The sequence below is a fragment of the Acinetobacter pittii ATCC 19004 = CIP 70.29 genome, assembly GCF_000369045.1.
GTDB classification, from domain to species: domain Bacteria; phylum Pseudomonadota; class Gammaproteobacteria; order Pseudomonadales; family Moraxellaceae; genus Acinetobacter; species Acinetobacter pittii.
In genome coordinates this window covers 76,117-133,787 of sequence record NZ_KB849786.1, presented here as the reverse complement: position 1 = coordinate 133,787, position 57,671 = coordinate 76,117, and the positions used below count along the sequence as shown (strand labels likewise).

Here is a 57,671-nt window from a genome sequence, read left to right as displayed (position 1 = left end):
CCGTGATGGTGAAACTTATGATGTGAATTTACGTTTAAATGAAAATAAACGTATGCTTCCGCAAGATGTTCAAAATTTATATATCAACTCTAATAAAACCAATGCAGCTGGACAAAATATATTAGTTCCATTGAGTGCAGTCGCAACAACCGAAGAAAAGCTCGGTGCTTCACAAATTAACAGACGTGACCTTGAACGTGAGGTTCTTATTGAGGCGAATACCTCTGGTCGCCCGAGCGGAGATATTGGTCAAGACATCGATAAAATGCAAAAGGCATTTAAGTTACCTGCAGGCTATACATTCGATACTCAAGGAGCAAACGCCGATATGGCTGAATCTGCGGGATACGCTTTAACTGCTATTACCCTATCGATTGTATTTATTTATATCGTGTTAGGTTCTCAGTTCAATAGCTTTATTCATCCCGCAGCAATTATGGCATCTTTACCTTTGTCATTGATTGGTGTTTTTCTTGCCTTATTCCTGTTCCAAAGCACCCTAAATCTGTTTTCGATTATTGGTATTATCATGCTGATGGGGCTTGTCACTAAAAATGCGATTTTGCTGATCGATTTTATTAAGAAAGCGATGGATCAGGGTGTGAGCCGTTATGACGCTATTTTACAAGCTGGTAAGACCCGTTTACGTCCAATTTTGATGACCACAAGTGCTATGGTGATGGGGATGGTTCCCTTAGCTTTAGGTCTCGGCGAAGGCGGTGAGCAAAGCGCACCAATGGCTCATGCGGTTATTGGTGGTGTGATAACCTCTACTCTGTTGACACTTGTGGTTGTACCCGTCATTTTCACTTATCTGGATGACTTGAAAAACTTTATGCTGCGTCAAACACGACGATTCATGTCATAATGCAGCGATTATCGTATAATCTGCGTTTTTATAACGCTTAACTTTTAGGACTTTTTCCATGCGCGCAAGCCGCTTTTTATTTGCAACGTTGAGAGAAACCCCAAATGATGCTGAAGTGATTTCACACCAGCTCATGTTACGTGCGGGGATGATTCGTAAATTGGCATCTGGTTTATATACATGGCTGCCGATGGGAACACGTGTGCTTAAAAAAGTAGATGCGATTGTTCGTGAAGAAATGAACCGTTCAGGCGCAATGGAAGTATTCATGCCCGTGACTCAACCCGCAAGTCTTTGGGAAGAATCAGGTCGATATGAACAATATGGCCCTGAATTATTACGTTTTAAAGATCGTCATACGAACCCATTTGTACTTGGGCCAACGCATGAAGAAGTTATTACTGATATGGCGCGTAACGAATTAAAAAGTTATAAGCAGCTTCCTGTAAATTTCTATCAAATTCAAACTAAATTCCGTGATGAAATCCGTCCACGTTTTGGTGTAATGCGTTCACGTGAGTTCATCATGAAAGATGCTTATTCTTTCCATGCAACTCAAGAATCATTACAAGAAACTTATGATGTGATGTACGACACTTATAGCCGTATTTTCACTCGCTTAGGTTTGGATTTCCGTCCAGTACAAGCTGATACAGGTTCTATTGGTGGTTCAGCTTCCCACGAATTCCACGTATTGGCTGCTAGTGGTGAAGATGACATCGCATTTTCAACTGAATCTGATTATGCAGCAAACGTTGAAATGGCTGAGGCTGTTTTAGTGGATGAACGTGCAGCACCGACACAAGAATTTAAATTGGTTGAAACGCCAAACCAAAAAACGATTGATGATGTCTGCCAATTCTTAAATGCTGATCCAAAGCAATCTGTTAAAGCATTATTGGTACAAGGCATTGCTGATGAAAAAGGTAATGTTCCTGTCGTTGCTCTATTTGTACGTGGTGACCACGAACTTAATGAGATTAAAGCTGAGAAGCATCCTTTAGTTGCTTCGCCTCTTACTTTTGCAACTGAAGAACAACTTCAAGCATTTGGTTTAACTGCTGGCTTTACTGGTCCACAAGGTTTAGTCGAAAAAGGCTTAACCGTAATTGTTGACCGTGCTGCATCGGTTCTTTCTGACTTCGTTGCTGGTGCAAATGAAGCGGACAAACATGCGGTTGGCGTAAACTGGGAACGTGATGCGCAAATTAGCGAAATTTTTGACTTACGTAATGTGGTTGAAGGCGATCCATCTCCAGATGGCAAAGGTACACTACAAATTAAACGTGGTATCGAAGTAGGTCATATTTTCCAGCTAGGTACTAAATACTCTGAAGCTTTAGGCTGTAAAGTTTTAGGTGAAGATGGCAAACCATTTACAGTAACTATGGGATGCTACGGTATTGGTGTAACACGTGTTGTTGCAGCTGCAATTGAACAAAACTACGATGACAAAGGTATTATCTGGCCTCAAGCCATTGCACCATTTGAAATTGCAATTGTTCCAATGAATGCGCACAAATCACCACGTACTCTTGAAGCAGCAGAATCCCTTTATGCAGAACTTCAAGCTCAAGGTTTTGATGTGTTACTTGATGATCGTAACGAACGCCCAGGCGTTAAATTCTCTGACCTTGAATTAATGGGTATTCCACACCGTATTGTGATTGGTGAAAAAGGTCTTGATGCGGGTACTTTTGAATATAAAGGTCGCCGCGATGCTGAAGCGAGCAATTTAACTAAAGAAGAACTTTTAGCTAAGTTAGCGCGTTAATAAATACCTAAATAAAAAAGCAGCTTTTCGAAGCTGCTTTTTTTAACTCAATTTTATGCCTGAACGGTTAAGTCTTTGATATTGGTTGATGAACCATTGTTTTTAACCGACTCGATTCCTTTATCTCGTGAAGCTTCACTCGCATAGAACTGACTCGTGCCAATAATTTGATGATTTGCAGCTTTTAAATTGAAATAAGGTTTCCCATTCTTTGCAGTTAAACGCTCATATCGGGCATCATCACCACTGTTTTTCTGAATTGACTCAATACCATTTACAGCAGAAGCTTTTGCCTTATATAGCTCGCTATTTAAAATAGGCTCACCATTTCCTGCCTTCAAAATAAAACGATATTGTCCATCACTCGCTTGTGAAATTTCGTACCATCCTGCCATAAAAACCTCATTTTTTTGTTGGTGTGGGTATGACTTTCGTTATTATTCTGGACGAAAGTTATTTGTTATTAATGACAATATAAAGGCGTAAATATTCCTTGAACAGTCCATTTTTTATACTTTTTCGTAATAAAATTATAATGATGTTAGGAATTTAAAAAGCAGAGATATAGACATATATCTCTGCTGAAATGTAATAATAATTAACAGTTTAAGCTTTTTTTACAAATTCAGATTTTAACTTCATCTGACCAATACCATCAATTTTGCAATCAATATTGTGGCCATCACTTGCATCTGGAACTAAACGAATCGTTTTTACCTTTGTACCGACTTTAACGACTGAAGATGAACCTTTAATTTTTAAGTCTTTAATTACAGTGACGCTGTCGCCATCAGCTAATACATTTCCATTCACATCTTTAATAATTTCTTGTTCTTCAGTTGCTGATACTTCGCCCTCTTTCCACTCATGTGAACATTCGGGACAAATCAATAAGTCGCCATCTTGGTAAGTATATTCTGATTGGCATTTTGGGCAGTTTGGCAAAGACATGAAAAAAATCTCAAAAAGTATATTATGCGAGATATGACTCATTTTTTAAAGTTTTAAATAAGAGACTTTTACCAAAAAAAAATTTATATATTATTTTAAGTTTCTACTTAATAAATATTCCTTCAAAATAATTGCGTGATTGTTTTCAACATCCTTTGCTGAATATAAAAGCGTAACTGTATGTTTTGCTATGATGTGTTGTAGCTCTTCAACGGCGGAGTTGGTTTCAAGCTCTTTTAAATAACGCTCTTTAAACTCTTGCCAATGATCTGGTGTTGCAGCATGAAACCATTTTCTAAGTTCTGTCGAGGGTGCTATTTCTTTTAGCCACAAATCCAAATGGGCATTTTCCTTACTAATTCCCCTACTCCATAAACGGTCAACCAAAATTCACTTTCCATCACTGGGCTCAGCATTTTCATAAATTCTTTTAATATGTATATCCATTTCTGACACCTACTCAGCTTAATCTAAATATCATCACATTGATTTGCCTTCCTCTACAATCTAAATCTTTTGCGCTAAATATTGTCTCAATTTGCCATTACTGATTAATTCAGGCATATAAATTGCTTTTGAATTTTTCATTATTTTATCAAATGGTAAAAAATGAAATATTATATTTATCCGTGTTCATCTCAAAAAGACGCCCCTTATTTGATTTTCTCATCTGGCTTAGGTGGTCATGCTAGTTTTTGGAGCCCACAACTTGAATCGTTGAGTACGCATTTCAACATCGTGACTTATGACCAAGAAGGCTGTCACCAAGACAGTGCTTTATTACCTGCACACTACCATATGTGTGACATGGCAAATCAAGTACTACACTTATTAGAACATCTTCAAATTCATGAGTTTCATATGATCGGGCATGCTTTGGGTGGCATCATCGGAATGGAACTCGCAAAGCAACTAAAATCTAGCTCAATTACCATGCTCAGCCTGACACTGATTAATGCGTGGGATGAACTAGATGCTCATACACAAAAATGTTTTGATGCCCGTATCGCATTATTAGCGTCAGCAGGTGCTGAAGCCTATGTGCGTGCACAGGCATTATTTTTGTATCCTCCAGCATGGATTTCTCAGAATCATAGCCACATTAAAAGTACCGAAGATATTCAGCTCCAAGGTTTTCCGCCCAAGACAAATGTATTTGCACGACTCAAAGCATTGATGCGCTTTCAATTACAATCAGAGCACGTACAAGCACTACAAGACACTGCAATTCATATCGTTGCCAATCAAGATGATTTTTTAGTTCCAGCACATAAATCACAAGATCTTTTTACCAAACTTGGTCATGGTCAACTCTGCATTTTACCCTCTGGTGCCCATGCTTCCACAGTGATCGAATCTCAACAACTAAATCAAACTTTCATTCAATTTTTCCATAGCATTAAGGCCTTATCATGAATGCAAAAACATTAAATATGTTAGATCAACTCTTTTTAGAAGCTAGAACCCACAGCACGTGGTTAGATAAAGCCGTCAGCCCCGAGCAAATTCAACAAATTTATGATCTGGTCAAAATGGCGCCAACTTCTGCCAACTGTAGTCCTGCTCGTTTTGTATTTTTAACAACACCTGAAGCTAAACAAAAACTCAAGCCAGCATTGTCGTCTGGCAATGTAGAAAAGACGATGACAGCTCCTGTCACTGTTTTGGTTGCAACCGATGCAAAATTTTATGACAAACTGCCAGAACTATTTCCGTATGCTGATGCAAAATCATGGTTTACATCAAGTGAAGCCGAAGCACATGAAACTGCCTTTCGTAATAGTTCATTGCAAGCTGCATATTTAATTATGGCATGCCGTAGTTTAGGTTTAGATACTGGTCCAATGTCTGGTTTTGATGCGAAACAAGTTGATGAGCTATTTTTTGCAGGGACAAATCATCATATTAATCTTATCATTAACATCGGCTATGGCGACCCTCAGAAAGTTTATACACGCCTTCCCCGTTTAAATTTTGAGGAGGCTTGTCGAGTGGAATGAGTTAAGTCCATAACACCCTCTTCAATCTCAAAAGAGAAATACTTTAGTTCTACACGGCGACTTCAATGTCGCCTTTTTTTGTTCTGCTGTTTTATAAAATTGGATGTCATACACACTCCAAAAGTAAAATTGATCAAATGATGCACAATGAAGCAAGTTAGTTCCTCCTTGGTGCATAATCGCATTATTTTTTACCATTTGATAAAAATTATACCAAACAATAAATTCAATACATTGATAAATATATAAATATTAAAGTTGGCACGCACTATGCATTATTAAAAACGCAAACAAATACTGAAGGTTATATCTTTTATAACTTTCAGTTCGACTTCCTAAACTCACGATGGGGAATCAAGATGAAGATCGGCGTTTTTTGTCCAATTGGAAATAATGGCTGGCTGCTTTCAGAAAATGCACCGCAATATAAACCTACCTTTGAGTTAAACAAACAAATTGTACAACGTGCTGAACACTACGGTTTTGACTTTGCCCTTTCCATGATTAAGTTGCGTGGTTTTGGCGGAAAAACTGAGTTTTGGGACTATAACCTTGAAACATTTACCCTCATGGCAGGTCTCGCTGCTGTCACCAGTAAAATTCAAATTTATGCAACTGCTGCAACACTAGTCATGCCTCCTGCAATTGTGGCACGTATGGCATCCACCATAGATTCGATTTCCAACGGTCGCTTTGGACTAAACGTCGTGACCGGATGGCAAATGCCTGAATATTCCCAAATGGGTATGTGGCCTGGCGATGAATATTTTGCTAAGCGCTATGGCTACTTATCTGAGTATGTCGAAGTTTTACGTGAACTTTGGGCAACCGGAAAATCAGACCTAAAAGGCGAGTTCTTCCAGATGAATGATTGTCAGGTCAAACCACAGCCTCAAGCTGATATGAAAATTATCTGTGCAGGACAATCAGATGCTGGTTTAGCTTTTTCCGCAAAATATGCTGACTACAACTTTGTTTTCGGAAAAGGTTTAAACACACCGACAGCCTATGCCGAAATTAATGATCGCTTAAAAGCTCAAACTGACAAAACTGGACGCAATGTACAGACCTATGTGTTGTTTATGGTAATTGCTGCCGAAACAGATGAAGCTGCAATGCAGAAGTGGCAACACTATAACGACGGTGCGGACATGGAAGCTATTCGTTGGCTACAAGACCAAGGTGCAAAAGATAAAGTGTCTGGCACTGACACCAATATTCGCCACATGGCCTCTAGCGTTTCTCCCGTCAATATCAATATGGGCACCATTGTTGGCTCTTTTAAAAATGTCGCAAAAATGCTTGATCAAATTTCCGAGATTAAAGGGACAGAGGGAATTTTGTTGACCTTTGATGACTTTTTACAAGGCGTAGAAGATTTTGGTCAACGCATTCAACCGCTCATGAAATGTCGTGAAAGTGTCGTTACCGAACTGACAGAGCAAGCAGAACTAACTGTTTTGGAGAAAAGTGCATGAATGAAATGTCTAATATTGTATGTGCAGAATTCACGGCGCAGATTGGTACAGGCAAAGTGTTGAAAGCCGAACCTGAACATATTCAATTAGCAGCAGAACAAACTGCGCTTGTTGTCATTGATATGCAAAATGCTTACACCTCTTTAGGTGGGTATTTAGATTTAGCAGGTTTTGATGTCTCAAAGACTAAACCCGTAGTCGAAAATATTAAAAAGGCGATCGATGCTGCACATAGTGCAGGGATTCAGGTCATCTATTTTCAAAATGGTTGGGATAAAAACTACGTCGAAGCTGGTGGTTTAGGTTCACCAAATTTTCATAAATCCAATGCTTTAAAAACCATGCGTAAACAGCCTGAGTTACAAGGCCAACTTTTATCTAAAGGTGGTTGGGACTTTGCTTTAATTGATGAGTTACAACCACTTCCACAAGACATCATTATTGAAAAGCCACGTTATAGCGGTTTCTTTAACACGGCGCTCGACAGCATTTTACGTGCCCGTGGCATTCGTAATTTAGTCTTCGTTGGTATTGCTACCAACGTCTGTGTCGAGTCGACCTTACGTGATGGTTTCTTTTTGGAATATTTCGGTGTTGCACTTAAAGATGCTTGCTATCAAGCCGGACCTCAAGAAGCTCACGACGCAGCCCTATATAACATTAAAACTTTTTTTGGCTGGGTATCTGACACCAATAGTTTCATTAAAGCCTTTAATTCGGCATCAACATTGCTACAGCAATCTGCCTAATTCATACATTTAATTTTATCTAAATTTTTTGATTTGGAGCATCTTATGTCTAAACAAGTTGTTATTCCTGAAGGAACATCGGCACCACTTGCACCCTATGTTCCTGCAACCAAAGCAGACAATATTGTGTATGTCTCAGGCACATTGGCTTTTGATGAAAATAATAATGTGGTTTGTATTGGTGATGCTGCAGGACAAACTCGCCATATTTTAGAAACAATCAAAAAAGTGATTGAAACTGCGGGTGGCACCATGGATGACGTAACGTTCAATTCCATTTTCATTAAAGATTGGGCCGACTATAGCGCAGTAAATACGGTATATGCAGAATATTTTCCGGGTGACAAACCTGCTCGCTTTTGTATCCAGTGCGGCTTGGTGAAACCTGATGCCTTAATTGAAATTGCATCGATTGCCCATGTGGGATAAACGATGTCACTGATAAAAACCTTCAGCATCATAACTGATGTGATGTTTTAGCCTCGATTCATTGTAATGATCATGCATTGGGGTTGGAGAGCAATCATGCAAAAAAGAGAAGAGAAACAGGTTTTAACTCCATCTGCTATTCAGCAGGCTCAAACATGCTCAACACACTTAGAAGTAGATCAGCATACTTTTAGACAAGGCATGGCAAATCTTGGAGCAGCAGTGAATGTCATCACGACAGATGGACCTGCGGGACAGGCTGGCTTTACAGCCTCCGCTGTATGTAGCGTAACCGATACACCACCGACACTATTGGTTTGTCTCAATCGCTCAGCATCTGTGTTTAATACTTTTAAACAAAACGAGGTGCTTTGTGTCAATACTTTAGCTGCCCATCAAAGTACGCTATCTACAATATTCGGCGGAAAAACACCAATGCCAGAACGCTTTGCCCATGGGGAATGGAGCAAGCTACTCACTGGTTCTCCGATTTTGAATGAGGCCTTGGTGTCATTTGATTGTGAAATTGTACAAAGCATGAGTATCGGTAGTCATGATGTCTTATTTTGTGCGGTCAAAGCAATGAAACACCAAAGTGGACTTAATGCACTTATGTACTTCAACCGCAGTTATTGCGAATTACAAACAGCATGCTAATGCAGATAAAAAATGAAAAAGAGGATCTGTTATGCGAACAAAAGAATCTTGGTTTCCTAAATTTAAGCCGCACACAGGTAATTTAGAAACTCCCGTACAAATTGATGAATATCTCCCTCCTGGTAAAAGTATTGTTTTGGGGTTACAACATGCTTTTGCTATGTTCGGAGCAACTGTTTTAGCTCCGTTACTCATGGGCTTTGATCCGAACCTCACCATTTTTATTACTGGTATTGGCACCATCTTGTTCTTTTTAATTACAGGTGGGCGTATGCCTAGCTATCTCGGATCAAGCTTCGCCTTTATTGGCGCAGTCGCAGCAGCAACAGGCTATGCAGGGGTTGGATCAAATCCCAATTTAGCTGTGGCGCTGGGCGGTACAATCATTTGCGGTTTGATTTATGCATGCATCGGTTTAATTGTCATGAAAACTGGAACTGCATGGATTGAAAAACTCATGCCACCCGTGGTCACTGGTGCAATTGTCATGATTATTGGTTTAAACCTTGCACCTGTAACAATTAAAAGCGTTTCGACAAATAGCTTTGACACGTGGATGGCAGTCATTACCATTTTATGCATTAGTGCTGTTGCTGTTTTTACAAGAGGTATGATTCGCCGCCTTCTATTACTCATCGGGCTCATCAGTGCTTATTTTATTTATTTTCTACTCACCAATATCTTAGGGTTAGGCAAACCCATCGATTTTAATACAATCAGTCAAGCTGCATGGTTTGGCCTACCCACTTTTCACTCACCTGTTTTTAATGCCAAAGCTATTTTATTGATTGCACCTGTTGCGCTTATTTTAGTCGCTGAAAACTTGGGACATTTTAAAGCGGTTTCTGCCATGACAGAACGTAATTTATCGCCATATATGGGGCGTGCTTTTTTTGCAGATGGTATCTGTACAAGTTTATCAGCTTCTGTTGGTGGTACAGGGATGACGACTTATGCTGAAAATATTGGAGTAATGGCTGTAACTAAAGTCTATTCAACGACTATTTTTGTGGTTGCGGGACTATTTGCAATTCTACTCGGTCTATCTCCTAAATTTGGAGCAATCATTAGTACCATCCCTGTCGCTTTATTAGGCGGTGCATCCATTGTTGTCTTTGGTTTAATTACTGTGGCTGGAGCAAAAATTTGGATCGATAACAAAGTTGATTTCACCAAAAATAGTACTTTAATTATTGCAGCAGTCAGCCTGATTATGGGCGCTGGTAATTTAAGTCTACATATTGGGCCATTTGACCTAGGGGGTATTGGAACTGCGACACTTGCAGCAATTGTGCTTAACCTATTACTCAACAGAACAGAAAAATCTGAAAGTCAATCTCTTGAAAAATCAGTAGAACCGCTTAATTCTGTCCCACATCTCTAATTCTGGAGAAACCCCTTGATTCAAAGTGTTTCATTTATCGGTTTAGGTGCAATGGGATGGCACATGGCTTCCCATTTAACCCAAGTATGTAACCAAGTCTATGTTTGGAATCGTACTTTTGCTAAAGCAAAGCAACATGAACAAACCTTTGGTACGGAGGCTGTAGACCTGACACAAGCTCTACAAGCAGATATTATCTTTTCATGCCTACCGACTAGCCAAGATGTAGAAAATTTAATTGCGAATTCTCAACTAAAACAAGGCTGTATTTGGGTGGATTGCACTAGCGGTGTGCCAGAGACTGCAAGAAAACTCAGCCAACAGCTCAAATTAAGTGGAGTTGATTATTTAGATGCACCAGTTTCAGGACAAACGATTGGAGCTGAACGAGGAACTCTCACGGTAATGGTCGGAGGTGACGAGTCTGCTTTTAAAAAAGCAAAACCAATCATTCAAGCATTTGCTAATTTAGTTGAATATGTCGGCGAAAGTGGTGCTGCCTTTGCAGTAAAAGCCATCAATAACACATTAATGGCAACACATCTTTGGGCGTTGGCAGAGGGATTAAGTATCCTTAAATCTCAAGGTGTAAATTTACACTCCGCAATGAACTGTATTAACCACTCTAGTGGCAAAAGTAATGTTTCAGAACATATCATGATGCAACGTATTTTAAACCGCAAATTTGAAAAAACTTTTGCATTAGATTTATTACAAAAGGATATTGGAATTGCACTAAATCTCGTTACTCAAAATAATTTGGAACTTCCAGCTTTTAGTCTTATTCAGCAACAGTTTAATCAGGTTTCCAAACCCGATGCACAACAAGTCGATTTTTCAGCCATAGTTAAGCTATTGGAACAACAAAACCAACTAGAACTATGTTAAGAGTAGGTCATACGACCTACTCTTTTTTATAAGAAAAGCAGAGTAACTTTATTGATCTGGAATTTCAGCTTCAATCAATAAGGTAAGCAAAGATAGGGATTCTTGCCACCCTAAATAGCAGGCTTCCACAGGAATAACTTCAGGTATTCCTTCTTGCGTAATATGCACTTCTGTACCTACCAATACGCTTTTTAATGTAATAGTAACCTGCATAGTCCCGGGTAAATTTGGGTCATCGAATTGATCGTTGTAGCGAATTAGTTCATTTGGAACTAATTCCACATATGTTCCGCCAAAAGCATGGGTTGAACCTGTTGAAAAATTGGTAAAACTCATTTTGTATGAGCCACCAACATTTGCATCAAAACTATGAACTTTCGCAGTAAAACCGTGGGGCGGTAACCACTTGACTAAAGCATCTGGATCTAAAAATGCACGATAGACTCGCTCGGCTGGTGCCTTAAACACGCGATGAAATTTCACTGTACCTGTTGCCATCATATTCTCCTTATTTTAATTTCCTTAAAATTATTGAAATTATGGCTATTAGCTTAAACCTTCCGATTTATCCGAACGTATATTTTTGGTGTTTTTTTAAACAAAAAAGCCAGCTTCAGGACAAACTCAAATTACGAAAACTATGGCTGATTTTTTAGTAAAAATGGAGCAAAATAGTCAGCAATCATAAAGAAACATATTGAATTTGAGATTAATCATGAGTCTGCTCGCTTTCTCCTCATATGCTTTAAACGGTGTAGATGCACAAAAGTTTTTACAAGGCCAAGTTACTGTAGATACTGAACGTTTAGCTGAAAATGAAACTCGCTATACAGCTATTTGTGATCTTAAAGGTCGTATTCATTTTGGCTTATGGCTAAAGAAGATGAATCCTGAAAGTTTTGAAATTGTAGTTACTCAAGATCAAGCTGAAGAGTTTGCCAAGCACATTAAAAAATATGGCGCCTTTTCAAAAATGACCTTAAGTGAACAAGGCGCTGTGTTCCCAAAAGTTGTGAATCATCAAACTGAATTCACTACTGCTGAAACTGATATTTCAGAATGGCAAAAACAAGCCATTATGACTGGTCAAGCTTGGATTACACAGGCTACTGAACATGAATTCCAGCCCCAAGAATTGCGTTTACATCAACGTGAAGGCGTCAATTACGACAAAGGTTGTTACTTAGGTCAGGAAATTGTGGCGCGTCTTTGGTTTAAAGCAAAACCAAAACACTGGTTACATCTTGTACAAGGCACAGGTGAAGCGCCTGCTTCAGCAACTCAATTAAATAACGATGTTGAAGTCGTCAATAGTATTGCAAATGATGAAAGCTATCTTGCTTTAGTTGTTGCTAAACCTGCTGCTCTACAAGAGTTAGGACTTCAAGTTCTTGAGTTACCTGAAGCTTTAAGTGGTGATGTTGCAAGACCACAATAATAATTTTTATTAGTCCAAACTGCCCACTGCTAAGTTAGTGGGCTTTTTTATAGATACAAAACACTAATGATTTCATTAGATTAGAACATCAATTTTTTAAGCTTTATATGCCATCATTAGCCCTGTTGAAATTAAAGAGAAAAAAGATGAAAACTAAACTTGCTACACTCATGTTGAGTCTGGCTATTTTCGGTTCTGCTCATGCTGATGTTAAAACCCTTGAACAAAATCTTAAGACGAATTATCCCGATTTGCCTGTAAAAGGTGTTTATCAATCGCCTGTGCAAGGCATTTATGAAGTCTATACAAGCGGCCGTATTGTTTATACTAATCAAGATGCGAAGTACTTTTTTGTTGGTAATTTAGTCGACATCAAACAACAAAAAAATATGACTGAAGAACGTATTGCCGAATTGGGTAAGATTGACGTTAAAAGTTTGCCATTAAATCAGGCGATTAAATATGTAAAAGGTAAAGGCGAACGTACGCTCTATGTCTTTAGTGATCCAGATTGCCCTTATTGCCAGCGCCTAGAACAAAATATGGTTGGTGTTGATAACGTAACCGTATATGTGTTCCTTTATCCTCTTACTAGTTTGCATCCAAATGCTGAAAAAGTTTCAAATCAAATCTGGTGTTCAAAGAATCCGGCAGAAGCTTGGACAAACTATATGCTTAATCGCAAATTACCGACTAATAGCAAAAGTTGCTCAAGCCCAATTCAGAAAAATATTGCTTTAGGTCAAAAATTAAATATCGATGGAACACCTACCCTGTTCTTGCAAGATGGCCAAAGACTCTCTGGTGTACCAAGTGATGCCAAACAAATTGAAGCATTACTTCAGTCAGCAAAATAATAATATTACCCACTCCGTTATATGAATGTGAGTGGGTATTTTTTCTCCACAATTTGCCCAAAGTGCAGTGCTTTATATACAAATCGGCTGTTTACTTTCAGCAATCAATATTTATGATGAGAAATTGAAACTCTTTCATGCATCAATGGATTGATGTAGCTACGAAGTAAAAGGTTAAAAAGAAATGAAGAAATTACTAATCGCAAGCCTAATCACCCTTTCAAGTGCATCAATTTTTGCAGCTGATAACACAGCGACTGCTGCTAAAACCGATGTTTTTAAACAAGCTGAACAACTCTACGCAGCAAAAAACTACTCCGCTGCATTTCAAGAAATGCAACGCCTCGCCCAAACAGGTAATGCCCAAGCTATCTATAACTTAGGCTATATGACTCAAATGGGCCAAGGTACAGCAAAAGACTCTTCTAAAGCTCTTAAATATTATGAGGATGCTTCAAATAAAGGTTACGCCCAAGCGAGTTACACACTTGCACAAATTTATGAGACTGGTGAATTAGGGGTTGCCAAAGACAGCAACAAATTCAGTCAATATGTTCAAAAGGCATCGGCTCAAGGTTCTGATGATGCAACTGTGAAAATTGCGACAATTTTATTTGCTCAGAAAAAACCGCAGTCACATCAAATTGCCCTTCAAAAATTGGCGCCTTTAATTCGAAAAGGTAACTACCCTGCTATTCAGGTCAAAGCACTATATGACATTAGCCAAGGGGTTGAAAATAAAAATCCTTTAATGAAACGCCAAGGTATCGAAGCTTTACAGTCAATTGCTCAAAAAGGCTATGCGCCTGCGTCTATGGCTTTAGCAACCATGATGGCGAATGGCAATATCATTCCACAAAACTTACCACAGGCTAAAAAAATCTTTACTGAACTTGCCAATCAAAATGTTCCAAATGCTAAAGAATCGTTAGCTTCGGTTGATAAGATTATTGCAGAAAAGAGCAAACAGGCTGCAAATGCTCCCGCACAGCCAGCACCGAAAAAATAATAAATGATGAGCCCCCTTATGGGGCTTTTCTTTTACCACCACAAAGCAATAAGCCAGCTCACCCCAATAAAACCGACAATTGTACTAATCATAAGCGGTGTTAACGCTTTTTCATTTAAGCCATAGGCTTGTCCAAAAATTCCGAAAGCAATCGGCATTGGTAAAGCAGCGATTAATGTTCCTGCGTAAAGCATTTCACGGCTTACATTTGGAGTTATTAAAAAAAGTGTAAAAATAACAGATGGCATTAGCACAACTTTAAATGTCGCTAACAAAACACTTTCTATGTTTACCGTTGTTATTCCAATACCTACTAAACTTCCGCCAATTGCAAACAAGGCCAAAGGCGAAGCTGTACGCCCAAGTAACTCTAAAGATTGGTCAAGCGTTGCAGGAAGATTAACATCTAAAAGAATGCATCCCATCCCAACCAAAATAGCGATAATGACAGGGTTCTTGAGTAAGTTTAAAAAAGTCTGTTTTAACAGCGGTAAAAGATTTTGTTGTTGATGTAAACCAGCTTCGGCCAGAATGAGCATCAGCGCCACAATCAATAAATTTTCAATGATGAGTGTTAAAGAAATATAAATAGCAGCATGATTACCTATCAACATGGTTAAAATAGCTGTTCCCATAAATCCAGTATTGGACATAGATGCGCCCATCGAAATCACGGCGCTATGGGTTAAACTATTTTTAAAATATTTTCGATAGAGAATAAAAGCCAAGAAAAATAAAATTAAAGATCCACCGCCATACGCAAGAAAATAAGCTGGGTGCCAAATGTCTTGTAAGTTTTTATTTGCCAAGGAATGGATTAAAAAAGCTGGTAAGGAAATTTTAATTACAAATGCGCTAAGAGCCCTGATCTGTTCAGGTGTTACCAATTTAATGAGGACACAAACATAGCCCATCAATAGCAATATCAAGATAGGTAAAATAACCTGAAAAACCACTGACCGTCCTCACTTAGCGAAAGAAAAATGGGCAAAGATGACTTTGCCCAATACAATTAAAAAGAGTTAAAAAGTTGTTTTAATCCATGTGGTTGGCAACGTAAATACTGAGGTGCAATTTTCACTTCTGCCCCTAAAGCCGCTGCTGCATGCCAAGGCCATCTTGGGTCGTACAACATTGCACGAGCAAGACCAATAGCATCAGCTTGCTGGTTTTCCAAAATTTGTTCGGCATGTTCTGGCTCAGTAATTAACCCTACAGCAATAACTGGAATGGACACATGCTTTTTGACTTGCTCAGCAAATGGAACTTGGTAACCTGCCCCAATCGTAATAGATTGATGCTCGTGCAAACCACCACTAGACACATGCACATAGGCTGCGCCCAATTGCTCTAAAGCTTTTGATAAACCCACTGTAGATTCAACATCCCAGTGCTCGATGCTCTCTAACCAATCAGTCGCAGAGAGTCTAACACCAACAGGATAACCTTCAGGTACAGCGAGTTTAATTGCCTGAAGAACCTCAAGAGTCATACGCATACGGTTTTCTAAAGAACCGCCATATTCATCAGTACGCTGATTGGCAATTGGCGATAAGAATTGATGAAGTAAATAACCATGTGCAGCATGAACTTCAATCAACTCAAACCCAGCTTCTACAGCACGTTTTGCAGCTGCTGCAAAGTCTTGTTGAACCTGTTTAATCTCAGCAATGGTCAAAGCATGGGGTGCTGCATCATGAACAGAAAAAGTACTTTCACTTGGTGCAACCGTTTGCCAACCATGAGGCTGATCTTTTGCAATCTGACCTTTACCTAACCACGGTTTTTCAGTAGATGCTTTACGCCCTGCATGTGCTAACTGAATTCCAAATGGCATTGGTGAAAGTGTATGAACCTTAGCTAACAACGTTTTAATTTTGTCACGTTGTTGATCATTCCAAAGCCCAAGATCAGCATAGCTAATCCGACCTTCAGGTTGTACAGCAGTCGCCTCTACAATACAAAGCCCAGCGCCAGATAATGCATAATTTGCCCATTGCTGTTCATGCCAATAGGTAATTTCACCATCATCTGTTGCCGAATATTGGCACATCGGAGCAATTACAATTCTATTGACCAGTTGTAGTGAACCAAAGTTAACCGTTTCAAATAATTTTGCCATTTTTAATTCCTAGAATTGCTTAATTACACGTAAACCTGCACTCCAGTTACGCCCATCCGCTGGTTCAAAGTAGCGTCCAACTGGTTGAGTTGAATCATTTACGATCACTGAACCTGCATAGTTTTTATCAAATAGGTTATCTACACGGGCAAAGCTATTCACTTTCCAGTCGCCCATTACCCATGCATAACCCACATTAGCTGAGGTTACACTGTAGCTTGGTGCTGCGTCACTGTTGGTATCATTCACGTATACTTTATCCATATACTGTACATCTACACCGCCATATAGACCGTGCGATGGCTGCCAAGCTAAAGAGGCATAAGCTTGGTTTTTAGCAATTCCAGGGATAGCATTGCCCGCTGGAATTTGAGCAATACTTCCTAAAGCTGGAATATCAGCATCAAAAGTTGCATCTAAATATGTATAGCTTGCAGTCGCTGTTAAATCTCGCCACAACTTTTTATTCCATGCAAACTCGGCGCCTTCACGTAAGGTTTTATCTGCATTGCGGAAGGTTGATCGGCCATTTGAGTTACCTGCAGAAACGATGTCATCTTTGGTTTTAGTTTGAAAAACTGCCAAAGTAAAATCACCTAATTGGTTTTGTGATTTTAAGCCTGTTTCATAGGTATCACTTGTTGATGCCGTTAAATCAAAATTAAAACCACTTTCTCCATCTGGACGATATGCCATTTCAGTAAAAGTTGGCGTTTCAAATCCTTTGGCATAACTCACATAGGCCATCAGTTCAGGTAAAATTTGCCAGCTTAAAGCAGCAGAGGGCAAAACTTTATCGTAATTTGTTTTGCCACTATCATCACCGTTCACAGTTCCATACTGATCAGGTCCTGAAGTAAAATGATCTTTTGATTTATAATGGACATTGCTATAGCGTACCCCCGTGTCTAAACGCCACGTTGGTAAGAACTGCCATGACGCTTGTAAATAGGGATCGATATTCCACAAAGTATTATCTTCATCACGGCGTAAATTACCTTTAACACCATAAACATTGTTTACATTAAAATTTTCAAAGCCTTTACGTTCTTCATCCATTATATCAAGTGCAACACCAATGCTTAGAGTAGTATTTGGAAGTAACTCTTTACCCGTCCAGCGGAAGTCAGCGCCATAATAATTACGCTCAAAATCAATGACTCCACCAGCATGCTTTGGGCTGGCTTGACCTGAATAAATAGGCTTACCCTCTTCTAGCTTCACTTCACCTTTAGGTATAGATTGATATTGAGTGACTTGGCGATTACCTAAATATGCCATAGCATACAGTTCATTTTTATCATTAATCGGTTTAGCCCATGTCACACCCGTTTGAGTTTGTTCAATATCTTTACGGACATTAAATTGCTTTAAAAATGGAACTTGTTGCTTTGGATTAGCATTCCACTGGTCATGCGTTAGTCCCTGCGGATCGTCTGCATGAATTTTTACGTAGTTGGTTACCCAGTTGATTTTACTACCATCATCAAGATTCCAACTGAGCTTTGCATTATTTAGTACTTTTTCTGCACCGCTATGTTCTCGGTAACCATCAGTATCGAAATACGATGAACTAATAACATAGCTTGGTTCATTCGCACCCTTTGCTCCACCTTGTAGCACGAGCCCTGCTCGGCTTTTATCGTGACTGCCTCCCGAATAGCTCAGCTCAATTGAATCTTTGCCTTGCCCTTCTTTAGTAGAAGTTAAAATTGTCCCACCCGATGAGTTTCCATAAAGTGAAGAAAAAGGTCCTGTTAGAACTTCAACATGGTCCAGACTACTTAAATCGATATTAGACGTTTGGCCTTGTCCATCCGGCATTGTTGCAGGAATACCGTCGACATAAAGGCGAATACCACGGACACCAAAAGTAGAGCGTGCACCAAAACCACGCATAGAGAGCTGTAAATCTTGGGCATAATTTTCACGATTACGAATCTGCAAACTCGGTACACCTTTCACAACTTCGGTTAAATTTACTTGTGAAGAAGTATCAACTTGAGGTGCATCTATCCGAAAAACCGAGGCCGGTGTCTGCAAATAGGTTGTATCGGTACGGGTTGCTTCCACATGTAATGTTGGCAATACAGTTACGTCTTGTGTTAAATCTTCTGCCCAAACAAGTGGGCTAGAAATACAGCCCATACTCATCAAAATACAGTAATGCAGTCGGTCTAAGCGTAATAAGGACATGCTTATTTCCTTTATTTATATTGTAGTTATGATAACAAAAAGCGGTGTCTTGTCTGGATATTGAATTCGATCTGCATTGTTGTAAATCTGGAACACTCTTCACCAATATCTAAAAATTGATTTCCAGATTAAAATTATCGACTCAAAGATGGATGATCTTTCCAGCAATATCGTTCAGGCCAATGTTTTGCTTCTTCGGCATAATCAATTCCAATCCGTGGCGTTAGAACTACTTCTGGTTGCGTTGATGCCGCTTCAACCCACAGTCCAGACTCCTCTCCCAAGGTTTGTCCTTTTAAAGTCCGATCAATCCCTAAATAGCGTGTCAATTTGCCGGGTCCAGCTAAAAGCTTATAGTCTTTTTTAGTTGAAGCACTATTTAAAAATGCAGAACGAATCATTACCCCTTCAGGCACACCTTCTGTCTGAGTAATAAGATTGAGCATTTCATACATGCCATAAATTAAATAGACGTAAATCATGCCACCAGAGCAATACATTACCTCTGTTCGAGCGGTGCGTTTGTCATTGTAACTATGGCAAGCTTTATCACGAACGCCCAAATAAGCTTCAGTTTCACTAATTGTACAGCGGATCACTTGGCCATCAGGTTGTCGCTTACACAATACGCAGCCGATTAAATCATAAGCTACTTCTGAGGTTTCACGTTGAAACCAGCTTAATGGTAAAATATCTGACATAGTAATCTCTGAAATATTACATACCACACGTTATACTTGATTAATCCAGTATATCTGTTAATTCTGCGAGTTGGCATGCCTGAGTTACCCGAAGTCGAAACCACCAAAACCAGTTTATTTCCATTATTGAATCAAAAAGTTCTAAGTGTTGAAGTACGCAATCCTAGCTTACGCTGGCCTATACCAGATGATGTTCAGAAACTTGTTGGGCAACGTCTCATTGGGTTAAATCGACGTTCAAAATATATTTTGGCAAAGTTTGAACAAGATCAAATGCTTTGGCATTTAGGCATGTCAGGAAGCTTTCGTCTAACCGAGCCAAATGACGAACTGAGAAAGCATGACCATCTGATTATTCAATTTGAAGATCAGCAATTACGTTACCATGACCCTCGCCGTTTCGGTTGTATTCTTTGGCTTAATCCCGAGACTCAAGGCAAACTCATAGATACTTTAGGGCCTGAACCTTTAAGTACTGATTTTCATGCAGAATATTTAGCTTCTAAGCTCAAGAATAAGTCTGTCGGCATAAAAATTGCACTCATGGATAATCATGTAGTGGTTGGTGTAGGCAATATCTATGCAACTGAAAGCTTATTTAATGTAGGCATTCACCCAGCTCAGCCTGCTGGCGATTTGACTATGCAACAAATTGAAAAACTTGTTGTCGAGATTAAACGCATTTTAAAGTCGGCAATTGATTTAGGTGGCTCGACATTAAGAGACTACAGCAATGCCATGGGAGAAAATGGTTATTTCCAGCAAACACTTCTTGCTTACGGTCGTGCTGGAGAAATGTGTGTTAACTGTGAAACCACATTAGAAAACTTAAAACTTGGTCAGCGTGCCAGTGTATTTTGCCCACAGTGCCAACCGCTTAAAAAGCTGAGAAAGCCTTAATTTTTTGGAGGAAGACAACATGCAAACAGCAATTGTCCGACATATTTTAGTTAAAGATAAAGACTTAGCTGAGCAGCTAAAAAAGAAGCTTCAAAGTGGCGCTGACTTTGCCAAACTTGCCAAGCAATACTCTACCTGTAATTCGGCAAAACGTGGTGGTGAACTTGGTGAAGTCAAAAAAGGGCAATTGGTGCCCGTCATCGACAAAGTTGTTTTTACAGCTGCTGAACGTGTGTTACAAGGTCCAATCAAAAGCCAGTTTGGCTATCATCTTTTAGAAGTTAAATTTAGAATGGGCAGCTTACGTTGATTCCATAATTTTAACTATCGTTTTTCAGAAGCCTGTGCATTCAGCTGATATGTCCAGGCTTTAACATAATCGCCTGATTCTAATTTTATATTTGCGATGACACGTTGGTATTGAAAACCCTCAAAGTCATCAAGCATCTGCAAGTTTTCAGCAAGTTTTTCTGTGCTAAACAAATAGCCCTCTACCCAATCTGCTTCCGAATCTAACTCAAGCGCTTTTAACCCTTTGTCTGGCCCCCAATCTAAAATATGAATCACACCTCTTACACTGGCTTTGGTCCAACTACCGCCAATTTGTTCAAGAATATGAGCATTTGCTTTATTCGGACATAAAGTGCCATACACAAAAAGCTGATTCATTAATTTATATACCTTTTACAATATGCTGAGTTGAAATTCTCTCTACTGGCAATGTTACCAATAGTTTTAGTACAACATAAAATACTAAGTAATAAAAAACGGTACTCAAGGCACCGTTTTTTATTTCAAATCTTATTAAGCTTGCTTTTTTAACTCATCACGAATTTCACGCAACAATTGAATGTCTTCTGGAGTTGCAGCTGGAGCCTCTGGCTCTTCTTTATTACGGCGAAGTTTATTTAATAATTTCACCATTAAGAACACAACCCACGCCAGAATAATAAAGTTAATTAAAATGGTGAGGAAATTACCATAAGTTAAAACATTAATACCTGCTTTTTGCAAAGCATCTAAAGATTGCAAGTTATTAGGGTTTGCACCTAATACAATGAATTTTTGTGAAAAATCAACACCACCACCAGTAATTACAGTGATAAGTGGCATGATAATATCTTTCACTAAAGAGTCCACGATTTTGCCAAAAGCACCACCAATAATCACACCAATGGCTAAATCCATCATATTGCCTTTAACGGCAAATTCTTTAAATTCTTGAATAATACTCATCTAAACATCTCCAGATGTCGGGGGCAGAAACACGTCATATTTTTCTTTTTCATTGGCATCTTATCGAATTAGATAGTTCTCGCCATGATATTGATAATTTAATATTTTTATCAAAAAAAGAAAGCTATTTCACACTTTAACAACATATTCGTTTACAAGAAAAATATGATTTTAAGCTTACTTTAACTTCAAATATAACGATTAAAAAAACCGCTAAATTAATTTAGCGGTTTCTTCTTTTTCAATTAAGAAAAATTATTTATCACGATTACGTTTACGTTCATTTTCAGTTAAATAACGCTTACGGATACGGATTGATTTAGGTGTTACTTCAACTAATTCGTCGTCTTCAATGAATTCAAGCGCTTGTTCAAGCGTATATTCAATTGCAGGTACTAAAGTTAAAGCATCATCTGTACCAGATGCACGAACGTTAGTTAATTGTTTCGCTTTAGTCGGGTTTACAACCATATCGTCTGAACGAGAGTTAATACCCACGATCATACCTTCGTAAACTTCTAACTGTGGTTTAGCGAATAAACGACCACGGTCTTGTAAACTGAACAATGCATAGCCCAAGCAAGTACCTTGAACCATAGAGATCAATACACCGTTTTGACGTTTCGCAACAGTACCTTGTTTAACAGGACCATAATGCGAGAAGCTTGAAGTCATGATCCCTGTACCAGAAGTCATGGTCAAGAATTCAGAACGGAAACCGATCAAACCACGTGAAGGTACAGTTGCTTCAATACGGATACGGCCTTTACCGTCAACTTCCATATTGGTCATCTCGCCTTTACGATGGCCCATTTGTTCCATTACAGCACCTTGATGCTGTTCTTCAACGTCAAAAGTTACGTTTTCATAAGGCTCTTGTCTTTCACCATCAATTTCTTTGATGATTACTTGTGGACGAGATACGCCCATTTCGAAACCTTCACGACGCATGTTTTCAATTAAAACTGAAAGATGAAGTTCACCACGGCCAGATACTTTGAAACGGTCTGGACTGTCAGTGTCTTCAACACGTAAAGCTACGTTATGAATTAATTCGCGATCAAGACGTTCACGGATATTACGTGAAGTTACGAACTTACCTTCTTTACCAGCAAACGGAGAGTTGTTTACTTGGAAAGTCATAGATACTGTAGGTTCATCTACAGATAAAGCTGGTAATGCTTCAACATTTTTCGGATCACAAATCGTGTCAGAAATGTTAAGTGCGTCGATACCAGTAATACATACGATATCACCAGCAGATGCTGACTCAACATCAATACGCTCTAAACCATGGTAACCCATGATTTTTAAGATACGACCGTTACGTGTATTGCCTTCTTTGTCAATTACAGTAACAGGAGTATTTAATTTTACTGAACCACGTTGAATACGACCAACACCGATAACACCTACGAAGCTGTTATAGTCAAGTGATGAAATCTGCATTTGGAATGGACCATCAACGTCAACTGCTGGTGGTTCAACGATATCTACAATCGTTTCAAACAACGGAGTCATGTCTTCTGCAAGTTCTTCTGGAGCAGGACCCGCTACACCACGTAAACCTGATGCATAAACGATTGGGAAATCTAATTGCTCATCAGTTGCACCAAGGTTATCAAATAAATCAAATACTTGATCAATAACCCAATCTGGACGTGCACTTGGTTTGTCAACTTTGTTAATAATAACAATTGGTTTTAAACCACGAGCAAAGGCTTTTTGTGTCACAAAGCGAGTTTGTGGCATTGGGCCTTCTTGAGAGTCAACTAAAAGTAATACGCAGTCAACCATCGACATAACACGTTCTACTTCACCACCGAAGTCGGCGTGTCCCGGGGTATCCACGATGTTGATACGGTAAGTTGTATCAGTACGTTTATCTAACCAAGTAATAGAAGTGTTCTTTGCAAGAATGGTAATACCACGTTCACTTTCAAGCGCATTTGAGTCCATGACACGCTCAATCTCGCCTGCTCGTTCACCGAGAGCACCAGATTGCTGAAGTAGTTTATCGACAAGTGTGGTTTTCCCGTGGTCGACGTGCGCAATAATTGCGATATTACGGAGATTTTTGATATCTGACATGAAAATTCGAAACGCCTGAAATTTGAGGGCAAATTATACAGAAAAACACTACTCTTGAGTAGTGACAGTTTATTGACATTGACAAAAAAATTTTCCAATAGCCTGTATTTCGTTTTGTAAAGATAGGTATCTCGATTAGAATAGCGCCAATTTGCGAAATTGCGGCGTACCTACACCCATGTCCAATCAACACTCTCAAGACCATCTTGACCTTGTTTATGGCTTAGATGATCGACCAAAACCTTTGATCGCTTTTTTAGCAGCTTTCCAGCATTTGCTTGCGATTATTGTACCAATTGTTACACCAGGGCTTTTAATTTGTTTAGCTTTAGGCGTATCACGCACCGAAACTAACATGATTTTATCTATGTCTTTGGTGATTTCGGGTATTGCTACATTTCTTCAATGTAAAAAAGTCGGCCCGTTTGGTGCAGGTCTTCTGATTGTACAAGGCACAAGCTTTAACTTTATTGGACCAATTATTGGTATTGGTAGTGCAATGGTTGCCGCAGGAACTCCTGTAAACCAAGTTATGGCTGCAATTTTTGGTGTAGTAATTGCTGGCTCCTTTATTGAAATGGGTGTTTCGCAAATTCTTCCATGGGTAAAAAGATTAATTACTCCCTTGGTGACTGGTATTGTTGTTCTATTAATTGGCTTAACGCTTATTAAGGAAGGCTTGATTAGTATGGGTGGTGGCTACCAAGCCATGCAAGACCATACTTTTGCAAGTGCAGACAACCTTATTATGTCATGTACCGTACTTGCTATTATTATTGTGCTAAACCGCATTCGGGTGGTTTGGATTAAAAGTTCAGCAATCTTAATTGCTTTAGTAATTGGTTACATTCTTGCAGGATTTATGGGTTACCTAGATTTCTCAGGTATTAAAGATGCGCCTCTTGTACAGATTCCAACGCCAATGCACTTTGGTTTAAGCTTTTCTTGGGGCTTATTCATTCCAATGGCTTTTATCTATTTAGTTACATCTTTAGAAGCGATTGGTGACGTGACTGCAACCAGTAAACTTTCAAACCAACCCGTTAATGGTCCAGAATGGATGAAACGCATTAAAGGCGGTGTTTTAGTAAATGGTGCAAACTCTTTATTAGCTGGATTATTTAATACTTTCCCAAGTTCTGTTTTTGCTCAAAATAATGGTGTAATCCAACTCACTGGGGTTGCAAGTCGTTATGTGGGTATCTGGATTGCTGCTTTACTTATTTTATTGGGTTTATTTCCAGCAGTAGCTGGTGTAATACAAGCAGTTCCTCAAGCAGTTTTAGGTGGTGCTGTGATGGTCATGTTCGGTGCGGTTGCTGCATCAGGTATTAACATTCTTTCATCGATTCACCTTGATCGCAGAGCACTTTTGATTATCGCAATTTCACTTGCATTAGGTTTGGGTGTTGCTCAAGTTCCTCAAATTTTGGAACACCTACCAGAATTATTTAAAAATATTTTTAGCTCTGGCGTAGCGACGGGTGGTATAGCAGCATTAATTTTAAATGTTGTACTTCCTGAAACACATAAATAACTATTTTTTTAATTTTGATTACTGCCCAGTTTCCACTGGGCATTCTTCTTCATGAGAGATGTACATGGATCCTAGAAGTGAAGTGATATTAAGACAGCAAGACTATTTAAAAGGTAGAATCTTGTTCATTAATGCACCGAATGATGCCTTAGTTAGTCAACTACCAGCTGATATTGATGCGTCAGTCTGGACATGGAACCATGCTGACTACCAGAGCTTTATAAATAGTGGAACAAATGCGCATTTCTCAGTTGAGTTTCCATTACAAGAATTCGATCAAGCTGTCATTTTTGTTCCCAAATCTAAAGAACTGTTAAATTACATATTGCATGTCGTAATGAGCAATCTTAAAACTGCTCAGTCTGTTTTTTTAGTAGGTGAAAAAAAAGGTGGTGTTGAACGCGCTGCCAAACAATTACAAAGCTTCGGCAAAGTACTTAAACTTGATAGTGCACGTCACTGTCAGCTATGGCACTTAAAGATTGAAAAAACAGAACAGCTTAAACCTCTCGAAAGTTGGCTTAAAACTTACACTGTTCATGTTAATGAACAAGAGCTTACGATTTGTGCCCTTCCCGGTGTATTTAGTCAAAATCATCTAGATGTCGGAACTGCTGTTTTACTCCCTTATCTTAATCAGGTGAAATCAGGTAGAATTGCCGACTTCGGGTGTGGTGCTGGAATTATCAGTTGCTATTTGGCAAAAATAAATTCAAGTAATATTATTCATGCCCTAGATATTGATGCTTTCGCTTTACGGTCAACGGAAATGACTTTTAGTCGAAATGGAATAGGTTCAGACCAGTTGAGATTGCAGCCTGTTACAGGAATTGCAGACGCTCCAACAGAACTCGATGCCATTGTCAGTAATCCCCCTTTTCATCAGGGTATTCATACCAACTATGATGCAAGTGAAGGACTCTGCCAGAACGCTAAAAAACATTTAAAGGCATCAGGTGAGCTATGGATTGTAGCAAACCGTTTTTTAAACTATCCGATCTTAATTGAGAAGCACTTTGGTCAGTGCCAGATTAAAACTGATCATCAAGGCTTTAAGGTGTTATATGCCTGTGCATAACAAACTATGTAAGGAATCTCCATGAGCGAAACACATGCTCCTGAAAAACTCCAGCGTAAGCTTGGGGCTCGTCATCTGAATATGATCGCCATTGGTGGTTCCATTGGTACAGGCCTCTTCCTTGCTTCTGGATCAACCATTGCAAACGCTGGCCCTGGTGGAGCGCTACTCGCCTATTCACTCATTGGCATTATGATTTACTTCTTAATGACCAGCTTAGGTGAGCTTGCAACTCACACACCAACATCCGGTGCCTTTTTTACTTACGGCAGTCGTTATGTCGAAGAGGGCTTTGGTTTCGCTCTAGGCTGGAACTATTGGTATAACTGGGCAATTACGGTTGCATTTGAACTTGTTGCAGTCCAGTTTATTATGAAGTTCTGGTTCCCTGATATTCCGGGATTCTATTGGAGTGCTTTATTCCTTGCCGTTATTTTTATGATTAACGCGATGACAGTAAAGGGATTTGGCGAAAGCGAATTCTGGTTCTCAATGGTAAAAGTGATTGCAATTGTTGCATTTATTATTATTGGCTTAGCCATGATCATCAAGATTATGCTAACTCCAGGTGTTGCAACATTCGGGAACTGGACTTACAAAGAGGCACCTTTTGTAGGCGGTTTACAAGCCATGATTGGTGTAGCAATGATTGCCGGATTCTCTTTCCAAGGAACTGAAATGGTTGGGGTTGCTGCTGGCGAATCAAAAGATCCAAAGAAGACAATTCCACTTGCAATCAAACAGATTTTCTGGCGAATCTTATTATTCTATATCCTATGTATTTTCATTATCGGCACCCTGATTGCCTATGATGACCCGAATTTATTGCAAGCAGCAGCCACTGAAGATATCGCGCTTTCTCCATTTACATTGCTTTATGAAAGAGTAGGTTTTGCTTTTGCTGCGAGTTTAATGAATGCTGTCATTCTTACTGCTATTTTATCAGCAGGTAATTCAGGCATGTATTCCTCAACTCGTATGTTGTTTAAAATGGCTCAAGAAGGCCGTGCACCAAAGTGGTTTGGAAAACTCGATGGTCGTGGCGTTCCGATGAATGCGCTCTATGCCACCACATTTATTGCCGCTTTTTGCTTCCTCACAACATTTATTGGAGAAAAGCAAGTATTTAACTGGCTACTCAATATGTCGGGTATGTGCGGTTTTATTGTTTGGTTAGGAATTGCGATTTCACATTATCGTTTCCGTAAAGGATATATTGCTCAAGGCTATAAATTAGAAGATTTAGCATATCGTGCCAAATTTTTCCCATTTGCACCCTGGTTTGCATTTATTCTCTGCTCAATCATTATCTTAGGGCAGAACTACCAAGCCATTTTAGGTGGAAAAATTGATTGGTTAGGCTTACTTTCAACCTATATTAGCTTGCCACTGTTCTTGATCATTTGGTTAGGTTATAAGTGGAAAAATAAAACCAAATTGATCTCTTACGATCAAATGAACGTCAAACCTGAGCAAGATTAAAACTGGTCATTAAAGTAAATCAAAGATCAAAAGCTTGATCTTTGATTTAAAAAGCGTAAAATGCCGTTCAGATTTTCAACGGCACTTTTAAATAAGGAGGACATCATGCCATTAGTACAAGGTAAAACAGATTAAATAATTTGGCACGATGTCAGCTCACGGACAAGTGTACAAATTCACACCACTTGTCCGAATGCTTAAACTTAGAACCTAGCATTCGCTAGGTTTTTTTATGCCTATTCGGACGGAAAAATAAGAGAAAAATTATGGGCATACAAAAAATATTAAACAAGGAGGCACTCTATGGTGTCCCTGTTAAAATTTTTACTCAAGATATAGATAGTGAAAGTATAGAACAACTCAAAAAAATGGCTCAGCTGCAATTCATCTATTCTCACATTGCAGTTATGCCTGATGTGCATGTGGGTAAAGGCGCTACTGTAGGTAGTGTTATTCCAACCAAACACGCCATTATTCCTGCTGCTGTAGGAGTTGACATTGGATGTGGGATGAATGCAATTCGCTTGAGTTTAAAGGCTTCACAATTACCTGATAACTTAAGTCGTTTGCGTGATGCAATTGAACGTAAAGTCCCTGTTGGCTTTGCTTTGCATAAACAAGTCAAAGCGAAAGCTTCTAGCATTATTCCACTTGAAAAATGCTTAGAACCAATTATCAAAAAGCATCCTGGTCTTGTCCGAATGCTTCGACAATTTGATGCAACATGGCAAAAGCAACTTGGGACTTTGGGTGGTGGTAATCACTTTATAGAGTTATGTATTGATGAGAATCAAGACGTATGGGTAATGCTACATTCAGGTAGCAGAGGGCTTGGTAATGTTATTGGTACTTACTTTATTGAGTTAGCCAAAAAAGAAGCTCAGCATCGCTTTGGCCATGTTCCTGATAAAGACTTAAGTTATTTTGCTGAAGGCTCAAAAAGTTTTGATGATTATGTAGAAGCTGTAGAGTGGGCACAAGAATATGCTTTTGAAAACCGCAAAGAGATGATGCGATTAATTTTAGAAGCGATCCGCCCTCCTCTCCCTTCTTTTCAAATGACAAAAGAAGCGATTAATTGTCATCATAATTATGTAAGCCGTGAAACACATTTTGGCGAAAATCTATTGATTACCCGAAAAGGTGCAATTAGAGCAGGCTTAGATGAGTTAGGTATTATTCCAGGTTCAATGGGAGCACGATCTTATATCGTTAAAGGCAAAGCAAATCCTGAATCATTTTGTTCTTGTTCTCATGGCGCTGGTCGCAAGATGAGCAGAAGTAAAGCAAAAGTTCTTTTTAATCAGCAAGATCTTATTGAACAAACCCAAGGTATTGAATGCCGTAAAGAAAGTGGCGTTGTCGATGAAATTCCAAGCGCCTATAAAGACATTGATGAAGTCATGGCGAATCAGTCAGACCTCATTGAAGTCGTTCACACACTTAAACAAGTTTTATGTATTAAAGGTTAAAACATGAAAATTAAAGAAATGTCAAAAATCAAAGTCCGTAATCAAGTGGCTCTTTCCCCTTTACTTCACAAAGGTGGAATACATGAAACAGAGAAACCTCGTGCTCAACATCGTAGAGATAGACAAGACGCTAAACAGCAATTGAAGAAAGGTGTTTGGTAAATAATTTAAACCAAGATCGAAAGTAATTATTATTAAGGAGACATAGAAATGACTAAATATTTTAAAAATCGCAATAAAAAAAGCGACTCTAACGAGTCGCTTTTTTACTGTTCAAAAACTCAAATTATTGAGCTTGTTGACCAGGTTGAACAACTACAGTACGGCTACCAGTGATTGTCGCGAATACACGACGGTTCATAGCACGACCTTCTTTAGTTTTGTTGTCAGCAATCGGTTGATCCCAAGCGAAGCCTTGAGTAGACAAACGAGATGCATCAACGTTGTATTCGTTTACAAGAGCTGATTTAACAGAGTTAGCACGAGCTAAAGATAAACGTTCGTTCAATTTACGTGGACCAGTGTTATCTGTGTGACCTTCGATACGTGCAGTAGCGTTAGGGTATTCAGTTAACTTCTCAGCAACTTTAGCGATTTCTGGTTTGTATTGGTCTTTGATATTTGATTTGTTAGTATCAAAGAACACGCGAAGTTCCATGTTAAGATCTTCAGTTAACTCTTGTGGTTGTGGAGCAACTGGAGTTGGTTCAACTGGAGCAACTTCCACTACAGGAGCAGCAGGCTTCAAGTGACCACCAAGAACTACGTTCAAACCAGCAAGAGCTGTATAGTTCCAGAATTTTTCGTCAAAGTTATAAGTACCACGAGCTTCTGTACGAAGAGATAAAGCATCGTTCAAGCGGTAGAAAGCACCTACACCTGCGTTACCTAAAGTACCTTCTTCGCCATCATGATATGCTAAACGAGCATCATCAAACTCATATTTGTAGTGACCAGCACCTAACAATACATATGGCTTAATTTTGCTGTCATAGTTTTTTGTGATTAAATCAGAAGTAACATAGAAATTACCATTGATTTGTTTTTGTTTGTATTCACCGTAGTTAGGATCTACATCACCTTTAACTTGGTTATATTCAGCTTCGAAACCTAACCATGGTGTTAACTCAATACCAAGAGCTGCACCAACGAATAAATCGTCTTGTAATTCAGGTCCGTTAGTTAACTCGCCTTTGTCACCACCATTGTTGTGTTGGCTGTCTTGGAAAGTGTAACCAAGCAATAATGGAGTAACAGTTACGCCAGCATTAGCAGCAGCTAATGGAGCAGCGACAAGCATAGCAAGTGCAATACGACTCAATTTCATGGATATCCTCCAGAGATAACAATTGTTGTTCAAGCTCAGCCTAAATTTATTGGCCCCTGAGATATTTTCACCCCAGTATTATTTTTAAGCTATTCACATTTGAATCATACAAACACTTGATAGACTTTCCAAGTGCTTGATAATTTTAATCAAGTAAATTATTGACAAAATTACTTACAATTTCCGTTGTAATTCGGTAATTTTTCACTCAACTAGCAAATATGAACAACTTCTTTCTTTCGCTTACGGTGATTTTACCAGTATTCTAGCATCCTGATAACCTTTATTTAATTTTGTGTTTCCTCACTATAAAAATCATTATAAATCATTGATAGAAAGCATAAAATCAAAATACCTCTTTATATATTAAGGAATTTTAATGTTTAAATCTCCCGGTTTCACGTTGTTGGAACTCGCTATAACGCTCGCAATTCTTATGATTATGGCCACTATAGCGCTTCCTTTATATCATCAATTTATGGCTTCTGTAGAATTAAAAAATTCGCCTCGACTACTCACAATTCATATACAAAAAGCCAAATACGACGCAATTCTACGACATAAGAGTGTCGTACTTTGCCCAAGTGTTGATTTGTCTACATGTAATAATAACTGGGATACAAGTCTTATAAGCTTTGTAGACACGAATCAGAATCTACAAAGAGAAAATAATGAAGAAGTATTAACCAATGTTGAATTTGCTCATCGCTACGGTTCTTTAAAATTTCAAAAGTTTGGAAAAAAACTAAATAGTATTGTATTTCAGGGCGACACAGGACTCCCACGCGAATCTAACGGCACTTTTACTTACTGTTCTTATAACCAGCTTAAAAACTTTAAATTAATTCTCAGCAAAATGGGACACACCCGTTTAGAAGACCTTAAAAATTGTTAGAACTCTACAGTCTAATGCAGAAGATATCTCTCTTTGATTTTTGCAATATACTGCCTAGGTTTTAAACATTTCTTATTTTGAGATTAAGAACAATCGGAGATTACAACAATGACTGACATCGTAATTGTAAATGGTGCTCGTACTGCCATGGGTGGTTTTCAAGGATCACTATCAGGACTTACAGCGCCTGAATTAGGTGCTGTAACGATTAAAGAAGCAATCGCACGAGCAGGTTTACAGCCTACTGATGTCGAAGAAGTCATTATGGGTTGTGTACTGCCTGCTGGCCTAAAGCAAGGTCCAGCACGTCAAGCGATGCGTAAAGCTGGCTTACCAGACTCTACAGGTGCAGTAACGATTAACAAGCTTTGTGGTTCTGGCATGAAAGCTGTTATGCAAGCCGCTGATATGATTAAAGCAGGTAGTGCTGAAGTTGTTGTTGCTGGCGGTATGGAGTCTATGACAAATGCACCTTATGTTTTACCAAAAGCACGAGCTGGCTATCGCATGGGCCATGGCGAAATTAAAGATCATATGTTCTTTGATGGGCTTGAAGATGCTGAAACTGGGCGTTTAATGGGTTCATTTGCTCAAGATATGGCCAATACTCGTGGCTATACACGTGAACAAATGGATGACTTTGCGATTCGCTCTTTAAAACGTGCTCAAACAGCAATTACTGAAGGTTATTTCAAAGACGAAATCGTTCCAGTTACTGTACCTAGTCGTAAAGGTGATGACGTTGTTGATCAGGATGAACAACCTTTAAATGCCAAGATTGACAAGATTCCTTCACTCAAACCAGCTTTTGCAAAAGACGGTACGATTACCGCCGCAAATGCAAGTTCTATTTCGGATGGTGCATCTGCATTAGTATTAACTTCAAGTGAAGTTGCAGCACAGCGCGGTTTGCAACCGCTTGCAAAAATTATCGCAACAGCGTCAAACTCTCAGCATCCTTCAGAATTTACGATCGCTCCAGTTGGTGCTATCGAAAAAGTGCTTAAAAAAGCGGGATGGAATGCGCAAGATGTTGACCTGTGGGAAATTAACGAAGCGTTTGCTATGGTTACCATGTGCCCAATTGATGATTTCAAACTTGATGCAGAGAAAGTAAATATCAATGGTGGTGCTTGTGCACTAGGTCACCCTGTAGGTTCTACGGGCTCTCGTATTATTCTTACACTTATTCATGCACTGAAACGTACTGGCGGTAAAAAAGGTATTGCTGCACTCTGTATTGGTGGTGGTGAGGCAACAGCAGTTGCAATTGAACTCATTTAATCCAAATTCATTATTTTAAAATCCCACTTCGGTGGGATTTTTTATGAAAAAACTACAAAAAATGACCCACAAAATCACTTTTAAGTTTTAACTTATTCCTTTAAACGAAAACAACAATGGACAATAACAATGCAACTCAATCACTATCTCAATTTCCAAGGTCAAGCAGAACAAGCCTTTAACTTTTATAAATCAGTATTTGGTGGTGAATTCGGTATGTTAAGCCGTTATGGTGATATGCCAGCGCCTGAAGGTGTGACGTTATCGGAAGCCGACAAAAATCTGGTTCTACATGTTTCTTTACCGATTAATGAGTACACTGTGCTTATGGCCTCAGATACAAATGATCAGTTTTGTGCCCCTAACAGCGTTTTTACCCAAGGAAATAATCACTATATCTCGATCAATCTTGAAAAAGATGAGCAAGAAAAAGCAAAACAACTTTTTGATGCTTTATCTGTTAATGGTCAAATTGAAATGCCTTTAGAAAAAACGTTCTGGGGCGCATTGTACGGCGCTTTTACCGATCAGTTCGGTATAAAGTGGATGGTTAACTGCCAGCTTGATACCTAATATTTTCAATATTTAGCCCTTATAGAGATACTTACTATTTCTATAAGGGCTTTAAACATCGATATTGGAATATTGTGCAATAATCATTAAACCTACAGTAATAAAACCAATTCCCACCCACCCTGCCACATCAATATTCTGACCAAGAAAAATCTTTGCCAAAAAAGCTGTTGCTAATACACCTATCCCAGACCAAAGCACATATAAGATTCCAGCTTGCATATATTTCAAAGCAATAGCAGCGCATGCAAAAGAAATAATATACAAAACCAGAGCAATACCCTGAGCTGTTTTATTGACTAAGCCATTCCCCTTAGCAGAATAAAATGTTGAGAGTACATCTGTCGCAATAGCAAAAAGTAGCCACAAAGCACCAGGATTTATTTTTGAAATTAAACCTAACATTGTTGTTCTTCAGTTGAGTCATTTAAAAATTATTCATAAAAAAAGCTGAACCTGAGTTCAGCCTTTATATTTAAAAACTATTTAAGCACCAGTTTGATAACTTGCTTGCGGTACGGCTGTTGAAGCTTGGTATGGGTTGGTAAAGTCTTGCAAACCAGCTGCCGCTTCTTGCACATCTTTACCTTCTTTAATCACAAAACTATCAAAACCTGAACGTTTTAAGTAGTTTAAGACATCCTTAAACACATCACCAGTTGCACGCAATTCGCCTTGGAAACCTTGACGGCGCAATAGTGCAGCAAATGAATAACCACGACCATCACCAAAACCTGCAAACTCAATGAAGATTGCATCAAGTTCACTTAATGGAAATGTGTACTCTTCAGGTGAATCATTTACGGTCACATACAAAGCTTTTTTGCCTTGAACGTTAGCTAATTGATCGAGTTGAGCTGTTGTGACCACAACATCACCTTGGGGAATAACACCATCTTCAGCAATGATTTGATAAGTATTATCTGCAATCGTGCCATCTTTATAAAGCACTGGTAGAGCTGTATTAAGCATATGCACGCTCCTTAAATGGTTGAATTCCTACACGGCGATATGTATCAACAAAACGCTCACCTTCAGTACGCAAATCAAGATAAGTATTCAATACTTCTTCAATAACATCAGGCACAGCATCTGCTGCAAAAGATGGCCCTAAGATGTCACCGATTGATGCATCATGGTCTGAATTACCACCTAATGTAATTTGATAGAACTCAGCGCCTTTCTTATCCACACCTAAAATACCGATGTTACCTACGTGGTGGTGACCACAAGCATTCATACAACCAGAAATATTTAGATCTAAATGACCAAGATCATAAACTTTGTCTAAGTCATCAAAACGACGTGTAATTGCTTCAGCAATTGGAATTGATTTCGCATTTGCAAGTGAACAGAAATCACCGCCCGGGCAACTAATGATATCGGTAATAAAGCCGATATGTGCACGCGCCATATTTTGTTGTTCAAGCGCTTGCCATACATCGAACAAATCTTTTTGAGGTACATCCGCCAAAGCAATGTTTTGTTCGTGAGTCGTGCGAAGTTCACCAAACGTATATTTATCAGCAAGATCTGCAATAAAATTCATTTCTTCGGTGGTCATATCACCCGGTGCAATACCTGCGCGTTTTAGAGAAATCGTAACAATACGATAGCCCTTCACTTTATGCGCATGCGTGTTGATATTGAACCACTGTTTGAATTTTGGATGCTCAGCAAACAATGCTGTGAAGTCTTCATCACCCAAATCTTGGTAAGCAAATGGAGTGAATTCTTCATCCAGTTTTTTCAAGATTTCTGGCTGAATCTTCAATGCTTCACGTGTATGTTCAAATTCAGCTTCAACTTTTTGTGCAAACACTTCAGGCGTTAATGCTTTAACTAGAATTTTGATACGCGCTTTATATTTGTTATCACGACGACCATGCAAGTTATAAACACGTAAAACCGCTTCTAAGTAAGCAATTAAATCTTCACGTGGTAAAAACTCACGAATCACACTACCGATGATTGGGGTACGGCCTAAACCCCCCCCAGCCATAATTTTATAGCCGATCTCGCCTGCTTCATTACGCACGATATAAACACCAATATCGTGGAATGCAGTTGCCGCACGATCTTTTTCTTCAAGTGCAGAAACAGCAATTTTGAACTTACGTGGCAAGAATGCAAATTCTGGGTGGAATGTACTCCACTGACGAATCAACTCACATGTTGGACGTGGGTCTGCAATTTCACCAGCAACCACACCTGCATATTGGTCAGTTGTCGTGTTACGAATACAGTTACCACTGGTTTGAATGGCATGCATTTGTACAGTTGCAAGTTCAGCCAAAATGTCTGGCACATCTTCAAGTGCAGGCCAGTTTAACTGAATGTTTTGACGTGTAGATACATGTGCATAACCACGGTCATAAGCAGTTGAAACTTCAGCAACTTTACGTAATTGTTTAGAATTCATTAAGCCATACGGCACAGCAATACGCAGCATAGGCGCATAACGTTGCACATATAAACCATTTTGCAAACGTAATGGACGATATTCATCTTCAGAAAGTTTGCCAGCTAAATAGCGTTCTGTTTGATCACGGAACTGAGCAACTCGTTCATTAACCAGCTGCTGGTCGAAATCGGTATATAAATACATGGCGTATGGCTAGTAGATTCATTATTAAGGCGGATAGCATAGCGAGCTTTTATTCATCAATAAAATGCTTTTTTTGCATATTTAATAACGGTTTTATTGATAAGCTTTAATATAAATCGACATAAAAAAAGCCCGGATAAATCCAGGCCCTTTCTATAAAAGCTTTTTATTTGTTATCTGGTAAGGCATAAGCCACTAAATAGTCGCCCATTTTCGTACCAAATGAACCATGACCGCCAGCCATGATCACAACATATTGCTTACCATTGATTTCATAAGTCATTGGTGTCGCTTGTCCACCTGCTGGTAAACGCGCTTCCCAAAGTTTCTTACCGTTAGTAACGTTAAACGCACGTAAGTAGTTATCTTGAGTTGCACCAACAAACATGACATTACCGGCAGTAGAAATTGAACCACCTAAACCAGGCACACCAATTTTCACAGCAGGTAACTGGAACAAGTTCGGCAAGCTATCACGGATTGTACCAATACGTTTTTTCCATACCACTTCATGAGTTTTCAAATCAACGCCAGCTACATAGCCCCAAGCCGGTTGCTTACAAGGTAAACCAAGCGGAGATAAGAATGCGCTAATTTCAACACCATAAGGTACGCCGTACATCGGTTGTACGCCCTGCTCAGTTCCTGCACCTTTTGCAGTTTGTGCACGGTTTGGATCAGCAGGAATTAAACGACTTACGAATGGCAGACCAATCGGGTTCATTACAGCAACCTGACGATCAGGGTTAACTGACATACCGCCCCATTCAAACACACCTAAGTTACCAGGGAAAACTAAAGTACCGTTTTCAGATGGTGGAGTATAAATACCATCGTAATTTAGACGTTTGAAAGATACACGACACATGAGCTGATCAAGCATAGTGGCACCCCACATGTCTTTATCAGTCAATTTATCTTGTGGCGCCAAGTTCAAGTCAGAGAATGGCTGAGTTTTTGAATAGAACTCACCTTTAGTTTGTGGTCCACGTTTAACTGTTTGTGGAACTGGTTTCTCAGTTACAGGAACAATTGGTTTACCATTACGGCGATCAAGCACAAAGGCATTACCTGTTTTCGTCAATACATAGATTGCAGGAACAGTTTGGCCGGCTTTGTTTTTGATATCAGCTAAAGATGGTTGTGATGGTACGTCCATATCCCATAAATCGTGATGGGTTGTCTGGAAGTTCCACACTAATTTACCAGTAGAAGCATTAATCGCTAACATTGAGTTTGCATAACGCTCTTTCAACTCGGTACGGTCGCCACCCCAGATATCTGGAGTACCTACACCTGTTGGTACATAAACAATATCAAGTTTGGCATCGTATGCTAAAGGTGCCCACGCATTTGGTGAGTTATGAACAAAAGTAGTACCTTCGCCCGGCATTGCATTTGGATCTGCTGCGCCAGTATCAAATACCCAAAGAAGTTTACCAGTGTTAACGTCGTATCCACGAATCACACCAGATGGCTCTTTATTTGAGTAGTTATCTGTTACAGAACCAGCAATAACAACAGTTGAACCAGTCACAATACCAGGAGATGTTGGGTTATAACCGCCTGGATAAGCATATGGCATGAACTCTTGTAAGTTCACTTGACCATTTTGACCAAAGTCAGTACATGCTTTACCAGTGTCAGCATTTACAGCCACTAAACGGCCATCGTTGACTGGTACAAATACCTTACGTGGACATTGTGTAGAGCTAGATTTCTTGCTTTGAAGACTCGTTGCAAACTCAGTTGTATTGTTTGCATCGTAGTACATCACACCACGACAAGTTAAATGCTGGAACGATTTATCCGTTTTAAGTTTCGGATCAAAACGCCATTTTTCTTTACCTGTAGCAGGATCAATCGCAATTAACTGCTGGTGAGCTGTACAGATAAACATGTTGTTACCGATTTTAATCGGTGTAACCTGATTGGTCGTTTCGCCAGAGTCGTTATCTGTCTTAAGATCGCCAGTACGTAAAGTCCAGGCAACTTTCAAGTCTTTTACGTTTTGATCATTGATCTGTTTCAATGGAGAATAACGCACGCCTGCTTGAGTACGACCATAAGCTGGCCAATCGCTTTCAGCAACACCAGGCACGGCTTGAGCTGTTTCTGGTTGAGGTGTTTTGATTTCACCATTAATTTCTTGCGGATCATTGAAAATAGAATAAACCATCAACACGATTGCAATTGCTAAAGTTGAAGATAAGGCAACTTTACTTGATCCAAGGTTGTTGATTCCACGAGTTACAGCCGGAACCAATAACCATAAACCAAGAATACCTAAAATATCTAAACGGGGTGCAAGCGCCCAAAAGTCTGTTCCAACTTCCCAGACACTCCAGATAATGGTACCTAGCATTAATGCAGCATAAATCCACAAAGCAGTAGAAGCACGCTTGTAGAGTTGCCATGCAACAATGAGGAGTAATACTCCAGCTATAATGTAGTAAATTGAACCGCCTAGTGTAGCGAGCCAAATACCTCCAATTAACAGGAATAACGCCAGTAACCCAATAATAATTACGGTAAAAGTCGTTAAACCTGATCTTGAAGTAGGTTGATTCATAAACCACCTCTTATCAATCATCATTTTTATAGGAAAGATGTGCCAAGAACCTTATAGAAAAATGGCATCACCAATACATCTAAAACAAATTCAGGCATCAAGAAAAAACGGAAGGTCAGGATAATTCAATCAATGATTTAGCCCTCGACAATCCGTTTTTCGGAGTAATTACGCTTAGAATGCAGTTGAGAATTTAATACCGCCAACCCAAGTGTTATCACCATTTTTTAATGCACCAACATGACGAACATATTGCACATTTGGACGAATAGTTAACCAGTTAGTGGCATGAATACCGTAGTAAAGCTCGGTATTGTATTCAGTGTCATATTCTTTAGTTTGAACATCGTTCCAATCATCATTGATATGGATACGAGCCACACCGAGTGCCAACTCATCTTGAGGACGTTGATTGAGCAAACCTTTATAGACCAAGCCTACATTTTGCATATTATCAATTTTGTTGGTATCAGAGTCGTGGAAAGTCAGGTTCACAAAACCTGTCAAACCGCGATCTGTTTGATCAGCAGGCTGGAATAATTTTTGTTTTGCAGTTACCCACACCCCTTGTTTATGAGATGTTTGAGCCTTATTCGTAATTTCTTCGGCGTCAGCAGTGCTGTAGTAATAACCTAAACGGTATTCACCAGCCATACTTTGAGCGCCTAATTTAGGTGACCAAACTACTTCGGCAGGAATAATTGCACCGTGAGAACCATCAGTACTTAAGTTAAAACCTTTACCTCGGTCCAGATTTTCCGGGTTGTATTCATATACACCAACTTGCGTATATAAATCAGGTTGCAAGTTATATTTAACACGCATTGCCCATTGGCTTACTGGCCAGTTATACCACTGATCGCCCACCCAGTTACCGACTTGCGAACCACAAAGCGCTAAATTCTGGAAATCACAGTCAAAACTATTAAAGTCTTCACCTTCACCAAAACGACCGACTTTCACATCTAACTTCTGATCAAGGAATTTCTTCTTGATCCACAAATCTGTTAAACGCCAAGTTTGCTCACGCCCCCACACTTCTTGCACCGAGCTTAAGTGCCCTGCTAAAGCTGGTGAATGTTCAGAAAGCGACTGCCCATCACGATATGTTAATGTGATTTGAGCTTCCGTATCTTGCCAACCTAAAATTTTATTTAGGTCAAAATGAGTTCCTAGTGCAAGTTGCCCCGTATAAGCACTACCATGCGTAGACGTATTTTTTGAATCTAAAATACCGGCATATTCGCCGGTATATCCAAAAGAAAAATCATAACCTTGTGCTTGTAACGCTGTGCGTTGACCGTTCCAATCACCCAACATCCAAGGACTATTTGGGTCGAATGCAGCAGCAGCTTGTGCATGCTGTATAAAAAGAGTAATTGATAAAACGGATAAACAGGAAGCCATCAAGGATTTATGTGTTTTCATGTTTACATACCTTTTATGTCTTTGTTTATAAAGGGTACGCTAATTTTATGTAAAGAAATTATTCAAAATGTTAATCGATTGATTAATCTAATAATAATCTTAATACACATTGTATAAAAAATGGCCCCAGCTCTTTACCACTGCCCTTCACCAAGTTTTTGACCTATAAAGGAATATCTCATTTTTGATCTTGAAAACTTAATTGGACAAGCCAATTGTGGTTCTGTATCCGCTGTATTATTTTGCAAAGGTACATCCACAATCCATCCACGTTCTTGTGCTAAAGGCGAGTTTAAGGACTCTGTTAGGCTTAAAACAGGTTCTACACACACATCAAGATTTGCAAAAATTTCATGCCATTCTTTAAATGATTTCGTTTTAATTTTCTCTTGAATGGCTTGTTTAACTTCTTGTCGGTCTTCGACATCTAAGGAAGCACCTTTTTGTAATAATAAAGGCAAATCAAGTGCCACTGATAAACCAGACATAAATTGTGGCTCAAGACTACCTATTGAAAGATAACGACCATCTTGAGTCATATAATAGTCATAAAAAATACCGCCATTGAGCATGCCATGCTCTGGAGCCTGTTCAACTTGTGCCGCAAGTGTTGCTGATGCGGCCATACTATTGAGGCTAGCAACACAATCGGTCATGGAAATATCAATATATTGTCCCATCCCACTACGTCCGCGTTCAACGACCGCAGCCAAGATCGCAATGACCGCATGAAGTGAACCACCTGCAATGTCTGCAACTTGAATACCGAGTGGTGGTGGACCACTGTCTTGTCGGCCGCTATATCCAGCAATACCTGCTAAAGCTAAATAGTTAATGTCATGCCCAGCTCTGTCTTTATAGCTCCCTGTTTGTCCATAACCTGTAATTGAACAATAAATGAGACGTGGGTTAATTTCGGCAAGTGTCGCGTAGTCTAAACCGAGACGGCGCATAACATCAGGTCGGAACTGCTCTATGACAATATCAAACTCAGAAATTTTGGCTTTAATCAGATCAATACTCGCCTCATCCTTTAAATCGAGAACAATCGACTGTTTATTTCGGTTTAAATAACTATGTGCTGTTGCTTGACCATTTGCATATGGCGGCATGATTCGGATTAAATCAGGACGTGATGGAGATTCGATATGGATGACTTCTGCTCCCATATCGGCCAAATACATGGTGGCAAAAGGGCCAGGTAAGAGCGTCGAGAAATCGAGAACTTTAAGTCCATTTAATGCTGTCGTCATCGTATTTTTAACCACTATTATTCGAATTTTCTTTTATATTAGTTAAGCAAATATACTAAAACAATGTCATGTTCAGCCATTTACCTTGATCATTTCGGCAATTTAACATGTAAAAAGTGCTTTTACTCTGTTGTAAATCGCCAATTTATTTTTTTAGACGGTCATTTAGGTCAATTTAAAGTGAACATCAAAGAGACTGAAGGATTCAATATGAGTCGCGATACGATTAGCATCCACTTCGTGAATGCGGCTTTGACAGGCGTAAAACGCCTTGGCATGGATGTTGAAATGCTCCTTTCACATGTGGGTATTGAAGCGGAATTATTACGTCAACCTAAAGCTCGAATCTCACCAGAACAATACACTCGTTTTATAAAAATGTTGTGGATGGTCACACAGGATGAACACGTTGGATTTGACGTACAACCGCGTCGTCTGGGCACTTTTGCCATTATGTGTCAGTTGATTATTCACGCAAAAACATTGGGCCAAGCCCTTGAACTGTCATCTCAATTCTACAAATTATTTGGCGATGAATGGTCTGTAACTCTAGAGCGTGACAAACATGAAGCACGTCTAGTTCCCCTCATTCCAAAAACTTTAGATCCAGACCATTTCATTACTGAAAGCATGCTCATGATTTGGCACGGTCTAGCATCATGGTTGATTGAACGTCGTTTGCCATTAGAACGTGTTCATTTTAGCTATCCACGTCCTGCACATGCCGATGAATATGATGCATTATTTTTTGCACCAGTTATGCAGTTTGATGCACCACGTACTGAAATTACCTTTGCAGCTGATTATCTTGATTTGCCAATCCGCCAAGATGAGAAAACGCTAGAAGAATTCTTAAAAGCAGCTCCTGCTCAGCTTTTAGTAAAATTCAAAAACACCAACTCGCTAACTTCTCGTATTCGTGAAGTGCTCAAAAGCCAAATTGGTGAAGAAATGCCAACGCTTAATGACGTGGCATCAATGTTGTATTTATCTCCGCAAACCTTACGCCGCCGCTTGGCTGCCGAAGGTAAAAGCTACCAAGGCGTAAAAGATGCCCTACGCCGAGATGCTGCGATTCACTTGTTACTCAACCCTGAGTTAACACTTGAAGATGTTGCCCAACAAGTTGGCTTTAGTGAAACCAGTACTTTCCACCGTGCATTTAAAAAGTGGACGGGTGTAACCCCTGGCCTATATCGCCAGCTACATGGTTATCACTAATTCTTAAATCTATTTAGCTTCACATTTAGCCCAAGTTCAACTTGGGCTTTTTTGTATTTCTATTGGCAAAAATCATCACCTGACTGGTGCGCTTATCGTCATTGCGTTGCCTTTTAAAACCAGTACACTCAAAACACAACAAAGTTTAAGTAATAAAAAAGGAACTGTTATGAGCGAGGCTTATATTATTGATGCCATTCGCACCCCACGCGGAAAAGGAAAAAAAGATGGCTCTCTTTACGAAGTAAAACCAATTACATTACTGACGACCTTATTAAATGAATTACAGCAGCGCCATCAACTCGATACCTCTAAAGTTGACGATATTGTTTTGGGCTGCGTAACACCAATTGGCGATCAAGGTGGTGATATTGCCAAAACAGCAGCGATTGCAGCAGGTTGGAATGATGATGTTGCTGGGGTACAAATCAATCGCTTTTGTGCATCAGGCTTAGAAGCAGTCAATATGGCAGCAATGAAAGTCCGCTCTGGTTGGGAAGATTTAGTGGTTGCTGGTGGCGTTGAATCAATGTCACGCATTCCAATGGGCTCGGATGGTGGCCCGTGGGCATTAGATCCAGAAACAAATCTTAAGTCATCATTTGTTCCACAAGGTATTGGGGCCGACCTCATTGCAACCTTAGATGGCTATAGCCGTGAAGATGTTGATAATTTTGCTGTAAAGTCACAGCAAAAAGCGGCGGCGGCTCAATCAAATGGTTATTTCGACCAATCAGTTGTGCCAGTAAAAGATCATGCAGGTGTGGTGATTTTAGAAAAAGATGAATTTATTAAAGGTAATACCACACTCGAAGGTCTAACGAAGCTGAATCCAAGTTTTGAAATGATGGGCCAAATGGGCTTTGATGCAGTTGCTTTACAAAAATATCCGGAAGCACAAAAAATCAATCATGTTCATCACGCAGGTAACTCATCAGGTATTGTCGATGGAGCAGCTGTAGTTTTATTAGCTTCTGAAAAAGCTGTCAAAGAACAAAATTTAAAACCACGCGCTAAAGTTTTGGCAACTGCATTAGTCGGTACTGATCCAACCATCATGCTGACTGGCCCTGCTCCTGCTGCACGTAAAGCTTTAGAAAAAGCTGGTCTTACGATTGACGATATTGACCTGTTTGAAGTCAATGAAGCATTCGCGGCAGTTGTTATGCGTTTTATTAATGAGCTCAACGTCCCTGCTGAAAAAGTCAACGCAAATGGCGGTGCGATTGCTTTAGGTCATCCATTAGGAGCAACAGGTGCCATGATTTTAGGCACTTTACTTGATGAGCTTGAACGACAAGATAAAAAGCGCGGTTTAGCGACGCTCTGTGTTGGCGGTGGGATGGGTATTGCCACCATTATTGAACGCGTATAAAAATTAGGGATATAAAAGATGAGTGCAATTCAATACGAAAAAAATGCCGACAATATTGTCATTTTAACGCTTGATTCAACTGGTCAATCTGCGAACACCATGAATGCCGAGTTTCGTGACTCGCTCGATGAAGCGACTCAGAAACTTAAAGCAGAAACAGAACTTTCAGGGGTTATTTTCCGCTCGGCTAAAAAAACTTTCTTTGCAGGCGGCGATTTAGATGAACTGATTCAAGTTCAGCCTGAACATGCAACTGACTTTTTCAACATGGTTGAAAGGCTAAAAGGTCATTTACGTACAATTGAAACACTAGGGATTCCAGTGGTTGCAGCATTAAATGGCACTGCACTAGGCGGCGGTTGGGAAATCGCATTAAGTTGCCATCACCGTATTGCAATTAATGACCCAAAAAGCAAATTTGGCCTACCAGAAGTCACTTTAGGTTTGTTACCAGGCGGCGGTGGTATTGTACGTATGGTACGTTTGCTTGGGCTTCAAAATGCATTTCCTTTCTTAATGGAAGGCAAACAGTTCGGTGTTGATAAAGCAAAATCTTTAGGTTTAATTCATGACACTGCCGAAAATGATCAAGAGCTTTTAGATAAAGCAATTGCTTGGATCAAGGCCAATCCAAAATCTCAGCAGCCTTTTGATGTGAAGGGTTATAAAATTCCAGGCGGTGATCCAAAAACTCCAGCAGTTGCACAAGTTCTTGCAATTGCGCCAGCCATGTTAAGAGACAAAACCAAAGGTTGTTACCCTGCCCCTGAAGCGATTATGGCTGCCGCAGTTGAAGGTGCTCAAGTTGATGTCGATACTGCACTACGTATTGAGTCTCGCTACTTTACTCAGCTTACCACAGGCCAAATTTCTAAAAATATGATCGGCACTTTCTGGCATGGTCTAAATGCAATTAAGTCTGGTGCGAGCCGCCCTGCCAACGTTGCAAAATGGCAAGCGACTAAAGTGGGTGTTTTGGGTGCAGGCATGATGGGTGCGGGCATTGCCTATTCAACAGCCATTAAAGGCATTCCAGTTGTACTTAAAGATGTATCTGTTGAAAATGCAGAGAAAGGCAAAGCGTATTCTCAAAAGCTCTTAGATAAACGTGTTTCACAAGGCCGCATGACCGCAGAAAAACGTGATCAGGTTTTATCGCTCATTACGACTACAGCTTCTGCTGAAGACTTACAAGGTTGTGATTTAATTATTGAAGCCGTATTTGAAAATCAAGAACTTAAAGCTAAAGTTACCCAAGAAGCCGAGCAATACTTAGCGCCTAACGGTGTGATGGCATCAAACACCTCAACCCTGCCAATTACAGGTTTAGCGCAAGCAAGTAAGGATGATAAAGCTTTTATCGGTCTGCATTTCTTTAGCCCTGTCGACAAAATGCAGTTGGTTGAGATTATTAAAGGTAAAAACACCTCCGCAGAGACACTTGCCAAAGCTTACGACTTTGTACAACAAATTGGAAAAACACCGATTGTTGTCAATGATAGCCGTGGTTTCTTTACCAGTCGTGTGTTTGGTACATTCATTCAAGAAGGTATGCGCTTGCTTGCCGAAGGTGTCCACCCAGCGCGTATTGAAATGGCAGCACTGAAAGCTGGTATGCCAGTTGGCCCCCTCGCTATTCAAGATGAAGTATCTTTAACATTAACCGAACATGTTGCTAGTGAAGCACGCAAAGCTCTACAAGCCGAAGGAAAAGATTTACCTAAAACTTCTGTAGATGAAGTGGTTCACACCATGATTCATGAGTTAAACCGTAAAGGTAAAGCTGCTGGAGCTGGTTTTTATGAATATCCAGAAAATGGCAAAAAGCATCTATGGGAAGGCTTAAACCGCTGGAAAAAAGATCATGATATTTCTGAACAAGATATGATTGATCGCATTCTGTTTGTACAGGCCTTAGATACTTTACGTTGTTATGAAGAAGGCGTATTGGAGTCTGTAATTGATGCCAATGTCGGTTCTATTTTTGGCATTGGGTATGCACCTTGGACTGGGGGAGCGATCCAATTCCTAAATCAGTATGGTACTGATAAAGCCCAAAAACGCGCAGAAGAATTAGCTGCCAAATATGGTGAACGTTTTACACCGCCAGCTTTACTAAAAACCAAAGCTGAGCAGAAACAAAATATTCAGTAATTTAGTCTTATTGAATATTTAAAAAACTGCATAAACCTTACCCATATAAATATATTTTATTTATATGGGTTTTTCTTTATGACCTTTAAGATTTCAGCCCCCTGCCTAAATATGCTATAAATAGACTTCATTTTTGTGCTTCTACAGCACATTCGAGAAATTCTTATGTCCGATAAAAATTCTTCCGAGTCAGCAGTTCTAGGCTGGAAATTTGTTCTGATCGTTGGTGTTTTAAGTGCGATTTTCCTTGGCTTTTTCTATTTAGCAATGAGTAATGAACCTGACTATATGCCAGGTGCACAGCGCAAAGCACAACAAGAACAAATGCAGCAAAAGGCTGAACACTCTACAGAGCAACATGCTCAACATAGTGACAACATGCCTGAAATGGATATGCAAGAACATAAGCAATCAACTCAGTAATCAGATATTTTTCAAATGACAGATTTTTCCCGCAACGCACTGGTTGTAGAGGGTGGAGGCATGCGTGGTGCCTTTACCAGTGGTGTACTTGACTCATTTTTACAACAACAGTTCAACCCATTCGATTTATATGTTGGCGTATCATCTGGTTCAACCAATGTCGCCAACTATCTGGCAGGCCAACAAGGCCGCACTCTAACATTTTATATTGATCATTCACTGCGTCCTGAATTTATCGATTACAAGCGCTTTTTTAAGGGCGGCGATTTACTTGATTTAAAATGGATGTGGGAAATTGGTGAGCAAGAGCATCCTCTTGATCAACAGAGTCTTTTTGCCAAAAATCCTGATTTTTATATGGTGTTGACGCATGCCAAAACAGGCCATGCAGAATACCTTCGTGCGGGTAAAGATAATTTGCTAAATGCGCTTCGTGCTTCTAGCTCAATTCCAGTTTTAACGCGTCATCCCGTCGATATTATGGGTGAACCATATTTTGATGGTGGTGTTGCAGATGCCTTACCCGTTCGCTGGACAGCTCAGCAAAGCGGCGTCAAAAAAATGTTAGTTTTACGCACTCGCCCGAAAAATTACTTTAAGGCAAGTAGTCGAGGTGATCAATTCCTCGCGAAATATGCATTTAAACATCATTATGGTTTCGCTAGTAGCTTACGTAGTCGTTGTGCTCGCTATAACGCTTCGGTCGATTTTGTTCGTGGTGAAAATCCAGAACAGCAAATTTTAGAAGTTTGCCCACCGCCTCTTAAGAATATGGCTGGCCGTTTAACAACAAATCTGAAAAAGCTTCGCTACAGTTATGAAGTCGGTTTAGAAACAGGTCTACAGGCAATTGAAAGCTGGCATGCAATGAAATAAATCTAAATTGAGACTTTTAAAAAGAAGTCTCAATTTAACTTCAAAACCATATCAATATGTGGAATGCCACAGTCTTCGTAAACTTCACCTTGCACGTGAAAACCTAAAGCTTTATAAAAGGCTGTTACATAGGTTTGTGCTGAAAGCTTTAAGTAAGGCAATTTATGATGACGCGCATATTCAATAATATGCTGCATTAAAATTTTACCAATACCCTGCTTTCGATAAGGCATTAAAACAGCAACACGCCCTACGCTATGCTGTGGCAACAAACGTGCTGTAGCAATAGGCTGCTCTTTGTCATAGACAATAAAATGTAGAACTGTGGCATCCAAGTCGTCCCATTCATCTTCAGGTGCAATTCCCTGTTCTTGGATAAAGACTTGTTCACGGATGTATTTCGCATCTTGCTCAAGCTGTTCCCAACCACCCTCTACAATTTTATACATCCATTCACCGTCCTAGCACTTACAGCCGATATTTTCGATCGGCAACTGATCTTGTAATAGCAATTCCAACGTTTGTTTTTTAACACCATACATTTCTTTCAATGCTTGGATTTGAGCCATAATCTTGGCGTCAGGTTGTGAAACATTTTTGCGTTTTGTTGCCAAAATCATTTTATTTTTGCTGGTATGTTCAAGCGATACAAACTCAAAAACTTTGGTTTCATAACCATACGCTTTTAAAAGTAACGCACGTAAAGTGTCAGTCAGCATCTCGGCTTGTTGTCCAGCATGAATACCAAACTGTAGCATTGGTTGTAAAACTTCTGGGCTATGTAATTGAGGGCGTAATTCTTTGTGACAGCATGGCGCGCACATAATCATCGAGGCGTTTAAACGAATTCCAGTATGAATAGCAAAGTCAGTCGCAATATCACACGCGTGTAAGGCAATCATTACATCCAGCTTTTCCGGTTGATAACTACGAACGTCACCTTCAAAAAAATCTAAATGATTGAAATGAACTTTGTCTGCAACGTTCTGGCAAAATTCCACCAAATTACGACGCAGCTCTACACCCGTAATCAATGGTGTTTTCTGCTGTTGTTGCAGATAATCATACAATGCAAAAGTTAAATAACCTTTCCCCGAGCCAAAATCGACAATGCGTAACTCTTGTTGAGATGCGTCAATCTGTTCATAAGCACTGGCAAAGATTTCAATAAATTTATTAATCTGTTTCCACTTACGAGCCATGCTTGGAATGACCTGAGCTTTTTCATCAGTAATACCCAGCTCTTTTAAAAATGCATTGCCCTGCTGTACATAGCGCTGCTTTTCACGGTCATGCGCCTGAACCGTTTGTGTCGCATTTACTGCCTGCTTTTTACCCATATTTAATATGGCTTTTTTCTTATTTTTTTTAAGTTGAATTTCTTGAGTAGTCGAAAATAAGTTTGCTTGCTTACACTGAGTGATTAATTGCTCAATCTGTTGCAAACCTTCTTGAAATGAATAGTTTTTAGTCACATCTTGGGTCGTATGATGGTATAGAGCTGAAAGCTGTTTTTGTCCATGTAGCTCTACAACGCGGAAAGTGATTTTTTCCAGTTGCGCCAACTCTCCCTTATATTGGCTCAAGATCAAACGCTCAAAAGCTTGTTGGTCAAGCATTTGCTTGATTTCATAAAAGAATTGCTGTTCTTGCTCAAAGGAGAAAACCGACACGGATATACCTAAAAAATGAAGACTCATATAAGATAGAAGTTTAAAGGGTCTAGGATTAAAAATAAAATAACTTTACGACTGTTTTGTATTTCTATACATTTGTATTTTTAATCAAAAAAATTAAAGTTATGAGTAAATCTGTGTTGGAAACTTACGATCCAAAAGAAGAACTATTTAATGCCTATAGTCATGGTGCTGGTGTTGTTATGGCAGTTGTAGCTTCTATCTTTTTAATTATAAAGGGATCTTATCTTCCAACTGCTCAGTGGGTGGGCTTATGGGTATACTCATTTAGTCTCATTCTAGTTTTTACCAGTTCTACACTTTATCATTTTGCTCAAACACAAAACCTACGCTACTGGTATAAAAAACTCGACCACACTGCTATTTATTATTTAATTGCTGGAACATATACCCCGTTCTTAAGCATTGCTATACCTACACAAAAAGCTCATATTTTACTTATTGCTCTCTGGAGCATTGCTGCAATTGGTACACTTTTCAAGTTAGTTTTTATTCATCGTTTTCAGAAAATTTCGCTACTTGCTTATGTTCTTATGGGGTGGCTTGCTGTATTTGTTATGGATGATATGCGCACCTATCTGAGTAAAGACGCGTTGATTTTGTTAATTATTGGCGGATTAGCTTATACGGTTGGAGCATTGTTTTACGCGTTAAAAAAGGTAAGATATACCCATGCGATCTGGCATATTTTTGTGCTTTTAGGTGCAGGGGCACATTTTCTTGCAATCTATTGGTACGTAGTTTAGTCCATTTTTCACTCATATTCAGTGATCCTGAAAGAGTCATGGATGATTTTCTTTCACGCTATTCTTTGAGAAAAATACGTCTTTAAAAAGAGTAGTCATTAAAAATAAATTTTAACGGATATAAGGACTTATATGGAGTCAACTTCTGCGACTGCTGCTCCTGTAGTAGCCACTAATTCAAAAACACGAGTTTTGTTTGCAAGCTTAGTCGGTACAACCATTGAGTTCTTCGACTTTTATATCTATGCAACAGCTGCCGTGATTATCTTTCCTCACCTATTTTTTCCTGCTAGTAGTGGCAGTGCCGCAGTCTTACAATCTCTGGCAACCTTTGCAATTGCCTTTATTGCTCGTCCTATCGGTGCCGCATTATTTGGCCATCTAGGAGACCGTATCGGTCGTAAAGCAACTCTAGTTGCAGCTTTACTGACCATGGGTATTTCAACCGTATGTATTGGTTTACTTCCAACTTATGCTCAAATCGGAATTATCGCACCATTACTATTAGCTGTTTGTCGTTTAGGACAAGGCTTAGGTTTAGGCGGTGAATGGAGCGGCGCAGTATTATTAGCGACTGAAAATGCCCCAGAAGGTAAAAGAGCATGGTACGGGATGTTTCCACAGCTAGGTGCTCCAATTGGCTTTATTCTGGCAACAGGTTCATTCTTATTATTGAGTGCAGTTATTCCTGAGCAAGCATTCATGCAATGGGGTTGGCGTATTCCATTCATTGCCAGTGCTGTATTGGTTATTGTTGGCTTATATATCCGTTTAAAACTTCATGAAACTCCAGCTTTCCAGAAAGTCTTAGATAAGCAAAAAGAAGTTAATATTCCATTTAAAGAAGTTTTAACCAAACATACTGGTAAACTTATTCTTGGTACAGTTGCAGCAATCTGTACCTTTGTTGTGTTCTATCTTACTACCGTATTTGCCTTAAACTGGGGAACCACAAAGCTTGGGTATGCGCGTGGTGAATTCTTAGAACTTCAACTCTTTGCCACACTTTGCTTCGCCGCATTCATTCCTTTATCGGCTATTTTTGCAGAAAAATTTGGTCGAAAAACAACTTCTATTGGCGTTTGTATTGCTGCTGCGATTTTCGGCTTGTTCTTCTCTAGTATGTTAGAGTCTGGAAATACTTTAATCGTTTTCCTTTTCTTATGTACTGGCTTGGCAATTATGGGCTTAACATATGGTCCAATTGGTACAGTTCTTTCTGAACTTTTCCCAACTTCAGTTCGATATACAGGTTCAGCATTAACTTTTAACTTGGCTGGTATTTTTGGTGCATCCTTTGCCCCACTGATTGCGACTAAGCTTGCTGAAACTTATGGTTTATATGCAGTTGGTTATTATCTGACTGCTGCATCACTTTTATCATTAGTTGCGTTCTTACTCATTCGTGAAACAAAAAATGATGATGTAAATAATCAGATTTAAAGTTTTAAAGACACCCCCATAAAAAAGCCAGTTCAATTTGAACTGGCTTTTTATACGTATATGAATTAGTTCATTGATGCAGGATTTGCTGGAGCAACACTATTTGTTGCAGCTGGCGCTGTTACATTGCTTGCTGCAACTGCTGCTGGTCCTGCTACAGCTGCTTCACCGATTAAAGCAACTTTTGCTTTTTCTTGGCTTTTTGCAGAGAGAGCTGGGTTGCTTGCCACAATTCGATTAATGTTTGCTGAGTTTGCCGGAGCAATCGCTGTAGTTTGTAAGATAATTGGGCGATTACCTGTGTTACCCAACGTATAGCGAATACCTGTACGTGGACTAATCACTGTAGTATTTTCTTGCTTCACTACAGCTTGAGCCGAAGTTGGGCCTTTTGCTGCAAGTACTTTGTCAACCGTTGTCGTTTGAGGGGCTGAAGCTGCTTCTGCTGCAAAAACAAAACTTGGTACAGCAAGAACAGTTAAAAATAAAGGTTGTAATACTTTTTTCATTGTCTTTCCAACATACACTCTGGATGAGAAGTAAATAGCATTTAATGCTTAAAACTGCAAACATTATTCACAGGCTTACTACAAACATAAAAAAAGCAGAACAATTGTTCTGCTTTTTTTGAGAAGGCAGATTAGATCTTACCGTGACATTGCTTATATTTTAGTCCTGAACCACATGGGCATGGGGCATTACGGCTTTCTGGAACAGGGAAAGCTTGCTGATCGGCAGACTCGTTCATGGTTTCTTGAGAAAGTGTAACTTCACCAGTTAAACCATCTACATCATCATGTTCAAAAGAAAGCTTCATTGATTCAGCTTGCTGCTGTTGTTGAGCTTCCATTTCTGCAAGTTCTTCTGGTGTTGGGATATGTACACGAGACAAATCAGTCACAACATCAGTTTTAATAATACCCAACATGTTTACGAACAGGTTGAAAGCTTCTTTCTTATATTCTTGCTCAGGGTTCTTTTGCGCATAGCCACGTAAGTGAATACCTTGACGCAAATAATCCATTGCAGCCAAGTGATCTTTCCAATGGCGATCAAGAGAGTTTAAAACGAAATGGCGCTCAAGCATTGCTGCAGATTCATCACCCATTTGAGCACGGCGCTGACGATAACGCTCAATCACTTCATCACTAATACGCTCAACCAAACCTTCTTCATCTAAACGACGATCTTGGTCTAACCATTCTTGAATCGGCAGCTCAATACCTAAATCAATACGTAAAGCATTTTCTAAACCTTCCACATCCCACTGATCATGAATTGACTCTGGTGGAATAAAGTTAGCAATCATGCCTTGCATCACTTCACGATGCATTTCTTCAACGTATTCTTTTAAGGTATTTTCAGCTAATACTTCATCACGTTGAGAATAAATAATCTTACGCTGTTCATTATTTACATCATCGTATTTCAATAAGTTCTTACGAATATCGAAGTTACGCGCTTCAACTTTACGCTGAGCATTCTCAATCGAACGACTCACCATTTTATGTTCAATCGCCTCGTCTTCTTTCAAACCCATCGCACGCATCATACCAACGACACGGTCACCTGCGAAAATACGCATAAGGTCATCTTCAAGAGACAAATAGAAACGAGAAACACCAGGGTCACCTTGACGACCGGCACGACCACGTAACTGGTTGTCAATACGACGTGATTCATGGCGTTCAGAACCAATGATATGCAAACCACCTGCTTGCAATACATCTTCGTGGTCTTGTTCCCATTGTGCTTTTAGACGTGCTTCATCTTCTGCTGTTGGGTTTTCAAGTTTGGCAAGCTTAGCTTTCCAGTTACCACCCAAGATAATGTCCGTACCACGGCCAGCCATGTTAGTTGCAATTGTTACTGCATTCGGGCTACCTGCCTGAGCAATAATGTCAGCTTCACGCTCATGTTGTTTTGCGTTCAAAACTTCATGATGAATACCAGCTTGCATTAACTTAGAAGATAAAATTTCGCTGGCTTCAATGGTTGCTGTACCAATCAAAATTGGAGCAACACCCTGCCCACGAATATTCATAATTTCTTGAATAATCGCGTTATATTTGCCGTTACGGTTTAAATAAATTAAATCGTTTTGGTCGTTACGAATCATTGGACGGTGAGTTGGAATAATCACAACATCAAGACCGTAAATTTCTTTCATTTCCGCAGCTTCAGTATCAGCAGTACCAGTCATACCTGAAAGCTTTTTATAAAGACGGAAGTAGTTCTGGAATGTTGTTGTCGCTAAAGTTTGGTTTTCAGGCTGAATTTCCAAGCCTTCTTTTGCTTCAACAGCTTGATGCAAACCTTCTGACCAACGACGACCCGGCATCGTACGACCTGTATGTTCATCGACAATAACCACTTCACCATCATGAATAATATAGTGAACATCACGTTGGAATAGGAAATGCGCACGAATAGCAGCAGATACATGGTGAACAAGGTTTAGGTTTGTTGCTGAATATAAGCTTTCGCCTTCAGCCAACAAGCCCATTTGAATAAGTTCTTGTTCAACAGTTTCATAACCAATTTCAGTCATTTCAACTGAACGCTGCTTTTCATCAATCCAGAAATGGCCGCCATCTGCTACTTTTTCTTCTTTTTGCGGATGTAATTTAGGTGGAATTGTATTGATTGCACTGTAGAGGTGTGAAGAGTCTTCACTTTGACCAGAAATAATTAATGGTGTACGTGCCTCGTCAATTAAGATGGAGTCAACTTCATCGATAATGGCATAGTGCAAACCACGTTGTTTCTTTTCTGCTAAAGAAAACACCATGTTGTCACGTAAGTAGTCAAAACCGAATTCGTTATTGGTACCGTAAGTAATATCTGCAAGATAAGCTTCCGCTTTTTCCGACGGGCCTTGCATTGAATAAATCGTACCAATTGATAGACCCAAAAATTCAAATAATGGGCGGTTCAACTCGGCATCACGCTGTGCCAAATAATCGTTCACAGTAATGACATGTACACCTTGGCCACTCAAAGCGTTTAAATAACACGCCAGAGTACCCATAAGGGTTTTACCTTCACCAGTACGCATCTCGGCAATCTTACCTTCATGTAAGGTAATACCCCCGATTAACTGAACGTCATAGTGACGCATACCCATCACACGCTTAGCAGCTTCACGACAAACCGCAAACGCTTCTGGAAGTAATTTATCTAAACTTTCGCCATTATTATAACGTTGTTTGAATTCTGGAGTTTTTGCAGATAAGTCTGCATCGCTTAAAGCTGATATCGTCGGCTCGAGCGCATTGATTTGCTCAACAATTTTGCGCATGCGTTTGAGTTCACGCTCATTTTTTGTACCGAAGATACCTCCGATCAGACTTGCCAACATGGATAAACTCTCTAAATCTTGCTTGGTCAAATGAATAAACTTTTTCTCAGTCGTTTATTATGGTGTCAGAAATTTGAAGTACAAGGGGTTTGCACAAAACCCCTAAAAAAAATCTGATAGTTAGACGAATGGTTTTTCATTCATCTAATCTCCCCTTAATGTGCCGAGCACCAAAAACACACCATTAACGCTCATCGATTAAGCATAACTTCCGAGAAATCTAATTTAGCAAATTTACCTTAAAGTTACATTGATTAAGCACTTAAAATAATGAGTTTTAGTCATATATATTTACACTTATATAAAAAGTTCATAATAAAATACAAAAACAATAATTTTAATCATAAAGTAAATGCTGCATATTCATTCAATCGAATAACAAATTATGAGCAATTGAGGAAAGATCATGACACTACGATTAGGAGATACTGCTCCCGATTTTCAACAAGAATCGAGTGAAGGCACAATTAATTTTTATGATTTTTTAGGGGATAGTTGGGGAATTTTATTTTCACATCCAGCCGACTATACTCCCGTATGTACCACTGAATTAGGTTATACAGCAAAATTAAAAGATGAATTTACGAAGCGTAATGTTAAAGCGATTGCTTTGTCAGTAGATGATGTAGAGTCTCACAAAGGCTGGATCAACGACATCAATGAAACACAAAATACAACTGTAAACTTTCCAATCATTGCAGATAAAGATCGTAAAGTATCTGAGCTCTATGGCTTCATTCACCCTAATGCCAGTGAAACTCTAACAGTGCGCTCATTAGTGATTATTGATCCTAACAAAAAAGTTCGCTTAATCATTACCTACCCTGCTTCGACGGGCCGAAATTTTAACGAAGTCTTACGTGTTGTGGATTCATTACAATTAACAGATAAACATAAAGTCGCTACACCTGCAAACTGGCAGCAAGGTGAAGATGTCGTTATTGTGCCATCACTTAAAGATGAAGAAGAAATTAAACAACGTTTCCCTAAAGGTTATACAGCTGTTAAACCTTATTTACGCCTCACGCCACAGCCTGAGCAAGATTAAAGCCTTTAAAAAGGCTTTAATCGAAGTGCAAGACAAGCGAAGTGCGTAGGCAAGTATTCGAAAAGTTGGATACAAGACAAACGCAGTGCGTAGGCAAATATCTGAAAAATTCCCTACAAGACAAGCAAAGCGCGTAGGCACACTTAGATTAAATATCACACCCGAAAAAGTCATCCGTAGTGATGGCTTTTTTATTTATGTATTGAATACTCATGGTTTTTATTGCTCAGATCAGTTATAACTCGAAACGATTCGGTAAAAAAATAAAAATCATGATCTATAAAATTCATCATTTAAAGTGTGGCAGCATGTGCCCAGTTTGTGCACCCTTATTTGGACAAAAAGGCTTCCGAGCTGAAGTAATCTGTCATTGTCTTTTAGTTGAAACTGATCGAGGCTTAGTGCTTATCGATACTGGCTTTGGCTTGCAAGATTACTTACATATGAAGCAGCGCCTAGGCTCATTAGTTAAACGCTTAGGCAATATTGAGCATAATCTTGAATTTAGTGCGATCCAACAAATCCAAAAGCTCGGGTTTAGTCCCAAAGATGTACAGCATATTTTTGTCACTCATCTTGATTTCGACCATGCTGGTGGTATCTCAGATTTTCCTCATGCCACAGTTCATGTTTTAGCAGCAGAATACAACGCTGCCCAACTTCCAAATTTTAAAGGCAAACTTCGCTATAGAACCAATCAATATAAAGATCATCGGTATTGGAACTTCGTTGAATATCAAAAAGGTGAAGCATGGTTCAACCTCGAAAAAGTTAAAGGTTTTCCGCTGTTTCAAGATGAAATTTTAATGATACCGCTGTTAGGACATACAGCTGGACATTGCGGGATTGCCATAAAGCAACAAAATCAATGGGTATTATTTTGTGGAGATGCCTACTACTCACACCTAGAGTTAAACCCTAAAAATAAATTAAGATCACTTGATCTGGTGGAAAAAACATTTGCAGAAGACAATCAAAAGCGTCTTTTTAATCTCAAGCGTTTACAGCATTTAGCTCAACATGAACCCACGATTGAAATAATTTGTGCTCACGACCCTGATGAGCTTAAACGGTATCAAACATGAAGAAATTATCGCTCCTTACACTTGTCATCTGTATAAGTTTACAAGGATGTATGCAGCACGAAAGTATCGCCCATGAGCATCGACCACAAGATTGGGGAAGCTTAGTTTCTCAGACTCATAACTTTTATCAAATTAGTAATGATGTTTATCGCAGTGAACAACCTGATACAGCAATGATTTCTGAATTAAAGAATCATCAAATTAGAACGATCATTAATTTAAGAGCCAAAGACGCAGATAGTTTAGTTTTTAAAAATGAAAATTTTAATCTTGTACATATTCCTATCAACACTTGGGCAATTGACCGACAAGATCTCTTAGAAGTCATGCAACAAATCAAAATTGCCAAGCAGAATGATCAGCGCGTTTTATTGCACTGCTACCATGGTTCAGATCGTACAGGGGCCAGCGTTGCCATGTATCGCATTATTTTTGAAAATTGGGCAATTGATGATGCGGTTAAGGAAATGAAACAAGGGGGTTACGGTTATCATATTATTTGGAAGAACATTGACCGATTATTTACACCTGAAAATGTAAAATGGATTCAACAGCAACTGTCGAATCCATCTTAGTGACATCTTGAGTGGAATTTTTAATTTGGTTAACGTTGGTCTAACGGTACCCAGTCAATCACCCACGCTGATTTCATGTTTAAACTTGAATCAGAAGTAATTTTCTTACGAGCAGCATCTGCTGTATCACGGTCTTTTGCAGGTCCAACCATAATACGAATACCCTTACTGGTTGGGCTTGTAGTGACCTTATAGCCTTTAGCTCGTAATTTAGAAACAACTGCATCTGCATTTGCTTGGTTAGCAGCCAAAGCGACTTGAACCATCCACTTTTTATCGCCATTTTCAAGCAGTTCACGTGCTTTTTCAGCCTCAGCTTTTTTCTCAGCTTCAGCTTTTCGTTTAGCATCAGAGGCTTTTTTATCAGCTTCTGCTTGTCGTTTGGCTTCAGCAGCTTTCTTGTCTGCTTCTGCTTGGCGTTTTGCTTCAG

At 39.4% G+C, this 57,671-nt stretch carries 57 protein-coding genes (1 of these 57 running past the window's edge); 34 read left to right on the top strand and 23 right to left on the bottom strand.

The genetic code is table 11. From position 1 onward, the window contains the following. Together F928_RS04985 and proS are read left to right on the top strand one after the other, a co-directional pair. Positions 1-868, top strand: partial view of an efflux RND transporter permease subunit gene (locus F928_RS04985; RefSeq protein ID WP_002116481.1) — the end only. It extends 2,231 nt beyond the left edge of the window; 868 of the gene's 3,099 nt are visible here — the last part of the coding sequence; its start codon lies beyond the left edge, outside the window; it ends in the stop codon at positions 866-868. 58 nt (positions 869-926) lie between these two features. Continuing rightward, positions 927-2,642: a proline--tRNA ligase gene (gene proS, locus F928_RS04980; protein ID WP_002116382.1), complete on the top strand. Its 1,716-nt coding sequence runs from the start codon at positions 927-929 to the stop codon at positions 2,640-2,642. A 53-nt stretch (positions 2,643-2,695) separates the two neighbouring features. Here the strand turns inward: proS and F928_RS04975 are convergent, their stop codons facing one another. From F928_RS04975 to F928_RS0103615, 3 genes are all read right to left on the bottom strand, one after another. Beyond that, positions 2,696-3,037, bottom strand: a complete 342-nt coding sequence (locus tag F928_RS04975) for a YegP family protein (RefSeq protein ID WP_002116533.1) — start codon at positions 3,035-3,037, stop codon at positions 2,696-2,698. Positions 3,038-3,248: 211 nt separating this feature from the next. Then, positions 3,249-3,593 carry a zinc ribbon domain-containing protein YjdM gene (gene phnA / locus F928_RS04970; RefSeq protein ID WP_005072786.1) on the bottom strand — a complete coding sequence of 115 codons (345 nt, stop codon included), beginning with the start codon at positions 3,591-3,593 and terminating at the stop codon, positions 3,249-3,251. Between the two features lie 90 nt (positions 3,594-3,683). Then, positions 3,684-3,983 (bottom strand): DUF488 domain-containing protein, encoded by a 300-nt coding sequence (locus tag F928_RS0103615; protein WP_228136300.1) that lies wholly within the window; start codon positions 3,981-3,983, stop codon positions 3,684-3,686. 219 nt (positions 3,984-4,202) lie between these two features. Between F928_RS0103615 and rutD the strand changes: the two genes are divergently transcribed. The 8 genes from rutD (at position 4,203) to F928_RS04930 (ending at position 11,178) form a co-directional block, all read left to right on the top strand. Continuing rightward, positions 4,203-5,009, top strand: coding sequence for a pyrimidine utilization protein D (gene rutD / locus F928_RS04965; protein ID WP_005072782.1), 807 nt, complete (start codon positions 4,203-4,205; stop codon positions 5,007-5,009). Further along, positions 5,006-5,593: a malonic semialdehyde reductase gene (gene rutE, locus F928_RS04960; RefSeq protein WP_005072780.1), complete on the top strand. Its 588-nt coding sequence runs from the start codon at positions 5,006-5,008 to the stop codon at positions 5,591-5,593. The genes rutD and rutE overlap by 4 nt, the downstream gene beginning before the upstream one ends. Positions 5,594-5,952: 359 nt before the next feature. Further along, complete coding sequence (rutA, locus tag F928_RS04955) at positions 5,953-7,071, top strand: pyrimidine utilization protein A (protein ID WP_005072778.1); 1,119 nt, start codon at positions 5,953-5,955, stop codon at positions 7,069-7,071. Next, the gene (rutB, locus tag F928_RS04950; RefSeq protein WP_005072775.1) at positions 7,068-7,820 is read left to right on the top strand and encodes a pyrimidine utilization protein B; all 753 of its coding nucleotides are present in this window, start codon (positions 7,068-7,070) and stop codon (positions 7,818-7,820) included. The genes rutA and rutB overlap by 4 nt, the downstream gene beginning before the upstream one ends. Positions 7,821-7,865: 45 nt before the next feature. Beyond that, positions 7,866-8,249, top strand: coding sequence for a pyrimidine utilization protein C (gene rutC / locus F928_RS04945; RefSeq protein ID WP_005072774.1), 384 nt, complete (start codon positions 7,866-7,868; stop codon positions 8,247-8,249). Positions 8,250-8,315: 66 nt separating this feature from the next. Then, a complete protein-coding gene (rutF, locus tag F928_RS04940) occupies positions 8,316-8,906 on the top strand; it encodes an NADH-dependent FMN reductase RutF (protein ID WP_078210294.1) in 591 nt (196 codons plus the stop codon). Between the two features lie 31 nt (positions 8,907-8,937). Beyond that, entirely contained in the window at positions 8,938-10,290 is a 1,353-nt protein-coding gene (gene rutG / locus F928_RS04935; protein ID WP_005072773.1) for a pyrimidine utilization transport protein G, read from the top strand. A gap of 15 nt (positions 10,291-10,305) precedes the next feature. Then, positions 10,306-11,178, top strand: coding sequence for an NAD(P)-dependent oxidoreductase (locus F928_RS04930; protein WP_005072770.1), 873 nt, complete (start codon positions 10,306-10,308; stop codon positions 11,176-11,178). A gap of 48 nt (positions 11,179-11,226) precedes the next feature. On the opposite strand, the gene F928_RS04925 is transcribed toward F928_RS04930, so the two are convergent. Beyond that, a complete protein-coding gene (locus tag F928_RS04925; protein WP_014207573.1) occupies positions 11,227-11,679 on the bottom strand; it encodes an SRPBCC family protein in 453 nt (150 codons plus the stop codon). 38 nt (positions 11,680-11,717) lie between these two features. Between F928_RS04925 and F928_RS21755 the strand changes: the two genes are divergently transcribed. The 4 genes from F928_RS21755 to ybeQ all read left to right on the top strand — a co-directional run bounded on the left by F928_RS21755 (position 11,718) and on the right by ybeQ (position 14,482). Further along, complete coding sequence (locus tag F928_RS21755) at positions 11,718-11,834, top strand: hypothetical protein (protein ID WP_002116161.1); 117 nt, start codon at positions 11,718-11,720, stop codon at positions 11,832-11,834. A 59-nt stretch (positions 11,835-11,893) separates the two neighbouring features. After that, a complete protein-coding gene (locus F928_RS04920) occupies positions 11,894-12,616 on the top strand; it encodes a CAF17-like 4Fe-4S cluster assembly/insertion protein YgfZ (protein WP_002116094.1) in 723 nt (240 codons plus the stop codon). A gap of 146 nt (positions 12,617-12,762) precedes the next feature. Beyond that, complete coding sequence (locus tag F928_RS04915; RefSeq protein WP_002116329.1) at positions 12,763-13,473, top strand: DsbC family protein; 711 nt, start codon at positions 12,763-12,765, stop codon at positions 13,471-13,473. Positions 13,474-13,657: 184 nt separating this feature from the next. Next, positions 13,658-14,482 (top strand): tetratricopeptide repeat protein, encoded by an 825-nt coding sequence (ybeQ, locus tag F928_RS04910; protein WP_002116390.1) that lies wholly within the window; start codon positions 13,658-13,660, stop codon positions 14,480-14,482. Positions 14,483-14,514: 32 nt separating this feature from the next. On the opposite strand, the gene mdcF is transcribed toward ybeQ, so the two are convergent. The 4 genes from mdcF to F928_RS04890 all read right to left on the bottom strand — a co-directional run bounded on the left by mdcF (position 14,515) and on the right by F928_RS04890 (position 19,501). Beyond that, a complete protein-coding gene (gene mdcF / locus F928_RS04905) occupies positions 14,515-15,438 on the bottom strand; it encodes an AEC family transporter (protein ID WP_002116119.1) in 924 nt (307 codons plus the stop codon). A gap of 56 nt (positions 15,439-15,494) precedes the next feature. Then, the gene (locus tag F928_RS04900; RefSeq protein ID WP_002116511.1) at positions 15,495-16,604 is read right to left on the bottom strand and encodes an NADH:flavin oxidoreductase/NADH oxidase; all 1,110 of its coding nucleotides are present in this window, start codon (positions 16,602-16,604) and stop codon (positions 15,495-15,497) included. Positions 16,605-16,613: 9 nt separating this feature from the next. Further along, a complete protein-coding gene (gene yncD, locus F928_RS04895; protein WP_002116187.1) occupies positions 16,614-18,800 on the bottom strand; it encodes a TonB-dependent receptor family protein in 2,187 nt (728 codons plus the stop codon). 134 nt (positions 18,801-18,934) lie between these two features. Next, positions 18,935-19,501: a DNA-3-methyladenine glycosylase gene (locus F928_RS04890; RefSeq protein WP_002116032.1), complete on the bottom strand. Its 567-nt coding sequence runs from the start codon at positions 19,499-19,501 to the stop codon at positions 18,935-18,937. Positions 19,502-19,576: 75 nt separating this feature from the next. Here F928_RS04890 and mutM point away from each other — a divergent pair, with 75 nt between their 5' ends. Both mutM and ppiC read left to right on the top strand, forming a co-directional pair. Then, positions 19,577-20,401 carry a bifunctional DNA-formamidopyrimidine glycosylase/DNA-(apurinic or apyrimidinic site) lyase gene (mutM, locus tag F928_RS04885; protein ID WP_002116055.1) on the top strand — a complete coding sequence of 275 codons (825 nt, stop codon included), beginning with the start codon at positions 19,577-19,579 and terminating at the stop codon, positions 20,399-20,401. A gap of 19 nt (positions 20,402-20,420) precedes the next feature. Beyond that, positions 20,421-20,711, top strand: coding sequence for a peptidylprolyl isomerase (gene ppiC, locus F928_RS04880; RefSeq protein ID WP_002051379.1), 291 nt, complete (start codon positions 20,421-20,423; stop codon positions 20,709-20,711). Between the two features lie 14 nt (positions 20,712-20,725). On the opposite strand, the gene F928_RS04875 is transcribed toward ppiC, so the two are convergent. The 3 genes from F928_RS04875 to typA all read right to left on the bottom strand — a co-directional run bounded on the left by F928_RS04875 (position 20,726) and on the right by typA (position 23,728). Continuing rightward, positions 20,726-21,070, bottom strand: a complete 345-nt coding sequence (locus F928_RS04875; RefSeq protein ID WP_002116214.1) for a gamma-glutamylcyclotransferase family protein — start codon at positions 21,068-21,070, stop codon at positions 20,726-20,728. Between the two features lie 135 nt (positions 21,071-21,205). Then, entirely contained in the window at positions 21,206-21,637 is a 432-nt protein-coding gene (gene mscL / locus F928_RS04870) for a large conductance mechanosensitive channel protein MscL (protein ID WP_002116334.1), read from the bottom strand. A 255-nt stretch (positions 21,638-21,892) separates the two neighbouring features. Beyond that, positions 21,893-23,728, bottom strand: a complete 1,836-nt coding sequence (gene typA / locus F928_RS04865; protein ID WP_002116501.1) for a translational GTPase TypA — start codon at positions 23,726-23,728, stop codon at positions 21,893-21,895. A gap of 178 nt (positions 23,729-23,906) precedes the next feature. Here typA and yicE point away from each other — a divergent pair, with 178 nt between their 5' ends. From yicE to F928_RS22435, 5 genes are all read left to right on the top strand, one after another. Further along, positions 23,907-25,265 (top strand): uracil-xanthine permease family protein, encoded by a 1,359-nt coding sequence (gene yicE, locus F928_RS04860; protein ID WP_002116159.1) that lies wholly within the window; start codon positions 23,907-23,909, stop codon positions 25,263-25,265. 64 nt (positions 25,266-25,329) lie between these two features. Beyond that, complete coding sequence (gene rsmC / locus F928_RS04855) at positions 25,330-26,343, top strand: methyltransferase (RefSeq protein WP_002116028.1); 1,014 nt, start codon at positions 25,330-25,332, stop codon at positions 26,341-26,343. A gap of 21 nt (positions 26,344-26,364) precedes the next feature. After that, positions 26,365-27,825: an amino acid permease gene (lysP, locus tag F928_RS04850; protein ID WP_002116519.1), complete on the top strand. Its 1,461-nt coding sequence runs from the start codon at positions 26,365-26,367 to the stop codon at positions 27,823-27,825. 266 nt (positions 27,826-28,091) lie between these two features. After that, the gene (locus F928_RS04845) at positions 28,092-29,297 is read left to right on the top strand and encodes an RtcB family protein (RefSeq protein ID WP_005072759.1); all 1,206 of its coding nucleotides are present in this window, start codon (positions 28,092-28,094) and stop codon (positions 29,295-29,297) included. A gap of 3 nt (positions 29,298-29,300) precedes the next feature. Next, complete coding sequence (locus F928_RS22435; protein ID WP_002116121.1) at positions 29,301-29,459, top strand: hypothetical protein; 159 nt, start codon at positions 29,301-29,303, stop codon at positions 29,457-29,459. 124 nt (positions 29,460-29,583) lie between these two features. Here F928_RS22435 and omp38 read toward each other — a convergent pair whose 3' ends face one another. Further along, positions 29,584-30,624 carry an outer membrane protein Omp38 gene (gene omp38 / locus F928_RS04835; RefSeq protein WP_002116311.1) on the bottom strand — a complete coding sequence of 347 codons (1,041 nt, stop codon included), beginning with the start codon at positions 30,622-30,624 and terminating at the stop codon, positions 29,584-29,586. 379 nt (positions 30,625-31,003) lie between these two features. Between omp38 and F928_RS04830 the strand changes: the two genes are divergently transcribed. From F928_RS04830 to F928_RS04820, 3 genes are all read left to right on the top strand, one after another. Further along, a complete protein-coding gene (locus tag F928_RS04830; RefSeq protein ID WP_002116357.1) occupies positions 31,004-31,519 on the top strand; it encodes a GspH/FimT family pseudopilin in 516 nt (171 codons plus the stop codon). Between the two features lie 108 nt (positions 31,520-31,627). Next, positions 31,628-32,803: a thiolase family protein gene (locus F928_RS04825; RefSeq protein ID WP_005064291.1), complete on the top strand. Its 1,176-nt coding sequence runs from the start codon at positions 31,628-31,630 to the stop codon at positions 32,801-32,803. Positions 32,804-32,932: 129 nt separating this feature from the next. After that, on the top strand, positions 32,933-33,376 hold the full coding sequence (locus F928_RS04820) for a VOC family protein (RefSeq protein WP_005072758.1): 444 nt from the start codon (positions 32,933-32,935) through the stop codon (positions 33,374-33,376). A 51-nt stretch (positions 33,377-33,427) separates the two neighbouring features. Here the strand turns inward: F928_RS04820 and F928_RS04815 are convergent, their stop codons facing one another. The 6 genes from F928_RS04815 to amacR form a co-directional block, all read right to left on the bottom strand. Beyond that, positions 33,428-33,781, bottom strand: coding sequence for a DMT family transporter (locus tag F928_RS04815; RefSeq protein ID WP_005072757.1), 354 nt, complete (start codon positions 33,779-33,781; stop codon positions 33,428-33,430). Positions 33,782-33,862: 81 nt separating this feature from the next. Next, a complete protein-coding gene (locus tag F928_RS04810; RefSeq protein ID WP_005072755.1) occupies positions 33,863-34,348 on the bottom strand; it encodes a DUF934 domain-containing protein in 486 nt (161 codons plus the stop codon). Next, on the bottom strand, positions 34,341-35,984 hold the full coding sequence (cysI, locus tag F928_RS04805; protein WP_005072752.1) for a nitrite/sulfite reductase: 1,644 nt from the start codon (positions 35,982-35,984) through the stop codon (positions 34,341-34,343). Before cysI ends, F928_RS04810 begins: the two co-directional genes overlap by 8 nt. A 166-nt stretch (positions 35,985-36,150) precedes the next feature. Next, complete coding sequence (gcd, locus tag F928_RS04800) at positions 36,151-38,556, bottom strand: glucose/quinate/shikimate family membrane-bound PQQ-dependent dehydrogenase (RefSeq protein ID WP_005072751.1); 2,406 nt, start codon at positions 38,554-38,556, stop codon at positions 36,151-36,153. 174 nt (positions 38,557-38,730) lie between these two features. After that, positions 38,731-39,963 carry a carbohydrate porin gene (oprB, locus tag F928_RS04795; RefSeq protein ID WP_078210305.1) on the bottom strand — a complete coding sequence of 411 codons (1,233 nt, stop codon included), beginning with the start codon at positions 39,961-39,963 and terminating at the stop codon, positions 38,731-38,733. Between the two features lie 155 nt (positions 39,964-40,118). Beyond that, on the bottom strand, positions 40,119-41,237 hold the full coding sequence (amacR, locus tag F928_RS04790) for a CaiB/BaiF CoA transferase family protein (RefSeq protein ID WP_005072750.1): 1,119 nt from the start codon (positions 41,235-41,237) through the stop codon (positions 40,119-40,121). A 210-nt stretch (positions 41,238-41,447) separates the two neighbouring features. Between amacR and F928_RS04785 the strand changes: the two genes are divergently transcribed. The 5 genes from F928_RS04785 to yjjU all read left to right on the top strand — a co-directional run bounded on the left by F928_RS04785 (position 41,448) and on the right by yjjU (position 47,286). Further along, a complete protein-coding gene (locus F928_RS04785; protein ID WP_002116561.1) occupies positions 41,448-42,458 on the top strand; it encodes an AraC family transcriptional regulator in 1,011 nt (336 codons plus the stop codon). A gap of 169 nt (positions 42,459-42,627) precedes the next feature. Beyond that, positions 42,628-43,833: an acetyl-CoA C-acetyltransferase gene (locus F928_RS04780; protein WP_005072749.1), complete on the top strand. Its 1,206-nt coding sequence runs from the start codon at positions 42,628-42,630 to the stop codon at positions 43,831-43,833. A gap of 18 nt (positions 43,834-43,851) precedes the next feature. Then, positions 43,852-45,987, top strand: a complete 2,136-nt coding sequence (locus tag F928_RS04775) for a 3-hydroxyacyl-CoA dehydrogenase NAD-binding domain-containing protein (RefSeq protein WP_005072748.1) — start codon at positions 43,852-43,854, stop codon at positions 45,985-45,987. Positions 45,988-46,152: 165 nt separating this feature from the next. Next, positions 46,153-46,410: a hypothetical protein gene (locus F928_RS04770; RefSeq protein ID WP_005072746.1), complete on the top strand. Its 258-nt coding sequence runs from the start codon at positions 46,153-46,155 to the stop codon at positions 46,408-46,410. Between the two features lie 15 nt (positions 46,411-46,425). Beyond that, positions 46,426-47,286 (top strand): patatin-like phospholipase family protein, encoded by an 861-nt coding sequence (yjjU, locus tag F928_RS04765; RefSeq protein ID WP_025469659.1) that lies wholly within the window; start codon positions 46,426-46,428, stop codon positions 47,284-47,286. A gap of 29 nt (positions 47,287-47,315) precedes the next feature. On the opposite strand, the gene F928_RS04760 is transcribed toward yjjU, so the two are convergent. Together F928_RS04760 and gstcD are read right to left on the bottom strand one after the other, a co-directional pair. Then, positions 47,316-47,735, bottom strand: a complete 420-nt coding sequence (locus F928_RS04760; RefSeq protein ID WP_005072739.1) for a GNAT family N-acetyltransferase — start codon at positions 47,733-47,735, stop codon at positions 47,316-47,318. Between the two features lie 12 nt (positions 47,736-47,747). Then, positions 47,748-48,959, bottom strand: coding sequence for a class I SAM-dependent methyltransferase (gene gstcD / locus F928_RS04755; protein ID WP_005072737.1), 1,212 nt, complete (start codon positions 48,957-48,959; stop codon positions 47,748-47,750). Positions 48,960-49,087: 128 nt separating this feature from the next. Between gstcD and trhA the strand changes: the two genes are divergently transcribed. Together trhA and yhjE are read left to right on the top strand one after the other, a co-directional pair. Then, a complete protein-coding gene (trhA, locus tag F928_RS04750; RefSeq protein WP_017482175.1) occupies positions 49,088-49,729 on the top strand; it encodes a PAQR family membrane homeostasis protein TrhA in 642 nt (213 codons plus the stop codon). 132 nt (positions 49,730-49,861) lie between these two features. Beyond that, the gene (gene yhjE, locus F928_RS04745) at positions 49,862-51,172 is read left to right on the top strand and encodes an MFS transporter (RefSeq protein ID WP_005072730.1); all 1,311 of its coding nucleotides are present in this window, start codon (positions 49,862-49,864) and stop codon (positions 51,170-51,172) included. Positions 51,173-51,237: 65 nt separating this feature from the next. Here yhjE and F928_RS04740 read toward each other — a convergent pair whose 3' ends face one another. After that, positions 51,238-51,681, bottom strand: a complete 444-nt coding sequence (locus F928_RS04740) for a hypothetical protein (RefSeq protein ID WP_002116535.1) — start codon at positions 51,679-51,681, stop codon at positions 51,238-51,240. A gap of 131 nt (positions 51,682-51,812) precedes the next feature. Continuing rightward, positions 51,813-54,533 carry a preprotein translocase subunit SecA gene (gene secA / locus F928_RS04735; protein WP_002116195.1) on the bottom strand — a complete coding sequence of 907 codons (2,721 nt, stop codon included), beginning with the start codon at positions 54,531-54,533 and terminating at the stop codon, positions 51,813-51,815. 406 nt (positions 54,534-54,939) lie between these two features. Between secA and F928_RS04730 the strand changes: the two genes are divergently transcribed. The 3 genes from F928_RS04730 to F928_RS04720 all read left to right on the top strand — a co-directional run bounded on the left by F928_RS04730 (position 54,940) and on the right by F928_RS04720 (position 57,241). After that, positions 54,940-55,581, top strand: a complete 642-nt coding sequence (locus F928_RS04730; RefSeq protein ID WP_002116558.1) for a peroxiredoxin — start codon at positions 54,940-54,942, stop codon at positions 55,579-55,581. 272 nt (positions 55,582-55,853) lie between these two features. After that, complete coding sequence (locus F928_RS04725; protein ID WP_176563845.1) at positions 55,854-56,666, top strand: MBL fold metallo-hydrolase; 813 nt, start codon at positions 55,854-55,856, stop codon at positions 56,664-56,666. Then, positions 56,663-57,241: a dual specificity protein phosphatase family protein gene (locus F928_RS04720; protein WP_005072726.1), complete on the top strand. Its 579-nt coding sequence runs from the start codon at positions 56,663-56,665 to the stop codon at positions 57,239-57,241. Before F928_RS04725 ends, F928_RS04720 begins: the two co-directional genes overlap by 4 nt. Before the next feature lie 29 nt (positions 57,242-57,270). Here the strand turns inward: F928_RS04720 and F928_RS04715 are convergent. Next, positions 57,271-57,671, bottom strand: a 401-nt coding sequence (locus F928_RS04715; RefSeq protein ID WP_005072722.1) for an SPOR domain-containing protein, incomplete at its 5' end; no start/stop codon positions are given.

Bases quoted from the DNA above. Each gene is read 5' to 3' on its own strand.
- proS (WP_002116382.1), top strand. From the start codon at position 927: ATGCGCGCAAGCCGCTTTTTATTTGCAACGTTGAGAGAAACCCCAAAT.
- F928_RS04975 (WP_002116533.1), bottom strand. From the start codon at position 3,037: ATGGCAGGATGGTACGAAATTTCACAAGCGAGTGATGGACAATATCGT.
- phnA (WP_005072786.1), bottom strand. From the start codon at position 3,593: ATGTCTTTGCCAAACTGCCCAAAATGCCAATCAGAATATACTTACCAA.
- rutD (WP_005072782.1), top strand. From the start codon at position 4,203: ATGAAATATTATATTTATCCGTGTTCATCTCAAAAAGACGCCCCTTAT.
- rutE (WP_005072780.1), top strand. From the start codon at position 5,006: ATGAATGCAAAAACATTAAATATGTTAGATCAACTCTTTTTAGAAGCT.
- rutA (WP_005072778.1), top strand. From the start codon at position 5,953: ATGAAGATCGGCGTTTTTTGTCCAATTGGAAATAATGGCTGGCTGCTT.
- rutB (WP_005072775.1), top strand. From the start codon at position 7,068: ATGAATGAAATGTCTAATATTGTATGTGCAGAATTCACGGCGCAGATT.
- rutC (WP_005072774.1), top strand. From the start codon at position 7,866: ATGTCTAAACAAGTTGTTATTCCTGAAGGAACATCGGCACCACTTGCA.
- rutF (WP_078210294.1), top strand. From the start codon at position 8,316: ATGATCATGCATTGGGGTTGGAGAGCAATCATGCAAAAAAGAGAAGAG.
- rutG (WP_005072773.1), top strand. From the start codon at position 8,938: ATGCGAACAAAAGAATCTTGGTTTCCTAAATTTAAGCCGCACACAGGT.
- F928_RS04925 (WP_014207573.1), bottom strand. From the start codon at position 11,679: ATGATGGCAACAGGTACAGTGAAATTTCATCGCGTGTTTAAGGCACCA.
- F928_RS21755 (WP_002116161.1), top strand. From the start codon at position 11,718: ATGGCTATTAGCTTAAACCTTCCGATTTATCCGAACGTATATTTTTGG.
- F928_RS04920 (WP_002116094.1), top strand. From the start codon at position 11,894: ATGAGTCTGCTCGCTTTCTCCTCATATGCTTTAAACGGTGTAGATGCA.
- F928_RS04915 (WP_002116329.1), top strand. From the start codon at position 12,763: ATGAAAACTAAACTTGCTACACTCATGTTGAGTCTGGCTATTTTCGGT.
- ybeQ (WP_002116390.1), top strand. From the start codon at position 13,658: ATGAAGAAATTACTAATCGCAAGCCTAATCACCCTTTCAAGTGCATCA.
- F928_RS04900 (WP_002116511.1), bottom strand. From the start codon at position 16,604: ATGGCAAAATTATTTGAAACGGTTAACTTTGGTTCACTACAACTGGTC.
- yncD (WP_002116187.1), bottom strand. From the start codon at position 18,800: ATGTCCTTATTACGCTTAGACCGACTGCATTACTGTATTTTGATGAGT.
- F928_RS04890 (WP_002116032.1), bottom strand. From the start codon at position 19,501: ATGTCAGATATTTTACCATTAAGCTGGTTTCAACGTGAAACCTCAGAA.
- mutM (WP_002116055.1), top strand. From the start codon at position 19,577: ATGCCTGAGTTACCCGAAGTCGAAACCACCAAAACCAGTTTATTTCCA.
- ppiC (WP_002051379.1), top strand. From the start codon at position 20,421: ATGCAAACAGCAATTGTCCGACATATTTTAGTTAAAGATAAAGACTTA.
- F928_RS04875 (WP_002116214.1), bottom strand. From the start codon at position 21,070: ATGAATCAGCTTTTTGTGTATGGCACTTTATGTCCGAATAAAGCAAAT.
- mscL (WP_002116334.1), bottom strand. From the start codon at position 21,637: ATGAGTATTATTCAAGAATTTAAAGAATTTGCCGTTAAAGGCAATATG.
- typA (WP_002116501.1), bottom strand. From the start codon at position 23,728: ATGTCAGATATCAAAAATCTCCGTAATATCGCAATTATTGCGCACGTC.
- yicE (WP_002116159.1), top strand. From the start codon at position 23,907: ATGTCCAATCAACACTCTCAAGACCATCTTGACCTTGTTTATGGCTTA.
- rsmC (WP_002116028.1), top strand. From the start codon at position 25,330: ATGGATCCTAGAAGTGAAGTGATATTAAGACAGCAAGACTATTTAAAA.
- lysP (WP_002116519.1), top strand. From the start codon at position 26,365: ATGAGCGAAACACATGCTCCTGAAAAACTCCAGCGTAAGCTTGGGGCT.
- F928_RS04845 (WP_005072759.1), top strand. From the start codon at position 28,092: ATGGGCATACAAAAAATATTAAACAAGGAGGCACTCTATGGTGTCCCT.
- F928_RS22435 (WP_002116121.1), top strand. From the start codon at position 29,301: ATGAAAATTAAAGAAATGTCAAAAATCAAAGTCCGTAATCAAGTGGCT.
- omp38 (WP_002116311.1), bottom strand. From the start codon at position 30,624: ATGAAATTGAGTCGTATTGCACTTGCTATGCTTGTCGCTGCTCCATTA.
- F928_RS04830 (WP_002116357.1), top strand. From the start codon at position 31,004: ATGTTTAAATCTCCCGGTTTCACGTTGTTGGAACTCGCTATAACGCTC.
- F928_RS04825 (WP_005064291.1), top strand. From the start codon at position 31,628: ATGACTGACATCGTAATTGTAAATGGTGCTCGTACTGCCATGGGTGGT.
- F928_RS04820 (WP_005072758.1), top strand. From the start codon at position 32,933: ATGCAACTCAATCACTATCTCAATTTCCAAGGTCAAGCAGAACAAGCC.
- F928_RS04815 (WP_005072757.1), bottom strand. From the start codon at position 33,781: ATGTTAGGTTTAATTTCAAAAATAAATCCTGGTGCTTTGTGGCTACTT.
- F928_RS04810 (WP_005072755.1), bottom strand. From the start codon at position 34,348: ATGCTTAATACAGCTCTACCAGTGCTTTATAAAGATGGCACGATTGCA.
- cysI (WP_005072752.1), bottom strand. From the start codon at position 35,984: ATGTATTTATATACCGATTTCGACCAGCAGCTGGTTAATGAACGAGTT.
- gcd (WP_005072751.1), bottom strand. From the start codon at position 38,556: ATGAATCAACCTACTTCAAGATCAGGTTTAACGACTTTTACCGTAATT.
- oprB (WP_078210305.1), bottom strand. From the start codon at position 39,963: ATGGCTTCCTGTTTATCCGTTTTATCAATTACTCTTTTTATACAGCAT.
- amacR (WP_005072750.1), bottom strand. From the start codon at position 41,237: ATGACGACAGCATTAAATGGACTTAAAGTTCTCGATTTCTCGACGCTC.
- F928_RS04785 (WP_002116561.1), top strand. From the start codon at position 41,448: ATGAGTCGCGATACGATTAGCATCCACTTCGTGAATGCGGCTTTGACA.
- F928_RS04780 (WP_005072749.1), top strand. From the start codon at position 42,628: ATGAGCGAGGCTTATATTATTGATGCCATTCGCACCCCACGCGGAAAA.
- F928_RS04775 (WP_005072748.1), top strand. From the start codon at position 43,852: ATGAGTGCAATTCAATACGAAAAAAATGCCGACAATATTGTCATTTTA.
- F928_RS04770 (WP_005072746.1), top strand. From the start codon at position 46,153: ATGTCCGATAAAAATTCTTCCGAGTCAGCAGTTCTAGGCTGGAAATTT.
- yjjU (WP_025469659.1), top strand. From the start codon at position 46,426: ATGACAGATTTTTCCCGCAACGCACTGGTTGTAGAGGGTGGAGGCATG.
- F928_RS04760 (WP_005072739.1), bottom strand. From the start codon at position 47,735: ATGTATAAAATTGTAGAGGGTGGTTGGGAACAGCTTGAGCAAGATGCG.
- trhA (WP_017482175.1), top strand. From the start codon at position 49,088: ATGAGTAAATCTGTGTTGGAAACTTACGATCCAAAAGAAGAACTATTT.
- yhjE (WP_005072730.1), top strand. From the start codon at position 49,862: ATGGAGTCAACTTCTGCGACTGCTGCTCCTGTAGTAGCCACTAATTCA.
- F928_RS04740 (WP_002116535.1), bottom strand. From the start codon at position 51,681: ATGAAAAAAGTATTACAACCTTTATTTTTAACTGTTCTTGCTGTACCA.
- secA (WP_002116195.1), bottom strand. From the start codon at position 54,533: ATGTTGGCAAGTCTGATCGGAGGTATCTTCGGTACAAAAAATGAGCGT.
- F928_RS04730 (WP_002116558.1), top strand. From the start codon at position 54,940: ATGACACTACGATTAGGAGATACTGCTCCCGATTTTCAACAAGAATCG.
- F928_RS04725 (WP_176563845.1), top strand. From the start codon at position 55,854: ATGATCTATAAAATTCATCATTTAAAGTGTGGCAGCATGTGCCCAGTT.
- F928_RS04720 (WP_005072726.1), top strand. From the start codon at position 56,663: ATGAAGAAATTATCGCTCCTTACACTTGTCATCTGTATAAGTTTACAA.